Annotated in this window: 50 protein-coding genes, 1 pseudogene and 1 riboswitch (2 of these 52 only partly in view); of the genes and pseudogenes, 18 read left to right on the top strand and 33 right to left on the bottom strand. The window is 64.2% G+C overall.

The annotated features are described in order from the left end of the window. The 5 genes from AB2B41_RS05550 to AB2B41_RS05530 form a co-directional block, all read right to left on the bottom strand. Window positions 1–515 carry the beginning of a peptidoglycan D,D-transpeptidase FtsI family protein gene (locus AB2B41_RS05550; protein ID WP_367876756.1) on the bottom strand. The gene continues 1273 nt to the left of window position 1, outside the view, so only the first 515 of its 1788 coding nucleotides appear in the window; the start codon lies at window positions 513–515; its stop codon lies beyond the left edge, outside the window. Beyond that, window positions 512–865 (bottom strand): cell division protein FtsL, encoded by a 354-nt coding sequence (ftsL, locus tag AB2B41_RS05545; RefSeq protein WP_367876755.1) that lies wholly within the window; start codon window positions 863–865, stop codon window positions 512–514. Before ftsL ends, AB2B41_RS05550 begins: the two co-directional genes overlap by 4 nt. A 4-nt stretch (window positions 866–869) precedes the next feature. Beyond that, a complete protein-coding gene (gene rsmH / locus AB2B41_RS05540; protein ID WP_367876754.1) occupies window positions 870–1862 on the bottom strand; it encodes a 16S rRNA (cytosine(1402)-N(4))-methyltransferase RsmH in 993 nt (330 codons plus the stop codon). Between the two features lie 5 nt (window positions 1863–1867). Further along, window positions 1868–2371 (bottom strand): division/cell wall cluster transcriptional repressor MraZ, encoded by a 504-nt coding sequence (gene mraZ / locus AB2B41_RS05535; protein WP_367876753.1) that lies wholly within the window; start codon window positions 2369–2371, stop codon window positions 1868–1870. A gap of 746 nt (window positions 2372–3117) precedes the next feature. Next, complete coding sequence (locus AB2B41_RS05530) at window positions 3118–4191, bottom strand: Mrp/NBP35 family ATP-binding protein (protein WP_367876752.1); 1074 nt, start codon at window positions 4189–4191, stop codon at window positions 3118–3120. A gap of 490 nt (window positions 4192–4681) precedes the next feature. Here AB2B41_RS05530 and AB2B41_RS05525 point away from each other — a divergent pair, with 490 nt between their 5' ends. Then, window positions 4682–4903, top strand: coding sequence for a DUF1127 domain-containing protein (locus tag AB2B41_RS05525; protein ID WP_367876751.1), 222 nt, complete (start codon window positions 4682–4684; stop codon window positions 4901–4903). A 352-nt stretch (window positions 4904–5255) separates the two neighbouring features. Here the strand turns inward: AB2B41_RS05525 and AB2B41_RS05520 are convergent, their stop codons facing one another. Next, a complete protein-coding gene (locus AB2B41_RS05520) occupies window positions 5256–7709 on the bottom strand; it encodes an ATP-dependent helicase (protein WP_367876750.1) in 2454 nt (817 codons plus the stop codon). A 409-nt stretch (window positions 7710–8118) separates the two neighbouring features. On the opposite strand from AB2B41_RS05520, the gene AB2B41_RS05515 reads away from it, so the two are divergent. The 4 genes and pseudogenes from AB2B41_RS05515 to AB2B41_RS05500 all read left to right on the top strand — a co-directional run bounded on the left by AB2B41_RS05515 (window position 8119) and on the right by AB2B41_RS05500 (window position 13918). Then, on the top strand, window positions 8119–9267 hold the full coding sequence (locus AB2B41_RS05515; RefSeq protein ID WP_367876749.1) for an alpha-hydroxy acid oxidase: 1149 nt from the start codon (window positions 8119–8121) through the stop codon (window positions 9265–9267). A gap of 150 nt (window positions 9268–9417) precedes the next feature. Next, on the top strand, window positions 9418–12858 hold the full coding sequence (locus AB2B41_RS05510; RefSeq protein ID WP_367876748.1) for a pyruvate carboxylase: 3441 nt from the start codon (window positions 9418–9420) through the stop codon (window positions 12856–12858). Beyond that, a pseudogene (locus AB2B41_RS05505) lies at window positions 12859–13236 on the top strand (VOC family protein). It begins immediately after the preceding gene. A gap of 199 nt (window positions 13237–13435) precedes the next feature. Next, window positions 13436–13918, top strand: coding sequence for a DUF2244 domain-containing protein (locus AB2B41_RS05500; RefSeq protein ID WP_367876747.1), 483 nt, complete (start codon window positions 13436–13438; stop codon window positions 13916–13918). A 125-nt stretch (window positions 13919–14043) separates the two neighbouring features. Here the strand turns inward: AB2B41_RS05500 and AB2B41_RS05495 are convergent, their stop codons facing one another. Continuing rightward, window positions 14044–14511 (bottom strand): GatB/YqeY domain-containing protein, encoded by a 468-nt coding sequence (locus AB2B41_RS05495; RefSeq protein ID WP_367876746.1) that lies wholly within the window; start codon window positions 14509–14511, stop codon window positions 14044–14046. A gap of 196 nt (window positions 14512–14707) precedes the next feature. On the opposite strand from AB2B41_RS05495, the gene carA reads away from it, so the two are divergent. Both carA and AB2B41_RS05485 read left to right on the top strand, forming a co-directional pair. Next, window positions 14708–15883 carry a glutamine-hydrolyzing carbamoyl-phosphate synthase small subunit gene (gene carA, locus AB2B41_RS05490; RefSeq protein ID WP_367876745.1) on the top strand — a complete coding sequence of 392 codons (1176 nt, stop codon included), beginning with the start codon at window positions 14708–14710 and terminating at the stop codon, window positions 15881–15883. An 85-nt stretch (window positions 15884–15968) separates the two neighbouring features. Continuing rightward, a complete protein-coding gene (locus tag AB2B41_RS05485) occupies window positions 15969–17885 on the top strand; it encodes a glycosyltransferase family 2 protein (protein ID WP_367876744.1) in 1917 nt (638 codons plus the stop codon). Here AB2B41_RS05485 and AB2B41_RS05480 read toward each other — a convergent pair. Then, window positions 17848–18501: a GntR family transcriptional regulator gene (locus AB2B41_RS05480; RefSeq protein ID WP_367876743.1), complete on the bottom strand. Its 654-nt coding sequence runs from the start codon at window positions 18499–18501 to the stop codon at window positions 17848–17850. The two genes, AB2B41_RS05485 and AB2B41_RS05480, sit on opposite strands and share 38 nt — an antisense overlap. A 110-nt stretch (window positions 18502–18611) precedes the next feature. On the opposite strand from AB2B41_RS05480, the gene AB2B41_RS05475 reads away from it, so the two are divergent. Continuing rightward, entirely contained in the window at window positions 18612–19259 is a 648-nt protein-coding gene (locus AB2B41_RS05475; protein WP_367876742.1) for a pyrimidine 5'-nucleotidase, read from the top strand. A 9-nt stretch (window positions 19260–19268) separates the two neighbouring features. Continuing rightward, the gene (locus tag AB2B41_RS05470) at window positions 19269–20465 is read left to right on the top strand and encodes a UbiH/UbiF family hydroxylase (RefSeq protein ID WP_367876741.1); all 1197 of its coding nucleotides are present in this window, start codon (window positions 19269–19271) and stop codon (window positions 20463–20465) included. A 146-nt stretch (window positions 20466–20611) separates the two neighbouring features. Here AB2B41_RS05470 and AB2B41_RS05465 read toward each other — a convergent pair whose 3' ends face one another. After that, a complete protein-coding gene (locus tag AB2B41_RS05465) occupies window positions 20612–21736 on the bottom strand; it encodes an aminotransferase class V-fold PLP-dependent enzyme (protein WP_367876740.1) in 1125 nt (374 codons plus the stop codon). A 243-nt stretch (window positions 21737–21979) separates the two neighbouring features. Between AB2B41_RS05465 and AB2B41_RS05460 the strand changes: the two genes are divergently transcribed. Then, window positions 21980–23071 carry a Hint domain-containing protein gene (locus AB2B41_RS05460; RefSeq protein ID WP_367876739.1) on the top strand — a complete coding sequence of 364 codons (1092 nt, stop codon included), beginning with the start codon at window positions 21980–21982 and terminating at the stop codon, window positions 23069–23071. Between the two features lie 6 nt (window positions 23072–23077). Here the strand turns inward: AB2B41_RS05460 and AB2B41_RS05455 are convergent, their stop codons facing one another. Both AB2B41_RS05455 and AB2B41_RS05450 read right to left on the bottom strand, forming a co-directional pair. After that, window positions 23078–23533, bottom strand: coding sequence for an Lrp/AsnC family transcriptional regulator (locus AB2B41_RS05455; protein WP_367876738.1), 456 nt, complete (start codon window positions 23531–23533; stop codon window positions 23078–23080). Further along, window positions 23530–23985, bottom strand: coding sequence for an Lrp/AsnC family transcriptional regulator (locus AB2B41_RS05450; RefSeq protein ID WP_367876737.1), 456 nt, complete (start codon window positions 23983–23985; stop codon window positions 23530–23532). Before AB2B41_RS05450 ends, AB2B41_RS05455 begins: the two co-directional genes overlap by 4 nt. Before the next feature lie 135 nt (window positions 23986–24120). Between AB2B41_RS05450 and ilvC the strand changes: the two genes are divergently transcribed. Beyond that, window positions 24121–25143 (top strand): ketol-acid reductoisomerase, encoded by a 1023-nt coding sequence (gene ilvC / locus AB2B41_RS05445; protein ID WP_367876736.1) that lies wholly within the window; start codon window positions 24121–24123, stop codon window positions 25141–25143. Between the two features lie 38 nt (window positions 25144–25181). Here the strand turns inward: ilvC and AB2B41_RS05440 are convergent, their stop codons facing one another. Further along, a complete protein-coding gene (locus AB2B41_RS05440) occupies window positions 25182–25352 on the bottom strand; it encodes a hypothetical protein (RefSeq protein ID WP_367876735.1) in 171 nt (56 codons plus the stop codon). A gap of 164 nt (window positions 25353–25516) precedes the next feature. On the opposite strand from AB2B41_RS05440, the gene AB2B41_RS05435 reads away from it, so the two are divergent. Continuing rightward, a complete protein-coding gene (locus tag AB2B41_RS05435; protein ID WP_367876734.1) occupies window positions 25517–26446 on the top strand; it encodes a DMT family transporter in 930 nt (309 codons plus the stop codon). Here the strand turns inward: AB2B41_RS05435 and glmM are convergent. Genes glmM through AB2B41_RS05420 form a run of 3 tightly spaced genes read right to left on the bottom strand, consistent with a single transcriptional unit; the run spans window position 26443 to window position 29731 of the window. Further along, window positions 26443–27789 (bottom strand): phosphoglucosamine mutase, encoded by a 1347-nt coding sequence (gene glmM, locus AB2B41_RS05430; protein ID WP_367876733.1) that lies wholly within the window; start codon window positions 27787–27789, stop codon window positions 26443–26445. The two genes, AB2B41_RS05435 and glmM, sit on opposite strands and share 4 nt — an antisense overlap. Next, window positions 27786–28811, bottom strand: a complete 1026-nt coding sequence (gene folP / locus AB2B41_RS05425) for a dihydropteroate synthase (protein WP_367876732.1) — start codon at window positions 28809–28811, stop codon at window positions 27786–27788. The genes glmM and folP overlap by 4 nt, the downstream gene beginning before the upstream one ends. Further along, window positions 28808–29731, bottom strand: coding sequence for a dihydroneopterin aldolase (locus AB2B41_RS05420; RefSeq protein WP_367876731.1), 924 nt, complete (start codon window positions 29729–29731; stop codon window positions 28808–28810). Before AB2B41_RS05420 ends, folP begins: the two co-directional genes overlap by 4 nt. Here AB2B41_RS05420 and AB2B41_RS05415 point away from each other — a divergent pair. Beyond that, window positions 29730–29861 carry a hypothetical protein gene (locus tag AB2B41_RS05415; protein ID WP_367876730.1) on the top strand — a complete coding sequence of 44 codons (132 nt, stop codon included), beginning with the start codon at window positions 29730–29732 and terminating at the stop codon, window positions 29859–29861. The two genes, AB2B41_RS05420 and AB2B41_RS05415, sit on opposite strands and share 2 nt — an antisense overlap. Here AB2B41_RS05415 and AB2B41_RS05410 read toward each other — a convergent pair. The 5 genes from AB2B41_RS05410 to AB2B41_RS05390 all read right to left on the bottom strand — a co-directional run bounded on the left by AB2B41_RS05410 (window position 29834) and on the right by AB2B41_RS05390 (window position 37187). Next, complete coding sequence (locus tag AB2B41_RS05410) at window positions 29834–30475, bottom strand: cell wall hydrolase (protein ID WP_367876729.1); 642 nt, start codon at window positions 30473–30475, stop codon at window positions 29834–29836. The genes AB2B41_RS05415 and AB2B41_RS05410 overlap by 28 nt on opposite strands. 114 nt (window positions 30476–30589) lie before the next feature. Next, window positions 30590–33172: a putative PEP-binding protein gene (locus AB2B41_RS05405; RefSeq protein ID WP_367876728.1), complete on the bottom strand. Its 2583-nt coding sequence runs from the start codon at window positions 33170–33172 to the stop codon at window positions 30590–30592. A 77-nt stretch (window positions 33173–33249) separates the two neighbouring features. Then, window positions 33250–35478: a glycine--tRNA ligase subunit beta gene (glyS, locus tag AB2B41_RS05400; protein ID WP_367876727.1), complete on the bottom strand. Its 2229-nt coding sequence runs from the start codon at window positions 35476–35478 to the stop codon at window positions 33250–33252. Between the two features lie 64 nt (window positions 35479–35542). After that, window positions 35543–36058: a DUF6446 family protein gene (locus AB2B41_RS05395; RefSeq protein WP_367876726.1), complete on the bottom strand. Its 516-nt coding sequence runs from the start codon at window positions 36056–36058 to the stop codon at window positions 35543–35545. A gap of 190 nt (window positions 36059–36248) precedes the next feature. After that, on the bottom strand, window positions 36249–37187 hold the full coding sequence (locus AB2B41_RS05390; protein WP_367876725.1) for a glycine--tRNA ligase subunit alpha: 939 nt from the start codon (window positions 37185–37187) through the stop codon (window positions 36249–36251). A 156-nt stretch (window positions 37188–37343) separates the two neighbouring features. On the opposite strand from AB2B41_RS05390, the gene AB2B41_RS05385 reads away from it, so the two are divergent. After that, window positions 37344–39101 carry a serine protease gene (locus AB2B41_RS05385; protein ID WP_367876724.1) on the top strand — a complete coding sequence of 586 codons (1758 nt, stop codon included), beginning with the start codon at window positions 37344–37346 and terminating at the stop codon, window positions 39099–39101. 107 nt (window positions 39102–39208) lie between these two features. Here AB2B41_RS05385 and AB2B41_RS05380 read toward each other — a convergent pair whose 3' ends face one another. The 5 genes from AB2B41_RS05380 to metZ all read right to left on the bottom strand — a co-directional run bounded on the left by AB2B41_RS05380 (window position 39209) and on the right by metZ (window position 45223). Continuing rightward, a complete protein-coding gene (locus AB2B41_RS05380) occupies window positions 39209–40795 on the bottom strand; it encodes a thiamine pyrophosphate-binding protein (RefSeq protein ID WP_367876723.1) in 1587 nt (528 codons plus the stop codon). Next, the gene (locus AB2B41_RS05375; protein ID WP_367876722.1) at window positions 40795–42243 is read right to left on the bottom strand and encodes a TrkH family potassium uptake protein; all 1449 of its coding nucleotides are present in this window, start codon (window positions 42241–42243) and stop codon (window positions 40795–40797) included. Before AB2B41_RS05375 ends, AB2B41_RS05380 begins: the two co-directional genes overlap by 1 nt. 137 nt (window positions 42244–42380) lie before the next feature. Next, complete coding sequence (locus AB2B41_RS05370) at window positions 42381–42632, bottom strand: DUF1127 domain-containing protein (RefSeq protein WP_367876721.1); 252 nt, start codon at window positions 42630–42632, stop codon at window positions 42381–42383. Window positions 42633–42832: 200 nt separating this feature from the next. Continuing rightward, on the bottom strand, window positions 42833–43927 hold the full coding sequence (gene folE2, locus AB2B41_RS05365; protein WP_367876720.1) for a GTP cyclohydrolase FolE2: 1095 nt from the start codon (window positions 43925–43927) through the stop codon (window positions 42833–42835). Between the two features lie 117 nt (window positions 43928–44044). Beyond that, window positions 44045–45223 carry an O-succinylhomoserine sulfhydrylase gene (gene metZ / locus AB2B41_RS05360; RefSeq protein ID WP_367876719.1) on the bottom strand — a complete coding sequence of 393 codons (1179 nt, stop codon included), beginning with the start codon at window positions 45221–45223 and terminating at the stop codon, window positions 44045–44047. Window positions 45224–45291: 68 nt separating this feature from the next. Then, window positions 45292–45368, bottom strand: a riboswitch (SAM riboswitch). Window positions 45369–45454: 86 nt separating this feature from the next. Between metZ and AB2B41_RS05355 the strand changes: the two genes are divergently transcribed. Further along, window positions 45455–46144 (top strand): glutathione S-transferase N-terminal domain-containing protein, encoded by a 690-nt coding sequence (locus tag AB2B41_RS05355; RefSeq protein ID WP_367876718.1) that lies wholly within the window; start codon window positions 45455–45457, stop codon window positions 46142–46144. Between the two features lie 149 nt (window positions 46145–46293). Here AB2B41_RS05355 and AB2B41_RS05350 read toward each other — a convergent pair whose 3' ends face one another. From AB2B41_RS05350 to AB2B41_RS05330, 5 genes are all read right to left on the bottom strand, one after another. Further along, window positions 46294–46917, bottom strand: coding sequence for an inner membrane-spanning protein YciB (locus AB2B41_RS05350; protein ID WP_367876717.1), 624 nt, complete (start codon window positions 46915–46917; stop codon window positions 46294–46296). Window positions 46918–46928: 11 nt separating this feature from the next. Next, a complete protein-coding gene (locus AB2B41_RS05345) occupies window positions 46929–47831 on the bottom strand; it encodes an EamA family transporter (RefSeq protein WP_367876716.1) in 903 nt (300 codons plus the stop codon). Window positions 47832–47867: 36 nt separating this feature from the next. Then, window positions 47868–49010, bottom strand: coding sequence for a signal recognition particle-docking protein FtsY (gene ftsY, locus AB2B41_RS05340; RefSeq protein WP_367876884.1), 1143 nt, complete (start codon window positions 49008–49010; stop codon window positions 47868–47870). 557 nt (window positions 49011–49567) lie between these two features. Beyond that, window positions 49568–50197: a lysoplasmalogenase family protein gene (locus AB2B41_RS05335; protein ID WP_367876715.1), complete on the bottom strand. Its 630-nt coding sequence runs from the start codon at window positions 50195–50197 to the stop codon at window positions 49568–49570. Window positions 50198–50200: 3 nt separating this feature from the next. Beyond that, entirely contained in the window at window positions 50201–51913 is a 1713-nt protein-coding gene (locus AB2B41_RS05330) for an NAD(P)H-dependent oxidoreductase subunit E (RefSeq protein ID WP_367876714.1), read from the bottom strand. 222 nt (window positions 51914–52135) lie between these two features. On the opposite strand from AB2B41_RS05330, the gene AB2B41_RS05325 reads away from it, so the two are divergent. Beyond that, window positions 52136–52528, top strand: coding sequence for a hypothetical protein (locus AB2B41_RS05325; RefSeq protein WP_367876713.1), 393 nt, complete (start codon window positions 52136–52138; stop codon window positions 52526–52528). Window positions 52529–52549: 21 nt separating this feature from the next. Here AB2B41_RS05325 and xseA read toward each other — a convergent pair whose 3' ends face one another. After that, window positions 52550–54097, bottom strand: coding sequence for an exodeoxyribonuclease VII large subunit (xseA, locus tag AB2B41_RS05320; RefSeq protein WP_367876712.1), 1548 nt, complete (start codon window positions 54095–54097; stop codon window positions 52550–52552). A gap of 71 nt (window positions 54098–54168) precedes the next feature. Between xseA and purD the strand changes: the two genes are divergently transcribed. Beyond that, window positions 54169–55434, top strand: a complete 1266-nt coding sequence (gene purD / locus AB2B41_RS05315; RefSeq protein WP_367876711.1) for a phosphoribosylamine--glycine ligase — start codon at window positions 54169–54171, stop codon at window positions 55432–55434. A gap of 62 nt (window positions 55435–55496) precedes the next feature. On the opposite strand, the gene AB2B41_RS05310 is transcribed toward purD, so the two are convergent. Then, entirely contained in the window at window positions 55497–56192 is a 696-nt protein-coding gene (locus tag AB2B41_RS05310; RefSeq protein WP_367876710.1) for an FG-GAP repeat domain-containing protein, read from the bottom strand. Next, window positions 56192–56515: a 2Fe-2S iron-sulfur cluster-binding protein gene (locus AB2B41_RS05305; protein ID WP_367876709.1), complete on the bottom strand. Its 324-nt coding sequence runs from the start codon at window positions 56513–56515 to the stop codon at window positions 56192–56194. The genes AB2B41_RS05310 and AB2B41_RS05305 overlap by 1 nt, the downstream gene beginning before the upstream one ends. 181 nt (window positions 56516–56696) lie before the next feature. Here AB2B41_RS05305 and AB2B41_RS05300 point away from each other — a divergent pair, with 181 nt between their 5' ends. After that, window positions 56697–56774 carry the 5' portion of a peptidoglycan-binding domain-containing protein gene (locus AB2B41_RS05300; protein ID WP_367876708.1) on the top strand. Its footprint extends 480 nt past the window's final position, so only the first 78 of its 558 coding nucleotides appear in the window; its start codon is at window positions 56697–56699; the stop codon falls past the right edge of the window.

Genomic DNA, 56774 nt, shown 5'->3' with positions numbered 1-56774 from the left:
CCCGGATCGCCGATGTCATGCACCGCCTGCTTCTGCTCGGGCGAGATTTTCTTCTTGATCCACAGGAACTTGCGGTCGCCCGTGAAATCCTTGATCAACCGGTCCTTGTCGAGGTCGGGGAAGACCTTGGCCAAGCCTTCGGCGGCCGCGACCAGATCGACCATATGTCGCGGCTGAGCATAGAGCGCGTGGGTGTCGAAGTTGGTGGCGAGGATGTTGCCGTGCCGGTCCACGATATCCGCGCGGCTGGCCGATATGATCGCACCCGGCGCATGGGCACGCGGCTCCACCGGTTCTGTCGTAGCCAGAAGGCCCATCCGGGCCCCCACCACCGCAAAGGCGCAGAAGAAGAACGCGCCCAGCACCAGCAGGCGTCCCTCGGCCCGCTGTCGCGCGCGGTCGCGCATCTGTTCGTGGCGGATGCGCTTGTTTTCGCGTTCGATGGCGTCGGGGTTTTCGCCCTTCTGCCGTGCCTCAAGGATGCGCGCGAGGGGGCGCAGGGGGGTGCGGATCATAGCGGGTCCTCCTCGGCGGCGCTGCTCGAGACGTCGATGCCGTTCAGGATCGGGGGAAGCGGCTGGGGCGGATAGGCGATCTGGTCAACCTGGCCGAATTGGTCGGGGTGCAGCGGCAAAAGGCCCAGCCGCTCGAAGTTGATCTCAGCAAGGTCGCGCAGGCGTTCGGGGCGGTTCTGGTAGGCCCATTCGGCCTTGAGCACCGCAAGGCGCGCGTGGGCGGCGCGGATGTTCTCATGCAGCTTGTCCGCCTCGCTCAGCGCCTGCTGGGTCGCGTAGTTCTCGCGGTAGGCCCAGAAGGCGAGGCCAATGACCGCCAGCGATGTGAGGATATAGAGGAATGCCCGCATCTGATTATCGTCCCTTGACCATCGGCATCCCGATGGATTTCGCGTCAATTTCGCCCGAAGGCGCGTCTGTCCGGATCGCCACGCGCAGCTTGGCCGAACGGCTGCGCGGGTTTTCGGCCAGCTCCTGTGCGTCCGGGCCAATGGCCTTGCGCTGATCGACCCGGAATTGTGGTGCCGGCCGTTCGATCTCGGGCGCATAGCGGTTGGGGTTGCCGCCGCCGCCCGAACGCGCGGTGAGGAAGCGTTTGACCATCCGGTCCTCGACCGAGTGGAAGGTCACGACAGCCAGCTTGCCGCCGGGTTTCAGGGCGCGCTCGGCGGCCATAAGACCTTGGAAAAGCTCGCCATATTCGTCGTTCACCGCGATGCGCAGCGCCTGGAAGCTGCGGGTGGCGGGATGGGACTGACCCGGCTTGGCGCGCGGCAGGCAGCCTTCGACGATCTGAGTAAGTTGCAGGGTCGTCGTGACCGGTGCCTCGGCCCGAGCTTTGACAATGGCCTTGGCGATGCGGCGGCTGGCGCGTTCCTCGCCGTATTGGAAGAGGATATCGGCGATGAGGCTTTCCTCGGCCTCGTTGACGATGTCGGCGGCCGAGGGGCCCTCCTGGCTCATCCTCATATCGAGGGGGCCGTCCTTCATGAAGGAAAAGCCGCGTTCGGCCTGATCGAGCTGCATGGAGGAGACGCCAAGGTCAAGGACGACACCGTCCAGATCGGTCGTGTACTCGTCCATCCTGGAGAAGACGCCGCGCTGCATGACGAGCCGTTCGCCGTAGTCCCCTGCCCAGCTTGCCGCCATCTCGAAAGCCAGCGGATCACGGTCGACCGCGATCACCTTCTCCGCCCCTGCGTCCAGAAGCGCGCGGGTATAGCCGCCCGCGCCGAAGGTGCCGTCGAGCCAGATGCCCTGCACCGGCGCGATGGCCGCCAGCAGCGGGCGCAAGAGGACGGGGATATGGGGAGCAGCGGATGGGGCGGTCTGGGCAGCAGCAGCCATTTTCTTTATTCCCCCGGCGATCCGTCCAGGAAGGCCATCGGATCGAAGTCATCCGGCAGCTCGTCGAGCCATTCCTCTTCCTTGGCGCGCTCGACCGTGTCGTAGGTCTCGGGCTTCCAGATCTGGAAGGTGTCACCGGCGGCGATAAAGAAGGCCTCGTTCTCCAGCTCGATCTTCTGGCGCAGCTTGGCAGGAAGCACGAGGCGGCCGGTTTCATCGACGTTGGTCGGAAAGGACTGGCCGTGGAAAAGGCGCTGGAGCATCTTGCGCTCCATCGAGCCACGCGGCAGCGCATCGATCTTGCTGTCCACCTCGTCAATGGCTTCCATGGTGTAACATTCGAGGAATTGACGGCGCTTATCACCGTAAACGATCACCAGCTCGGGGTTTTCACCGGGTTTCCAGTTCGGGTCGCCCGCCTCAAGCACACGCCGAAAAGAGGCCGGTATGGAAACCCGCCCCTTTGCATCGACCTTGTGGTGGCTTTCACCTCTGAACCTGCGGCTCACTGTCCCGTCCCGTCTTGCGCCCTTTGCGCCCCGTTTCGCGCCTCCGCGAATTTCCAACCCCTTTAAAGCGAACGGCGGATTGAACTGCTGCCACTGTTCAATCCGCCGCCCTCATCCCGCTTCCGCGAGGAACTCCGACTGCGCGCGCCACCTGGGGGGATGTCTGCTCGCCCGCGCGCCGGATCTTTGGTCCGATGAAATCGAGAGCCTGTATGAAACCTGCTCAGGTTTTTATTTGGTTGGGGTCGTTTGGCGCCCCGTGTTCCCGTTCTCATCCGATGCATCAGGGATGCCATGGGAATTCATGGGCGTCTACAATTTTTTTCGCGATCACGCCCAAAATATTGTTCTGCACAACCAGTGAAAACAAGATTTGGTATGAGAAATGGGGAGGTTTATCCCACAAATTGAATTCTATATGTCATAAATCACTATATATAGTATTGGCACGTCGGAGCCCAATTTATCCCACGATTTCCCAATAAATTTCATCCCGAGATTTATCCACAGGATGTGTTCATTAAATGTTCTAAGTTAAAACGTCGAATAAGGGTCGAAATCCCCCGTGAACCGGCGCAAAGTGATTCGTTTTTCTGGATTCGGCCGTCGAAGCACAGAGCTGGAGAACAGGTTTCCCATTCATTCCCGTGGCGCATGGCGAGATTGAGGCTTCGTCCCATCATTTCCCGGAAACGAGCCGACGCAGCGGCGCAGACACGCCCGCCCACCGTACCCCGAGGGCTGGCTCAGGCCATGCCGCCCTCGATCAACCTCCTGGCGATCCGCGCGTAGGCTTCGGCCATCGGCCCCTCGCCCGCCGCTACCGGCGTTCCTCCGTCCCCGGCCAGACGGGTCTCCAGATCGATCGGCAACGCACCCAGCAGCGGCACGCCCATCTTCTCGGCCTCGGCCTTCACGCCGCCCTGCCCGAATATCTCGTGCTGCGCCCCGCAATCGGGACAGACGAACATCGACATGTTCTCGATCAGCCCCAGCACCGGCGTCTTGAGCGTCGCGAACATGTCGAGCGCCTTGCGCGCATCCAGAAGGGCCACATCCTGAGGTGTGCTGACGACGATGGCCCCGGTCAGCTCGGACTTGGTGCAGAGCGTGAGCTGCACATCGCCCGTGCCGGGCGGCAAATCGACGATCAGCACGTCAAGCTCCCCCCATTCCACCTGTCCCAGCATCTGCTGCAGCGCACCCATCAACATCGGACCGCGCCAGACCACTGCCTTGCCTTCCTCCAGCATGAACCCGATGGACATGAGCGTCACGCCATGGGCATGCAGGGGAATGATCGTCTTGCCATCCGGGCTCGCGGGCCGCTTGTTGACACCCATCATGCGCGGCTGGCTCGGCCCGTAGATATCCGCGTCGAGCAACCCGACCTTGCGGCCTTGCCGGGCGAGTGCCACGGCGAGGTTCGAGCTGACCGTCGACTTGCCGACGCCGCCCTTGCCCGAGCCGATGGCGAGGATGCGCTGAACGCCGCTGGGCTTCGTCGGGCCCTCCTGCGGCTTGGGGTGCCCGCCGATCTTGAGACTGGGCGGTGCTGCGGGCTTGGCTGCGGGACCGTGCGCCGTCAGCGCTACAACGGCCTGACGAACGCCGGGCAGTTCAGAGACGACCTTTTCCGCCGCGTCGCGCAGGGGGCCCATCTGCCGGGCCACATCGGCATTCGGCGCCTCGATCACGAAACGCACGACACCGTCCTCGATTGTCAGCGCGCGAACAAGGTCATGTGCCAGCAGGCTTTTGCCATCGGGCAAGCTTACCCGGTCCAGCGCCGCCTCGACCTCAGCTTTCGTCACAGTCATTCTCTGTCTCCTCCGCATCTGCGCCTCCACATGGCAGCTTCTCGCGCCGACACAAGGGGGACGCGGCCATTTGCCCAAGAATTGGGCAGGGCGCATAGAAATGGACCGTGTCCACCATGTCGTCGCTGCATGGCAGCATTGCAAAGGAATCTATTGTGCAGATGCAGCAAATCCATGAACATGAATTTATTGAGAGGCGTTGCTTCTCACTCTGAAAGACCAGACCGCTTCATCCTCCTCCCGAACCGGTCTGTTATTGGCGGCGGCATCCTCCTCCTCCCTGATGTCGCCGCCCTTTTTCTTCCGTCTTAACCCTCATTCCGGTCGACCAGGCAGCCGGCGTCCGTTTTCCCCATGAAAACAGTGTCTTGCCTTAGGGTCAGCTTTGCAAAAACCGCATAACGGGGTTGTGTCAACGCGTGTTGAACGCCGCGAAGGCGCACGTAGATATGCAGCACGAAACGACTGACGAAATGAAATCGAGGCCACCATGGCATATCTGACAACGACAACCGGCAACGGGAACGCCGCCTTCGCGGGCATCGCGGGGACTTTCGAGAAAATCGCCCTGCGCCTTCGCGAACGCCGTCTCTACCGTGAGACCTTCGACGGGCTGAGCGCGCTCACAAACCGCGAACTCGCCGACCTGGGGCTGACCCGTTCCGACCTGCGCGCCGTGGCGCGAAAGGCCGCGCGCAACGCAGCGCGCTGAGAGATCGGACGCATCGCTTCCTCCCTGCGATGTGTCTGAGGACGTGCGGCACCCGGCATCTTCCTCCTCCCCGAGGCCGGTGCGCATGATCCGAAAGACCCGAAGCTGACCTCCCTGCATGCTTCGGGCCGACAAGAGAACAGCCGCAGCTTCCTCCCAAGCTGCGGCTGTTTTTGTTGGGGCGATCTGCGTTTTCTACGGTTGACCGGGCTCCGCCGGCCGGTTTCCAAGTAGCCCGCTCGCTCTGAGGTGGTCGGCCCCGCAGCGCCTGCAACACGCGCCACAGGAACAGGCCCAAACCTTTCTTGGACCCTTGGCGAAGAGCCCCGCCACGGGCGCGATGAGCCCCGGATCAGAACGGCACGTCGTCACACCCTGTCAGGAAGCGCGACACCACCTTCTTCACGCCTGCCTTCTCGAAATCGACCTCAAGCTTGTCGCCCTCGATGCCGATCACGGCACCATAGCCGAATTTCTGGTGAAACACCCGCTCACCCATGGTGAAACTCGAAACGGCATTCATGTCGATGGTGACATTGCGCGCCTCGGACGGCTGGGAAATGCCCCTTTGGCCCGCCCGCGCCTGCAAACGCCGCCAGCCGGGAGAATTGTAGACATTGGCCTCTGCCGCCCGCTCGTGCAGGTCCGAGCCCATCATGTCCCGCATCGCAGGCGATGCCGAGGCTGCCATCCCCGCCGCGCCATAGCCCCCACCGTAAAGTCCCGGTGGAGTCAGCACCTCGACGTGTTCGGCGGGCAGTTCGTCGATGAACCGCGACGGCATAGAGGACTGCCACTGCCCGAACACCCGCCGGTTCGCGGCAAAGGAAATGGTGCAAAGCTCTTCCGCCCGCGTGATCCCCACGTAGGCGAGCCTGCGCTCCTCCTCGAGCCCCTTGATCCCGCTTTCGTCCATCGACCGTTGCGAGGGAAACAGCCCATCCTCCCACCCCGGCAGGAAGACCGCCGGAAACTCCAGCCCCTTGGCCGCGTGCAATGTCATGATCGACACTTTCGCCCCGCCGTCGTCGGCCTCGTTGTCCATGATGAGGCTCACGTGTTCCAAGAACCCCTGCAGGTTCTCGAACTGCTCGAGCGCCTTGATCAATTCCTTGAGGTTTTCCAGCCGCCCCGGCGCCTCGGGCGTCTTGTCGTTCTGCCACATGCCGGTATAGCCGCTTTCGTCGAGGATGATCTCGGCAAGCTCCATATGGCTGACCTCCGGCGGCCCGTATTCGACGCGCGCGGGCCCGGTCTCGTCGTCCAGCACCTCGTTGTCCACACTGACCGGCATCGCCGGGCCGCGCAGCATGCCGTTCCAGCGGTCGATCCCGTCGATCAGCATCCGAAGCTGGCCCGCCCCCTTGCCGCTGATCCCGCCCTCGGCCAAGAGGATGCGCGCGCCTTCCACAAGGTTCACGCCATGCTGGCGCGCGGTGACCTGTATTCTCTGCTGTGCGACGTCACCGAGACCCCGCTTGGGCGTGTTCACGATCCGCTCGAAGGCGAGGTCGTCGTCGGGCGAGGTGACAATGCGGAAATAGGCCATGGCGTCGCGGATCTCCATCCGCTCGTAAAAGCGCGGCCCGCCGATGACGCGGTACGGCAGACCGATGGTCAGGAACCGGTCCTCGAAGGCCCGCATCTGGTGGGAGGCGCGGACAAGGATCGCCATCCGGTCGAGGTCCATCGAATCCATGCCGCGCGTGCCGCGCTGCATCGCCTCGATCTCTTCCCCGATCCATCGCGCCTCCTCCTCGCCGTCCCAATGGCCGATGAGACGCAGCTTCTCGCCCTCGACCGCCTCGGTCCAAAGCGTCTTGCCCAAACGGCCCTGATTTCCGGCGATGACACCAGAGGCCGCCGCCAGGATATGCGGTGTCGAGCGATAATTCTGCTCCAGCCGGACCACATGCGCGCCGGGAAAATCCGTCTCAAAGCGCAGGATGTTGCCCACCTCGGCCCCACGCCAGCCATAGATCGACTGGTCGTCGTCTCCCACGCAGCAGATGTTCCTGTGCCCCTGGGCGAGCAGCCGAAGCCAGAGATACTGGGCGACGTTGGTGTCCTGATATTCATCGACAAGGATGTATTTGAACCAGCGCTGGTACTGCGCCAGCACGTCCTCGTGGGTCTGGAAGATCGTGACCATATGAAGCAGCAGATCACCGAAATCGACCGCGTTCAGTTCCTTCAGCCGCTGCTGGTAGGCGGCATAGATCTCCGTGCCGCGATGATTGTAGGCCCCCGCATCGGCGGCAGGGACCTTTTCGGGGGTGAGCGCCCGGTTCTTCCAGCCGTCGATGATCGAGGCGATCTGGCGCGCGGGCCAGCGCTTTTCGTCAATGTTCTCGGCAAGGATCAGCTGCTTGAGGAGCCGCAGCTGGTCGTCGGTATCCAAAATGGTGAAGTTCGACTTCAGCCCTACAAGTTCCGCGTGCCGCCGCAAAAGCTTGACACAGATGGCATGGAAGGTGCCCAGCCAGGGCATCCCCTCGACCTGCTGGCCCAGCATCTGGCCCACGCGCTGTTTCATCTCGCGCGCGGCCTTGTTGGTGAAGGTCACCGCCAGGATCTCGTTCGGCCGCGCCTTGCCCCGCGCCATCAGGTGCACGATCCGCGTGGTCAGCGCCTTGGTCTTGCCCGTCCCCGCGCCCGCGAGCATCAGCACCGGGCCGTCCATCTGCTCGACCGCCGCGCGCTGCGCGGGGTTCAGCCCGTCGAGGTAGGGTGCAGGCCGCGCCGCCATGGCGCGCGCCGACAACGACGCGCCTTCGAAGGCGTCCATTTCATCAAAACTGCTCATCGGTGTTAACCTAACCAGATTCCCCACTCAGGGAAAGCCCATGTTCGCGGGATGTTCCCTCGCGCTAGCGCGAAATCCCACCCCTCCCCGTCTCTGGTCCGGAGCCGCCTTCGCTTGAGCACGTCAGGGCGGAAGGACAGCCGATTGCCAAGGAAAATCGCCGAGGGGCCCCTTTGGGGAGACGGCTATTTTCCTTGGGAAGCGGATGGCCTTCTGCCATGAACGGGATCAATCGAAGGCGGCTCCGGACCCTCTGGGACGGTGAGCCTGAAGCAAGCACCGCCAGACGCTCCCCTGAGGGTCGTTGCAGGGAAAAACTCCTGGAACAGGTGCCAAATCAATAATGTCGTGCGGCGCAGCCGCTCAATCAGATCACACCCCATGGACAAATCCCGGGCCATCCGCACAAATGCGCCCCATGGACCTGCACACCAGATACCCCGGCCTCGAAGACCTGCGCGCCCGCGCCAAGCGGCGTATCCCGAAATTCGTCTGGGAATACCTTGACAGCGGCACGGGGTTCGAGGCCACCAAGGCGCGCAACCGCACGGCGCTTGACCGCATCGGCTTTGCCCCTTCGGTCCTCCATGGCGAGATCACGCCGGACCTTTCAACCACGTTTCTCGGAGAAAACTACCCCCTGCCCGTCGGCATTTCGCCCATCGGAATGTCAGGCCTCATATGGCCCGGGGCCGAGGCGATCCTAGCGCGCACGGGGGCCAAGCACGGCCTGCCCTATTGCATCTCGACCGTCGCGGCGCAAAGCCCCGAGGACGTCGCTCCGCACCTGGGCGACCACGCCTGGTTCCAGCTATATCCGCCGCGCGATCCGGAGATTCGCACCGACATGCTGAACCGCGCCCGCGACGCGGGCTTCAGCGCACTGGTGCTGACCGTGGATGTCCCCGCATCCTCGCGCCGGGAGCGGCAGGTGCGCTCGGGCCTCACCAACCCGCCCACCATCACGCCGCGCATCCTCGCCCAGATCATGACCTGCCCCACCTGGGCACTTGAGACGGCAAAGCGCGGCATGCCGCGCATGCGCGGCATCGACAAGTACACCGGTGCCGCCACCAAGGGCATGTCGCCCACCGCCCATATGGGCTACCTGCTGCGCACCGCGCCTGACTGGGATTACGTTAAATGGCTGCGTGACGCCTGGGACGGGCCGTTCTTCGTCAAGGGCGTGATGCGCCCCGAGGACGCCGAAAAGCTCGACCGCATGGGCACCGACGCGATCTGGGTGTCGAACCACGCGGGCCGTCAGTTCGACGGCGCGCAGGCCTCGATCGAGGTGCTCCCCGCCATCCGCGCCGCGACCGGGCGCCCGATCATCTTCGACAGCGGCGTCGAAACCGGCCTCGACATCCTGCGCGCCATCGCCCTGGGCGCGGACTTCGTTATGCTGGGCCGCGCCTGGCATTTCGCCCTTGGTGCCCTTGGCGCGAAGGGCGCCGATCATCTCGTTGATATCCTTGCCAAAGACCTTAGCGCTAACATGGGCCAGTTGGGGGCCGCGGACCTGAGATCCCTGCCCGAGCCCCTGGAATTGACCTAAAGTCAGACAAAGCAAAAACAATCGTCGTCCCGTACCCCACGGCACACCGAAAAACCTTACAGAAATGTTGCAAACTCCGTAGGTGTGGGTATTGCGCCGCCCCGCGCGCTGCCTATGGTGCGGCCAAATCCTGCTGCCCGGAGGCCTCCCATGCCCGACTTCAAGAAAATCCTCGTCGCCAACCGTGGCGAGATCGCCATCCGCATCATGCGGGCCTCCAACGAGATGGGCAAGAAGACGGTCGCGGTCTATGCCGAGGAGGACAAGCTGGGCCTGCACCGCTTCAAGGCGGATGAGGCCTACCGCATCGGCGAGGGTCTGGGGCCGGTCGCCGCTTATCTCTCCATCCCCGAGATGATCCGCGTGGCCAAGGCCAGCGGGGCGGACGCGATCCATCCCGGCTACGGGCTGCTGAGCGAGAACCCGGAGTTCGTCGATGCCTGCGAGAACAACGGCATCACCTTCATCGGCCCCCGCGCCGAGACCATGCGCGCCCTGGGCGACAAGGCCAGCGCGCGGCGGGTGGCGATGGAGGCAGGCGTGCCGGTCATCCCCGCCACCGAGGTGCTGGGTGACGACATGGCCGTGATCCGCAAGCAGGCCAAGGAGATCGGCTATCCCTTCATGCTCAAGGCGTCATGGGGCGGCGGCGGTCGCGGCATGCGCCCGATCTACGACGAGAGCGAGCTTGAGGAGAAGGTCCTCGAAGGTCGCCGCGAGGCCGAGGCTGCCTTCGGGAACGGCGAAGGTTACCTGGAGAAGATGATCCAGAAGGCGCGCCACGTCGAGGTGCAAATCCTCGGCGACAAGCACGGCGGGATGTATCACCTTTACGAGCGTGACTGCTCGGTCCAGCGCCGCAACCAGAAGGTCGTCGAACGCGCCCCTGCGCCCTATCTCACCGAAGAGCAACGTGCTGAAATCTGCGAGCTCGGCCGCAAGATCTGCACCCATGTGAACTACGAATGCGCGGGCACCGTCGAATTCCTGATGGATATGGCCGACGGCAAATTCTACTTCATCGAAGTGAACCCCCGCGTGCAGGTCGAACACACCGTGACCGAGGAAGTCACCGGGATCGACATCGTGCAGGCGCAAATCCTGATTGCCGAGGGCAAGACCATCGCCGAGGCCACGGGCAAAGCCTCCCAAGACGATGTGCGCCTCGACGGCCACGCGCTCCAGACCCGGATCACCACCGAGGACCCGCAGAACAACTTTATTCCCGACTACGGCCGCATCACCGCCTTTCGCGAGGCCACCGGCATGGGCATCCGCCTCGACGGCGGCACCGCTTATTCGGGCGGCGTGATCACCCGCTACTACGACTCGCTGCTGGTCAAGGTCACCGCGAAGGCACAGACCCCAGAGGCCGCCATCGCCCGCATGGACCGCGCCCTGCGCGAATTCCGCATCCGGGGCGTCAGCACCAACATCGCCTTTGTCGAGAACCTGCTGAAGCACCCGACGTTCCTCAACAACGATTACCACACCAAGTTCATCGACCAGACGCCGGAGCTGTTCCAGTTCTCCAAGCGCAAGGACCGGGGCACCAAGGTCCTCACCTACATCGCCGACATTACCGTGAACGGTCATCCGGAAACCAAAGGTCACCCGCGCCTCCCCGTCACCATCCGCCAGCCCAAACCGCCCGCCAACCGCGCGGAGCCGATGATGGGCACCCGCAACCTGCTGGAACAGAAAGGCCCGCAGGCCGTGGCCGACTGGATGCGCCAGCAAAGCCAGTTGCTGATCACCGACACCACCATGCGTGACGGCCACCAGTCCCTGCTGGCCACAAGGATGCGCTCCATCGACATGATCAAAGTGGCGCCCGCGTATGCCGCGAACCTGCCGCAGCTCTTCTCCGTTGAATGCTGGGGCGGCGCCACTTTCGACGTGGCCTACCGCTTCCTGCAGGAATGCCCCTGGCAGCGGCTGCGCGACCTGCGCGAACGCATGCCCAACATCATGACCCAGATGCTGCTGCGCGCCTCGAACGGCGTGGGCTATACCAACTATCCCGATAACGTGGTGCAGTTCTTCGTGGCACAGGCCGCGAAATCCGGTGTCGACGTCTTCCGCGTCTTCGACAGCCTCAACTGGGTCGAAAACATGCGCGTCGCCATGGACGCGGTGATCGAGGCCAACAAGGTCTGCGAAGGCACGATCTGTTACACCGGCGACATCTTTGACCCCGACCGCGCGAAGTACGATCTGAAATACTATGTCGCCATGGGCAAGGAGTTGCAGGCCGCAGGCGCGCATATTCTGGGTCTCAAGGACATGGCGGGCCTTCTGAAACCTGCGCAGGCCCGCGTCCTGATAAAGGCTTTGAAATCCGAGGTGGGCCTGCCCATCCACTTCCACACCCATGACACCGCCGGCATCGCCTGCGCCACCATCCTCGCGGCCTCAGACGCGGGCGTCGACGCGGTCGACTGCGCGATGGATGCTTTCTCCGGGAACACGAGCCAGGCCACCCTCGGCTCCGTCGTCTCGACACTCAAGCACACCGACCGCGACACCGGCCTGTCGATGGATGCCGTGCGCGAGATCTCGGACTACTGGGAAGAGGTCCGCCACCAGTACGGCGCCTTCGAGACCGGCATGCAGGCCCCCTCGTCCGAGGTCTACCTTCACGAAATGCCCGGCGGCCAGTTCACTAACCTCAAGGCGCAGGCGAAATCGCTGGGGCTTGAGGAACGCTGGCCCGAGGTCGCCCGCACCTATGCAGACGTCAATCAGATGTTCGGCGATATCGTCAAGGTTACGCCAAGCTCCAAGGTTGTGGGCGACATGGCGCTAATGATGGTCAGCCAGGGCCTGACCCGTGCCGAAGTGGAGAACCCCGAGACCGACGTCGCCTTTCCCGACAGCGTAATCGACATGATGCGCGGCAACCTCGGCCAGCCCCCCGGCGGCTTCCCCGAGAAGATCATCAGGAAGGTCCTCAAGGACGAGGAACCCAATACCGAACGCCCCGGCAAGCACCTCCCTTCCGTCGATCTGGAAGCCACCCGCAAGGACCTCTCCGAGCAGCTCGAAGGGATGAGCGTCGATGACGAGGATCTGGCCGGATACCTGATGTACCCCAAGGTTTTCCTTGATTACATGGGCCGCCACCGCATCTACGGACCGGTGCGCACGCTGCCGACGCAGACCTTCTTCTACGGGATGGAACCCTCTGAGGAGATCAGCGCCGAGATTGACCCCGGCAAGACGCTGGAGATTCGCCTGCAGGCGGTGGGCGAGACCAACGAGGACGGCGAGGTGAAGGTTTTCTTCGAACTCAACGGCCAGCCCCGGGTGATCCGCGTGCCGAACCGGCTGGTCAAGGCGACCACGGTTCAGCGTCCCAAGGCCGAGCCGGGCAACGAAAACCACATCGGTGCGCCGATGCCCGGTGTCGTGGCCTCGGTCGGTGCCGTCGTGGGCCAGAAGGTCAGCGCGGGCGATCTGCTGCTCACCATCGAGGCAATGAAGATGGAGACCGGCATCCACGCCGAACGCGATGCGACCGTCAAGGCCGTCCACGTTCAGGCGGGTGGCCAGATCGACGCCAAGGACCTGCTGGTGGAACTGGAGTGAATGCGACTCTCCGCCCTGACGCTGATAGTTCCTGATTACGACGCGGGCATCAGCTTCTTCTGCGGCACCCTCGGCTTCGAGCTGACCGAGGACATCGACTAGGGCCACAAACGCTGGGTGCGCGTGACCCCACCGGGCGGCGGCACGGGCCTGATCCTGGCCGAGCCGGGCAACGCGACCCAACGCGCGGCCATCGGCCGGCAGGGTGCAGGCCGCGTCTGGCTGTTCCTCGAAACCGACGATTTCGCCATTGAGCACGAGCGCCTCAAAAGCGCAGGCGTCACCTTCGAGGAAGACCCGCGCCACGAGGTCTACGGTACCGTCGCCGTCTTCCGCGATCCGTTCGGCAACCGCTGGGATTTGATCTCATACGCCTGACCTGCGGATATCCCCCATCCTCCCCGGTCTGGTGAGCCCGTGACCCGACCTCCACCACAAGAATCGCGAACAGTGACACCTGTCGCGCCCGGGCAAAGAGGCCCCAACCGATGAACCTACGGTGTGCGCAACAGATTGCCACATTGCCAAGCACAGCGGGACGGCTATCTTGGCGGCAACACGAAAGTGGATCTCTACCATGCCCTACAAATGGACATCGCCTCCCGAAGCGCCCGCGCAGGAAATGCGCCTCTGGCCGCACCAGTCGCTGCCCGCCAGGGGCTTTGCCGCCTTTATCCTGACGACCTTCACGCTGATCCTGATTCCCACGATGACGCTTCTGGGCACGGTGCTGCTCTGGGGCATGCTGCCCTTCGTGCTGCTGGCCGTGGGCGGGGTCTATTTCGCACTCCAGCAGAACCACAAATCCCGCCTCATCGAGGAGGTGCTGACGCTCGACAAAGATATGGCGCGGCTGACGCACACCACGCCAAAGGGCGAAGTCAAGGAATGGGCCTGCAACCGTTACTGGGCAACGGTGAACAAATACGAAAAGGACGGTCCCATGCCGCAATACGTCACCCTGAGGGGCGAGGGGCGCGAAGTGGAGATCGGCGCCTTCCTTAGCGAAGAGGAGCGTGTCGAGCTCTATGACGATCTGCAACGCTCGCTGAAGCGCTAGAGTGTGTAGACCTCTGCCCGAACCTTGCGAGAGAACCGGGCAATACGCCAAACCGGCAACGAATGCCGGACACAGACTTCATGTGTCACTTCAATTTGCTAACTTAAGAATCTGATGCTGGGAGATTATCCAGCCGAACTCAGCCGGTCCTTCACCTTCGGCCCGACCGCACCGAAATCCATCTGACCGGTGTACTTCGATTTCAGTGCGCCGATCACCTTGCCCATGTCGCGGATGCTCTCGGCCCCGATATCGGCGATGGCCGCCTCGATGGCGGCACTGGTCTCTTCCTCGCTCAACTGGCGGGGCAGGAATTCCTCGATGATCCCGATCTCGACCCTTTCCTGCTCGGCAAGGTCAAGCCGCCCCCCCTCCTCGTAGGCGCGCGCCGATTCCATCCGCTGCTTGGTCATCTTGCCGAGGATGGCGAGCACCTCGCTGTCCGGCACACCGTCATCGTTGCCGCCCGCGCGCGCGGCGATGTCCTTGTCCTTGATTGCGGCATTGATCAGCCGCAGGGTCGACAGCCGGTCGGCGTCCTTGTCTTTCATTGCCTTCTTCAGTGCATCCGAAATACGCGTGCGCAAAACCATGAGAAGCCATCCTCTGTGCGGAATGATTACAAGTTTCGCAACATAGCCAAAGCGCCCCGCGCAGGCAATGGGCATACCGTTAGGTTAACCCATTGGTTTTTAATGCAATCTCATTTCCGCTTCGCCCTTGACCCCGGCGAAGGCGACCAGTAGTTTCCGCACCGTTTACCCTCTTCCCGCTGCCGGAGGCTGCCCCATGACCGCGCCCGCCCAAGACCGCCCGACCGCCTGCCTTGCCCTTGCGGACGGATCGCTCTTCTACGGCATGGGGTTCGGGGCAACGGGGCAGACGGTGGCAGAGCTTTGCTTCAACACGGCGATGACCGGCTATCAGGAGATCATGACTGACCCGTCCTACGCCGGTCAGGTCATCACCTTCACGTTCCCCCATATCGGCAACGTTGGCACCAACCCCGAGGATGACGAAACCGGCGATCCGGTGGCGGCGGGCATGGTGGTCAAGTGGATGCCGACCGATCCGTCGAACTGGCGCAATGTGCAGCCCCTGTCGGACTGGCTGGCGGCGCGCGGGCGCATCGCCATCGGCGGCGTGGACACCCGCCGCCTGACCCGGGCAATCCGGCACCAGGGCGCCCCGCATGTGGCGCTGGCCCATGACCCGGAAGGTAATTTCGATATCGAGGCACTGGTCAATGCTGCCCGCGGTTTCGCAGGGCTGGAGGGCATGGATCTGGCCAAGGACGTCACCTGCGCCCAATCCTACCGCTGGGACGAGATGCGTTGGGCCTGGCCGGACGGCTTCCCCCGCCAGACCAACCCCAAGCACAAGGTCGTCGCGGTGGACTATGGTGCCAAGCGCAACATCCTGCGCTGCCTTGCCTCGGCGGGCTGCGACGTGACCGTGTTGCCGGCAACCGCAACTTATGAAGACGTGATGGCGCATAATCCCGACGGTGTCTTTCTGTCAAACGGTCCCGGCGATCCCGCGGCAACCGGGGAATACGCGGTTCCGATGATCCGCGACGTGCTGGAGAACACGGAACTACCGGTCTTCGGCATCTGCCTCGGCCACCAGATGCTGGCGCTGGCGCTCGGTGCCAAGACCATCAAGATGAGCCACGGCCACCACGGGGCGAACCACCCGGTCAAGGACAACGACACCGGCAAGGTCGAGATCACCTCGATGAACCACGGCTTCGCCGTCGATGCACAGACCCTGCCCAAGGGCGTGGTGGAAACCCATGTGTCGCTTTTTGACGGATCGAACTGCGGCATCCGCATGGCCGACCGTCCTGTCTGGTCGGTGCAGCATCATCCAGAGGCATCGCCCGGCCCGCAGGACAGCTATTACCTGTTCGAGCGCTTCGCGGCGGCCATGGACGATCGCAAGAAGGCAACCGCCAAGGCGTGATCCCTGATCTCGCCTCGTTCCTCTTAACCCCGCCTTAACCAAGAGCCGTCTAGTTAGCGTTACATTAACCTGTGAGGCCAACCTGATGAGCAACCTGCGGCTGCACCTTTCCGACCCGCGCGTCGCGCGGCGCGAGACACCCAAGCGTCCGCTGGGCCGCTATCTGGTCGAGGCGGGGATCATCGGCAGCAACGATCTTGTGCATGCCCTCGATCTGCAGCGGCGGATCGACGCGCCGCTGGGCGAAATCCTGATCGCGGAAGGGCTCGCGGACCGCGAGGACATCCTGATCGCGCTTTCCGAACAGCACAGTGCCCAGATTGCCGATCTGGACCGCGATCCGCCGCAGGATCACCTGGCTAAGCGCCTGCCGGTCACCCTCTGCCTGCAGTTCCGGGCCGTGCCCTGGCTAGAGGTCGGCGGTGCACTGCTGATCGCCACCAGCCGGCCTCATGAATTCGACGCGCTGCGGCTGGCCCTGGGGGACAGGGCGGCGCCCATCCTGCCGGTGATCGCAGAGGAACAGCAGGTCAAGCGTCAGATCTCGCGCCTTTACGGGCCGGAGCTTGCCTACAAGGCCGCCACCCGCGTGCCCGGTCACGTGAGTTGCCGAAGCTGGGACATCTCCGGCCATGGTCGGGTACTCTGGGCGCTCGCGATCCTCTCGGTGATCCTGACCGCGCTGATCCTCGCCCCGCTCTGGACGTTCACCATCGCCGTGCTCTGGGCCTTCGTCACGCTGGTGATGACCGCCGTGCTCAAGGCCGCAGCCCTCTACGCCCAGATCACCCAGAAAACGCCCGAGACCCCGCTCCCCTTCATTCCGCACCAGAGCCTGCCTTACCGCCTGCCGCGCGTCTCGATCATCGTGCCCCTGCTGCGCGAGAAGGAGATCGCGGGCGCGCTCATCTCCCGCCTCTCAAAGCTGACCTACCCCAAGTCGCAATTGGAAATCATGCTCGCGCTCGAAGAAGGCGATGCTGTCACCCGAGACACCCTTGCCCGGACCGATCTGCCCCCCTGGATCAGCGTGATCGAGGTGCCCGAGGCCAATCGCTTGACCACGAAGCCACGCGCGCTCAACTTCGCGCTCGACTTCTGTCAGGGCAGCATCATCGGCGTCTGGGATGCCGAGGACGCCCCCGAGCCCGACCAGATCGAACGCGTCGTCAGCCGGTTTCAACGCGCGCCCTCGAACGTGGTCTGCCTGCAGGGCATTCTCGACTACTACAATGCCCCCGCCAACTGGTTGTCGCGCTGCTTCACCATTGAATATGCCGCATGGTGGCGGGTCCTGCTGCCCGGTGTCGCGCGGCTTGGGCTGGTCATTCCGCTGGGCGGCACGACCTTGTTCTTCCGACGCGACATCCTTGAGAAACTCAGCGGCTGGGACGCTCACAACGTTACCGAGGACGCCGATCTGGGCGTGCGTTTGGCGCGGCGGGGCTATGTGACGGAACTGCTGCCAACCGTGACCTATGAAGAGGCCAATTGCCGTCTCTGGCCTTGGGTCCGGCAACGTTCACGCTGGCTCAAGGGCTTTCTCATCACCTGGTGTGTGCATATGCGCAACCCTGGTCAGCTGAAGGCCGAGCTGGGCTGGGTGCGGTTTCTGGGCTTGCAAACGATGCTGCTGGCCACCTTCAGCCAATTCACCTGCGCGCCGCTTTTGTGGTCCTTCTGGCTGGCGCTGGCGGGGGTGACGCATCCGGTGGCACTGACGCTGGGCAAGCCGGTGCTTTGGACCATGGTGGGAGTGTTCATCCTGGCAGAGACGCTGAACCTCGCTCTGTCACTGGTGGCGGTTTCGGGCAAGGAGCACCGTCATCTGATGAAATGGGTTTTCACCATGCCGTTCTACTTTGCCTTTGGCGCGCTTGCCGCGGCCAAGGCGCTTTACGAATTCGTCGTCAGCCCCTTCTTCTGGGACAAGACCCAGCATGGCGTCACACCGGCAAGCGATCTCAGCCCTCCGCCTCCAGACGCGCTGCCTCCTGCTTGAGGCGGGTCACGAAGGCCACCGAGATATGGGCGCGCAGCGCCGCGTCGGCCCCGTCCTCGTCCCGCGCCTCGATCATCGAGACGATCTTGTCATGCTCGGCCTGCGCAATCTCGCCCCGGCCTTCGGCCGCCAGCGAGGTTGTCGCCATCAGCGCCATGGAACGGTAGACAAGATCCAGCTGCTGGACAAGGTACCGGTTGTGCGAGGCCAGGTGGATCTGCTTGTGAAACCGCCGGTTGCTCCGCGACAGCGCGGTAGGGTCATTCACCAGCGCATTATCCGCCTCGACCATCTCGCGCAGTACACGGATCTCCTCTTCCGTTGCGTGGCGGGCGGCCAGCCGCGCGGCCAGCCCCTCCAGTTCGCCCCTCACCACGTAAAGTTCGGCCGTCTGGTTGTGATCAAGCGAGGCCACGATCAGGCTGCGCCCCTCCCGCGCTAGCAGAGATTGCGTCTCGAGCCGCTGCAACGCTTCGCGGATCGGCGTACGCGAGACTTTGAAGCGCTCCGCCAGTTCGCTTTCGACCAGCCTGTCGCCGGGGCGATAGATGCCGGTGTCGATCGCATCCAGGATCATCGAATAGGCGTCGGTCGAGCCGGGTTTGGGTGCAGCCATCTGAACTTCCTTTGCAATTCCGTCACTTTACCCCGGATGCGGCACGGCGCAAGCGCGGCCTCGCGTCGCGCACCTTGCAGCGGGCGGAGGGACGCTCTACTTGGGCTGTGATGCCACGCGATGCTTTCTCTCATGTCGAGACCTGGGTCTTCGACCTCGACAATACGCTCTACCCGCCCTCGGCGGCGCTTTTCGATCTGATCGAGGTGCGCATGACCGCCTGGGTGATGGAGGCCTTGGGCGTCGACCGCGCCCGCGCCGACGCGCTGCGGCTGCACTACTGGCGCACCCACGGCACGACGCTTGCGGGCCTCATGCGCGAACACGACGTCGACCCGCTGCCCTATCTGGAGGATGTCCACGACATCCCCATGGACCGCCTGTCGCCCGATCCGGAGCTGGCCGCCCGTATCCGCGACCTGCCGGGACGGCGGATCGTCTATACCAACGGCTGCGCACCCTATGCCGAACGGGTGCTGGAAGCACGGGGGCTCAATGGGCTGTTCGATGCGGTCTACGGCGTGGAACACGCGGATTTCCACCCTAAGCCCGACCGCGCGGCCTTTGACAAGGTCTTTGCCACCGACGGCGTGGTGCCCGATCGCGCCGCGATGTTCGAGGACGACGCGCGCAACCTCGCCGTGCCGCACGCGATGGGGATGCGCACGGTCCATGTGGCCCCTGCGCGGGAAGACGCGGCGCATGTTCACTACCACACGGACGATTTGTCCGATTTCCTTGGCCTCCTGAGGCAGTAAGCTTCTCCCATGACATACGACTGCGATATCCTGATCTCGGGCGGCGGCATCGCCGGGCTGACGGCGGCGGCGGCCTTTGGCACCGCTGGCTTCAACGTGATCTGCGTCGATCCCGCCCCGCCCATTACCGAGCGCGACGCCAAGGGGGCCGACATGCGCTCGACCGCGATGTTGCAGCCCGCGCGCAAGGTGCTCGAGGATGCAGGCGTCTGGGAAGCGCTGGCACCGCATGCAGCCGACCTGCAAATCATGCGGATCATCGACGCGGGCGGCGAGACCGCCGAGCCCCGTGTGAGCCGTGAATTCAATGCCGCCGATATCTCGGACATGCCCTTCGGCTGGAACTTTCCCAACTGGCTGCTCAGGCGCGAACTCGTGGACAGGCTCAAGGCCCTGCCCAACGTGGACTTTCGCCCCGGCAACGGCACCACATCGCTTTTCACCCGCATGTCCGAGGCCCGTGTCGGACTGACCGATGGCAGCCGCATCACGACCCGCCTCGTGATCGCCGCAGACGGGCGCGACAGCCCGATGCGCCAGGCCGCACGGATCGGCGTGAAAACCCGCCGCTACGGGCAAAAGGCGCTGGCCTTTGCCGTGACGCATCCCCTCCCCCACGAGAACGTCTCGACCGAAATCCACCGGACCGGCGGCCCCTTCACCCTCGTTCCCCTGCCAGACCGCGACGGCCAGCCCTGCTCTGCCATCGTCTGGATGGACGACGGGGCTGAAACCCTGCGCCGGTCCGAGATGCCCAAAGCCGCGTTCGAGGCCGAGATGACCGAACGGTCCTGCCACCTCTTCGGTCCGCTGACGCTGGTCAGCCCGCGCAACGTCTGGCCGATCATCAGTCAACACGCCGAGCGGCTGTCGGGCGAACGCATCGCGCTCATTGCCGAGGCCGCCCATGTGCTGCCGCCCATCGGCGCGCAGGGGCTCAACATGTCATTGCAGGACATGGCGACGCTGCTGAAACTGGCGATGGAATTCCCCGAAACGCTGGGCGATGCCCGGATGCTCGACACCTACCACAAGGCACGGTTTGCCGACATCCAGCTGCGGATCAACGGCATCGACCTGTTGAACCGGGTCAGCCAGGCGCGTCATCCGCTGGCCCGCGACGCCCGCGCCAAGGGACTGGATGCGCTCTATGCGCTGGCGCCGGTGCGCAAGATGCTCATGCAGATGGGTCTTGGCGTGCGCTGACGGCGAGGGTGGGCGATGCGCCCACCTTACAGGCTTCTGCAGAGCCTTAGTGCAATATTGCAAGATAAAAAGCACGAGACCGCTCGCGCCTTGCCACGTCGGGTCCCGAACGGGGCGGTAAGGTGCAGGCCCCCTGCACCCCTCGCTCAGAGAACTTCTTCGACAACCGGCTGCAGACGGCCAAGCGTACCTTCGACATCGTAAAGCTTGTCGAGACCGAAAAGCCCCAGCCGGAAGGTGCTGAACCCCTCGGGCTCACCCACCTGCAACGGCACGCCTGCGGCAATCTGCATGCCCCTGGCGGCGAATTTCTTGCCGTTCTGAACCTCCGGATCAGCCGTGAAGCTGACCACCACGCCCGGCGCGCCATAGCCCTCGGCCGCGACCGATTGCACGCCGCGCGCGCTCAGCATCTTGCGCACGCCGTCGCCCAGCTGCCACTGCGCCTCCTTCAGCCGGTCGAACCCGTAGTCCTTCGTCTCCAGCATCGTGTTGCGGAAGGCGCGCAGCGCATCGGTCGGCATCGTGGCGTGATAGGCGTGACCACCGTCCTCATACGCCTTCATGATCGCGCGCCACTTGGCCAGATCGATGGCGAAACTGTCCGACTGGGTCTCGGCCAGCCGCTTTTCCGCGCGTTCCGACATCATCACCAGACCCGCGGCTGGCGAAGCCGACCAACCCTTCTGCGGGGCCGAGATCAGCACATCGACACCCAGCGCCTTCATATCGACCCAGGCGCATCCCGACGCGATACAGTCGAGCACCATCAGCGCCCCCACGTCATGGGCGGCTTTCGCCATCTCCTTGATGTAATCGTCCGGCAGGATCACGCCCGCGCTCGTCTCCACGTGCGGTGCAAAGACCACCTGCGGCTTCTCCTCGTGGATCGCCGCCACGACGTCCTCGATCGCGGCGGGCACGAAGGGGGACGTGGGCGCATTGCCCTGCTGGCGCGCCTTCAGGACCGTCGTCTTGGCCGTCAGCCCCCCGGTTTCGATGATCTGCGACCAGCGGTATGAGAACCAGCCGTTCCGCACGACCAGCGCATCGACGCCGCGCGCGAACTGCCGCGCCACCGCTTCCATCGCAAAGGTCCCGCCCCCCGGCACAACCGCAACCGCGTCGGCGTTGTAGACCTCTTTCAGCAGGCCCGAGATATCCCGCATCACCTGCTGGAAGGTCGCGCTCATGTGGTTGAGCGAGCGGTCGGTGAAGACCACCGAGAATTCCTCAAGACCCGTGGGGTCAACCGTGTCGAGCAATGCCATGAAAGTTTTCCTCCATCTCTTTGCGCTCTGCATATGTGGCCGCTGGCTGAGTTGCAAAGTCTATCTTGGTATACAGTGTCTCCGTACCTGCGCCCCAGAGCCCGCCAACCGCAAGTTGTTGCCCAAAGGTCTCTGCCGCGCCCCTCCGCCGCGAAGTGGTTAACAAATCCTTGATTTGTCAGCTTTCCGCCGCAATCCTGCCACAAACACCGGCGCGCAGCCGGGACAGGCAGGCATGGGCAGATGGCAGACACGACGCTTTTGCTGAACGGATTCAGCATCATTGGCGACCCGCAATCGACGAACTCGAACGCCAGCGGTGGCGGCAACCTGATGATCCACAGCGGCCAAGCTGTGTTTGACGGGGACGATATCATCGTTTTTCAGGTCAGCGGTGCCACCGAGGACGGCGTGCTGACCGCGAATTCCTTCATTACCGGCGTCATCGTCTACGACAATGCGACCGACTATTACTACGACACACCCAAATACACCTATTCCGGAACGGCTGACATCGACACCGGACGTAACGATATGGGGGACCGCTACCTTCAACTGGATGGTAGCGGACTGACGTCTACGGACAGCGGTGCGCCGGTTCTCGGAGACCTTGCCGTGGTCGCCGGTGTCGATATCCTTGCGACAATCGAGGCGAACAATGGCCCGCTTGTCATCCCTACAAATGAAGCAATCGACCTCAACGGCGACGGGATCATCTCTCCCGACGAAGAAGCCGACGGCGCTTTTTCAAGCGATGTGTCCTTCGGCACCTTCGTCTGTTTCGCCAAGGGCACGCTGATCGAAACGCCCTCGGGTCCGGTCTTTATCGAAAGCCTGTCCGAAGGCGACCTCGTCAACACGCTCGACGACGGCCCGCAGGAGATCCGCTGGATCGGCAGCCGCAAGGTGCCCGGCACCGGCAAGGGCGCGCCTGTGCAGATTGCGGCAGGGGCGTTGGGAAATATCCGCCCGCTCACCGTGTCGCAGAACCACCGGATGCTGGTGACCGGCGCCATGGCCGAGCTGCTGTTCGGTCAGTCCGAGGTGCTGGTCGCCGCCAAGCATCTCGTCAACGACCGCACCATCCGGATCGTGCCCTGCGAAGAGGTGACCTATTACCATTTCCTGTGCGATGCCCACCAGATCATCTTTGCCGAGGGTTGCCCTGCCGAAAGCCTCTACCCCGGCACCCAGACACTCGAAGCCGTCGATCCGGATGCACGCGAAGAAATCGTGGCGCTCTTTCCCGAACTGCGCCTGGACAAGAGCACGGCTTCGCTTTCGCGCTACACGCTCTCGGGCCGCGAGGCGGCGGCGCTGACCGAGGTCGCCTGATCCACCTCAGAGCGGTCCCTTCAGCCGCTCCTCGCTCAACAGCACGTTGGCCTCCACCTCCCCGGCCCCCGGCAGCGTCATGATCCGCCGCCGCAAGACGCGCTCGAAATCCGGCAGATCGCGCGCCACAACGCGGAGACGGTAGTCGTAAAGTCCAAGCACATGCTCGACCGTTTGCACCTCAGGAATGGCCGAGACCGCGCGCTCGAAATCCTCCAGCGACACGCGCCCCTTGGTGGCCAGCTTGATGCCAAGAAACACCGTGACGCCAAACCCCAGCTTTTCGGCGTTCAGCCGCAATTGCCTGCGCGCGATGATGCCCGCCTCCTCCAGCCGTCTGATCCGCCGCCACGTCGCAGGCTGCGACAGGCCAAAGCGCTTGCCCAACGCGCTGGCAGATTGCCGCGCATCCCGCGCCAGCGCCCGGATCAGTTTGCGGTCGATATCATCAAGGGCGATCACAGCGGCAGCGTCTCTTCCGACTTGATCCGCGCCACATGCATCAGCGCCTCGATATCCGCGATATGCGGCAGCGTCAGGATGCGGCTACGGTAAATCTGCTGGTAGTGTCCCATGTCCCGCGCGATGATCGAGAGCCGCGCATCGACACGGCCCAGAAAGGTCTGCACTTCGATCACCTCCGGCACCTTGCGCACCTCGGCGAGAAACTCGTCAAAGGCATTTCCTTGCGTCTTGTCCAGCGTCACCCGCAGCGACACTTCCACCGCGTACCCAAGCGCCGCCCAGTTGATTACCGCACCGACGCCCTCGATCAGCCCCGCCTCCTCCATCCGCGCGATGCGCCGCGCGGCACGCCCCGAGGTCATGCCGCAGCGCTCGGCCAGCTCACCGGGGCTGAGGCTGGGGTCCGCCTGCCAGTAACGCAACAGACGCCGGTCCTGATCGTCGAGCATGATTTTTCCGTTTTCGGCCATTTCAGCGCATTATCATCTTCATCTTTCCAAAAAAACTCAAAATGCAACGCTGGCACCTCGCACGACGATGGCTATGGTGCGCTCCAGACGATCACCCAACCAAAGGACAAAGACATGCGCGTTTACTACGACCGCGATTGCGACGTGAACCTGATCAAGGACAAGAAGGTCGCGATCCTCGGCTATGGCTCCCAGGGCCACGCCCACGCCCTCAACCTGCGCGACAGCGGCGCCAAGAACCTCGTCGTGGCGCTCCGCGAAGGTTCGCCTTCCGCCGCCAAGGCCGAAGGCGAAGGCCTCAAGGTCATGGGCATCGCCGAGGCCGCTGCATGGGCGGATCTCATCATGTTCACCATGCCCGACGAGCTTCAGGCTGCGACCTACAAGCAATACGTTCACGACAACATCCGCGAAGGCGCCGCGATTGCCTTTGCCCACGGTCTGAACGTGCATTTCGGCCTGATCGAGCCCAAGGCGGGCGTTGACGTCATCATGATGGCCCCCAAGGGCCCCGGCCACACCGTACGCGGCGAATACACCAAGGGCGGCGGCGTGCCCTGTCTTGTGGCCGTGCACAACGACGCCTCCGGCAAGGCGCTGGAAATCGGCCTCTCCTACTGCTCCGCCATTGGCGGCGGCCGTTCGGGCATCATCGAGACCAACTTCCGCGAAGAATGTGAAACCGACCTCTTCGGCGAACAGGCGGTGCTCTGCGGTGGCTTGGTCGAACTGATCCGCATGGGCTTCGAGACGCTGGTCGAGGCGGGATATGCCCCCGAGATGGCCTATTTCGAGTGTCTGCACGAAGTGAAGCTGATCGTGGACCTGATCTACGAAGGCGGCATCGCCAACATGAACTACTCGATTTCCAACACGGCCGAGTACGGCGAATATGTCTCGGGCCCCCGTGTCCTGCCCTACGACGAGACGAAGGCGCGGATGAAGGCGATCCTGACCGACATCCAGACCGGCAAGTTCGTGCGTGACTTCATGCAGGAAAACGCCGTCGGCCAGCCTTTCTTCAAGGGCACGCGCCGCATCAACGACGAGCACCAGATCGAAAAAGTCGGCGAAAAGCTGCGCGAGATGATGCCGTGGATTTCTGCGGGCAAGATGGTCGACAAGGCCAAGAACTAAGCAAGAAGGCCCGGGATCACCTCCCGGGCCTTTACCTTTTACACGTCGGCAGGCTTGCCGTGGGCCGACTTGTCCGCCGCCAGTGTGGATTTCTCTGCATTCTGATCATGCAGGCGGTTTTCCGTCTTCCGCTTGATGACAAGGCCGAAGATCACCGCCAGCAAAAGCGTGACGAAGAACATCGCACCAACCAGTGAGGTCCAGTCCATTTCAGGTCTCCTTTCGTGTTCGTCTTGGGGAAACAACGCGAGGTGGTCCAACACGTTCCGCCCCAAATTGTCGCAGGGATTTGCATGGTTCGACGCAGGACGAAGTCTTGCCCGATTGACCTGACCCGGCCCTCGGCCTACCTCCTGCGGCAAACGGAGCGACGATGACCCAAGCCCCTCAGATCACGTACAAAAGCTGGCTGATGATTGCCACGCTGGCCTTCGTCTGGGGCGGGACATTCCTTGTCACCGAAATCGCGCTCACCGGTATCACCCCCTTCTGGCTGGCTGCCGCGCGGGTCGGTTTTGCAGCCATTGTCATGGTCGTGATCTGGGCGTTCCGGGGATTTTCCCTGTTCGAGACGCCCCCTTCCCCGGGCAAGATCGCGGCGCTGATCGCCATAGGCGGTCTCAGCGGGGCCATCCCCTTCACCTTCCTCGCCTGGGGTCAGCAATACGTGACATCCGGGTTCGCCGGTGTCTCCATGGCCTCGACCGCGCTGATCGTCCTGCCGCTTGCACACGTCTTCGTCCCCGGAGAGCGGATCACCCTGCGCAGGCTGTCCGGCTTTGCGATCGGCTTTGTCGGCGTTGCGGTCCTGATCGGCGGCCAGGCCTTCGACACGACGGGCCAGGCGCTGGAAACCGCAGGCCGGTTTGCCTGTATCGCCGCGGCGGGCTGCTACGCCACGTCGTCTGTACTGATGCGCCGCCTGCCCGCGATCGACCCCATCGGCCTTGCCACGGTGCTGCTGGTCATCGGCTCCTGCCTGATCATACCTACCGCCTGGGTGGTCGAGGGGCCACCCCCCATGCCCGCCCCGGATATCCTGATCATCCTGATCCTGCTGGGGCTCATCCCCACGGCAATGGCGAATTTCCTGCGCGTGCTCGTGGTCCGCAGCGCGGGGCCGGTCTTTATGTCGCTGGTCAACTACCAGGTACCCGTCTGGTCTGTCGTGCTCGGGGCGGTGATCCTGGGCGAGCCGTTGCCCCCCTCACTGCTCTACGCGATGGCGCTGATCCTTGCAGGTCTCGGGATCAGCCAGTACGCCGCCCTGCGGCGGCTTTTCCGCGCGGCGAAGGGCGGCTAGCCCCCGACCGCGTTCTCGACCGCCGCGACGACGGTATCCACCGCGCGCTGCATGAGAGCCGCGTCCTCGTGTTCGGCCATTACCCGCACCAGCGGCTCGGTCCCCGACTTGCGGATCAACAGCCGACCGCCGTCTGACAGCTCCGCCTCGGCCTGCGTGATCGCCTCTTTCACAACCGCCGCTTCCAGGGGCGTCTGGCCGGTTTCGAACCGCACGTTCTTCAGCAATTGCGGCACCGGGTCGAACTGGTGCAGCAGCTCGGAGGCGGGCTTGCCCGACCGCACCATTTCGGCGAGAAACTGCAGCCCCGCCATCAGGCCGTCGCCCGTGGTTGCGTAATCGGTCATCACGATATGGCCCGACTGCTCACCGCCGAGATTGAAATCCCCCTCGCGCATCCGCTCGACCACGTAGCGGTCGCCGACAGCCGTGCGTTCAAGCCGGACGCCGCGTGCCTTCAGGAAATGCTCAAGCCCGAGGTTGCTCATCACCGTGGTGACCAGCGCATTGCCCTTCAGCCGCCCTTCCTCTGCCCAGCGGGCGGCCATCATGGCCATGAACTGATCGCCGTCGCCGACCTTGCCCCGTTCGTCGATCAGGATCACCCGGTCCGCGTCACCATCGAGGCAGATACCGACATCCGCGCCATGGGCCACGACCATCTCCGCCGCCGCCTGCGGTTGGGTCGACCCGCAGCCATCGTTGATGTTGAGACCATTGGGCGACACGCCCAGCGGGATCACCGTCGCCCCCAGTTCCCACAGCGTTTCGGGGGCCACGCGATGCGCCGCACCATTGGCGCAGTCGATCACCACCTTCAGCCCATCAAGCCGCATCCGGCGCGGGAACGACGATTTCACCCGTTCGATATAACGATAGCGCCCGTCGTCGATCCGCTTGGCGCGGCCGATCTCGTTGGCCTCGGCAGGTTCCACCCCGCTTTCGATCAGCGCTTCGATCTCGGCCTCGACGCTGTCGGACAGCTTGAACCCGTCGGGCCCGAAGAACTTGATCCCGTTGTCCTGCGCAGGATTGTGGCTGGCCGAGATCATCACGCCCAGATCGGCGCGCATCGACCGCGTCAGCAGCCCCACCGCAGGCGTCGGCACCGGGCCCAGCAACAGCACGTTCATGCCCGTGCTGGTCAGCCCCGCCGTCAGCGCATTCTCGAACATGTAGCCCGACAGCCGCGTGTCCTTGCCGATCACCACCCGGTGCACCGAACTGTGATCGCGGCGGAACTGGCGGCCCACGGCGGCACCGATGCGCAGCGCCATTTCAGGTGTCATGGGGTGGACGTTGGCGGTGCCGCGGACACCGTCCGTGCCGAATAGTTTCTTCATACCTGTCTTCCCGTCATGGCCGCGCGCCACAGTGCGATGCCCTGGATTGTTTCCGGGACATCATGCACCCGTAAAATCTGAATACCATGGGAAAGAGCCGCCATCGCGACCCCTAAACTCCCCGGTGCGCGGGTTCTTGCCTCCGGCGCCTTGCCGATGGTGCCGATGAACCGCTTGCGCGATGCCCCCAGCAGGATCGGGACGCCGAGACTGTGAAAAAGGCTGAGGCGTGCGAGTAGCGTCAGGTTATGCTCCAGCGTCTTGCCAAAGCCGATGCCGGGGTCCGCGACAATGCGCGCGCGCGGGATGCCCGCCCGCTCCAGCGTGGCGATCTGTGCTTCGAGGAAATCGTAAACATCCAGCAGCACGTCATCGTAGCGCGGATCGTTCTGCATCGTCGCCGGATCGCCGAGCGCATGCATGACACAGACCGGCAGATCGGCACGCGCGGCCAGCGGCGCGAGCGCTGCATCGAAGGTGAAGCCCGACACATCGTTGATCAGCCCGGCGCCCGCGTCCACGGCAACTTCGGCCACGGCCGCCTTGCGCGTGTCGATGGAGATCGCTGTCGCCACCCCGGCCTCACGCAGGCCACGGATCACCGGTACGGTACGACGGCATTCTTCGTCGATGCTCACCTCTTCCGCGCCGGGCCGCGTGGATTCGCCCCCGATATCCAGCAGATCGGCCCCCGCCGTCTCCATCGCCTGCCCCGCCGCAATGGCGTCATCTGCGGCGGCATGCACGCCGCCGTCCGAGAAACTGTCGGGTGTCACGTTCAGAATGCCCATCACCCGTGGCAGGTCAAAGCTGAGCCCCGCGATATCCGCGCGCGGCTCTGCCAGCGCGTCGATCACCTGGCCCGGTGCGTCGGTCAGAGGGATGACGCGGGGCAGACGTCCCCGCGCCAGCACTTCAAGCTGTGTGAACCAGCCCCACCCGCCGGCAAGCTGCGCGGCACCGGCGGGCTTGCCCGGTCCCACCTGCACCACCGGACGGAAGTAGTCGCGCGTCGTGCTCACAGCACCGCCTGTTCTGCTGGCATGGCCCTGAGGGGCACCGATGCGCCCTGCGGCAGCGCCGCGCCGATGACCAGAAGCTCTTGGGCGTCGAAGGTCGCCGCGAACCACGCCGCCAGCGCCACGGCGTCGCGCGGCTGGGCCGAAGGGGTATCAACGCTGTCCAGAACGATCTTGGACGGGGCCCAGACGCAGGTCTGCCCGTTCTTCATCGCCCAGTCGAGTTCGGTGCGCGTCTCCACCACGACGCAGCGGTCATCCCGCGCGGCAAGCACCCAGGCGTTCTGCTCGATCGCCAGGAGGTCGATCCGCCGCTGCGCCATCCGGTGCGGCACCTGCGGGGCAGGCACATCCGCCGCGCCGACGCAAATGATCAAGGGCTGCCCGGTGGCCTCCAGCTGGTCCAGCCAGGACGTCAGATGGGGCGAGGCGATGGCGGCGTTGCTGAGAAAGACAAGCTGCGGATGTGGCGCATCCTTGCGCATCAGCTCAGGCGGGGGCGCGCCCTCGCGCGCCCGCACGATCTCGACACCCAACGCCCCCGGCCCCCGGTCCAGTTTCTCGATCCGGACAAAGGCGCGGACCGCCTGCGGTTCCAGCAGGATACGGTCGGCCACCCGCTCCGCCAGCGTCTCCAGCAGCGCCAGCCGCTCGACGCCAAGCTCGGTCGCGATGGCCTCTGTCACCTTGTCGTAGCTCAGGATGCGGTCCACGTCGTCGTCGATGGGGCCGCTCAACGGGCGCACCTCTACCACCACGTTGAAACAGACCCGCTGGGTCACGCCCCGCTCGGCCTGGAACGCGCCAATTTCCACCTCGACGATGTGATCGCGCAGGGAAATCCGGTCCAGCGGTTCACTGCTTGCCATCGCCTCGGCGCGCTCGGACGGGTGCGCAAAGGCAAGACGGACTTCGTTGGACATGAAACTGGCCTTCCGCTGGTCGTGTCACGGCGGTCTAACCCGCCGTACGGCACCCTATCAGCCCGGTTTCCGGCAGGCCAGCGCCCGAAACCGGCAGGCCCGTCAGTTCGACGCGGTGCGCCAGGTGTGACGGTAGAAAAGATGCACACCGATCTTGGCGGTGCGGGTGTAGACCTTGGACCATCGCGGACGCACGGCAGTGGTGTGGTAATGGGTGGCCCCGTCGGTGAGCGAGGGCACCTTGCCATCCAGCATGTAGCGCGCCACCTTGCCGACACGCGCAAAAGCCGCTGGTTCGGCGATCACCTCGGCATGGCCGTCACAGGTGTAGGTGAACTGGCACTGGTACTTCTTGCCCGTCCCCTGGTTGATCACGCCGCAGACGGAGCCCGGGAAACGCTGGCTCTTCACTCGGTTCAGGATCACCTCGGCCACGGCGAACTGGCCCTTCACTGTCTCGCCGCGCGCTTCAAAGTAGAGCGCTTCAGCGAGACAGCGCCACTGCTCGGAACCTGATGCCTTGGGCTGGGAATCGATCCAGGATCGCGAGAACTGCACATCGCCCCTGGGGCCGGCGGGCTGGGCCACCAGCTCTTTCAGGCGCTTGTTGCCGGCCGATTTCAGCCCCTGTGTCTCGATACGTGCGAGGTTTTCCGCCTTCTCGGAGGAGGCGGAAACGGCAAGCGGAACGGCGCTGAGCGCGCCCACAAGCAGGGCGATAATCGAACGGCGAAGGACGGACATTGGCAGACTCGTCGGTAATTTCAATTCGTCTGCGCCTAACCAAGATTGCCCACAGGGTAAACCCTTGGGAAAAGCGTTACGCAAAAACCCGCCAATCGCTACGAGTTGTAGCGCTTATTTGGGTTCCACGTACCCGATCTTGTGGCCTATTGCCAACTGCGCCGCGGCAAGCCTTGCTACCGGAACGCGAAACGGCGAACACGAGACATAGTCAAAACCCGCATCGCGGCAAAATGCAATCGATTCGGGATTGCCCCCGTGCTCGCCGCAGATCGACAGCGTGATGCCCGGCTGCGCCTTGCGCCCGCGCGCGGCACCGAGCTTGAGAAGCTCGCCCACACCGTCGGTATCGAGAACGTGAAACGGATCCTCGGCGAACACCCCCTGCTGCACGTAATCGGACATGAACCGCCCCGCGTCGTCGCGGGAAAGCCCATAGGTCATCTGCGTGAGGTCATTGGTGCCGAAGCTGAGAAAGGCGCAGTTCGGCGCAATCTCGGCCGCGCGCAGCGCCGCGCGCGGGGTCTCGACCATGACGCCAAGGCGGTAGGTAAAGATCGCGTCCTTCTCGTTACGCACCGCCGCTGCCACGGCGTCGATGGAGGTCTTGACCAGTTCCACCTCACGCTTGGCAGACACCAGCGGGATCATGATCTCGGGCACCACCGGATCGCCGTCGCGGCTGGCCTCGATGGTCGCCTCGAAGATCGCGCGGGCCTGCATCTCGTAGATCTCGGGCACCGTGACACCCAGACGCACGCCGCGCAGGCCCAGCATGGGGTTGTATTCGCTCATCGCCTCAATCCGGCGCGTCACTTGCGACAATGGCAGGTCAAGCGCATCGGCCAGCTCGCGCTGGCCCGCCTTGTCCATGGGCAGGAACTCATGCAGCGGCGGATCGAAGAGGCGAATGCAGACCGGCTGACCCTGCATGATGCGGAACAGCTGTATGAAATCCTCGCGCTGCATGGGCAACAACCGCTCCAGCACCGCGCGACGGTCCTCGCTGCTTTCGGCAAAGATCATCTCGCGCATCACTGTCAGGCGGCCCGGATCGAAAAACATGTGCTCGGTCCGGCAGAGGCCGATCCCGTGCGCGTCAAAATTGCGTGCGGTCTGCGCATCGGCGGGGGTGTCGGCGTTGGCGCGTATGCCGATGTCGGCGGCATCCTCGGCCCAGGCCATCAACCGCGTAAAGTTGTCATCGAGCGCCGCCTCGCGCATGGCGACCGACCCAGCGATGACCTCGCCGCTCGATCCGTCGACGGTGATCTCATCGCCCTCGTTCAGCACCCGCCCGTCGCGCGCCACAAGCTGCTTGCGCCGCAGGTTGAATTTCATGTTCGACGCGCCGACCACGCAGGGCAAGCCCATGCCGCGCCCGATCACGGCGGCATGGCTGGTGATCCCGCCCCGCTCGGTCAGGACGGCCACGGCGGCATGCATGCCCCGGATATCCTCCGGGCTGGTCTCGCGCCGGATCAGGATGCAGTTTTCGCCACGTGACGCGCTGGCCTGCGCGTCCGTCGCGGAAAAGACGATTCTGCCGGTCGCCGCACCGGGGCTGGCGGCAATGCCCTTCCCGATCACGTCCCGCTTGGCCTTTGGGTCCACCTGCCGGTGCAGAAGCTCCGTCAGCGTGCGCGGCTGGACGCGCATCAACGCTTCTTCGCGCGGGATGATCCCCTCGTCCGCCAGCGCCACGGCGATCCGCACCGCCGCGCGCGAGGATCGCGCCACGCGCACTCCGTCGAGGATGTGCAGCTTGCCGTCCTCGATGACGAATTCCACCTGCATCTCCGCGCGCAACTTGCGGCGCATCAGCTTGGCATGCTCCACCAATTCCGCAAAAGCCTCCGGCGCCAGTTCCTCGAGCGACGGGCCGCGCGGATCCTTGGTCAGGTACAAGGCCGCCGCATCACCTTCGAGCGCATCGCGTCCTTGGCTTTGGCTCAGGTAACGCCCGGTGATCTGCGGAAGCCCGGTTTCGCTGTCGACCAGCTGCAGCACGCCCGAACCGCACTGCCCCTTGCCAACCCCCAGCGCCATCTGCTGCACGACAAGGCCGAGGCCCGCATCCTTGGGCGCCCCCTTGGCCTGCCGCAAGAGCCGCGCCGAAGTACCGTCCCATGCCCGCGCCATGGACCGCAACACCGCGGTCAATTGAACGCCGGGGTCCTGCGGAAACTGCTCCTCCGTCTCGACCTCGTAGGCGTGGAGCGACTGGGCCAGTGCCGACCGCGCGTCGCCCGACACCTCGTCGAACATGTCGGGATCGAGCCGCGCGATATTGACCGCATAGGATTGCACGAACCGCATGTAGAGCGTCGCGGCGGCTTCCTCACCGATGGTGTCGCAGAATTTCTCGAACTTCTCGTTGTTGATGCCGATGTTCAGCACCGCCCCCGGCCCACCCCAATCGGGATCCTGGCTGGAGGGGCGCACGCACATCAGCGCATCCTGCGGTATCTCGGCAACCACCGCGGCGATATCGGGCATGTTCCCCTGCGCGATCCGCTTCACGGCGTCAAAGGAGATGGCCACGGTGCGCGGCACCGGCAGGTCCAGCCGCACGAGACGCTGCAGGCACTTGGCCCGCCCGCCGTGGGTTTCGTTCGCGATCGGCGCTGTGGGGGTCACCAGCGTCGTGTGGGGGTTATTCTGCACCGCAGCACCTTTGGGTTTCGGGTGCAGCATGGGGGTTAATCGGGGCCTGTCAAGGGGACAGTGTCAACCAGTTCGGACAGTCCCGGCGCCAAAGACCGGCACAGGGCCTATCCGTCGATCCGCGTCAGATCGGCGACCGAGGTACAGATCGCCCGGATCCGGCTCAGCAGGTTCAGCCGGTTGCGGCGCACCGTGCCGTTCTCTGCATTGACCTGCACCGCTTCAAAGAAGGCATCGATCGGCCCCCGCAGCGCCGCCATCGCGGACATCGCGGTGGTGAAATCCTGACGCTCCATGGCGGGGGAAATAACGGCCTCTGCCTCATCGAGCGCCTTGAACAAGGCCCTCTCTTCGTCGGTTTCGGCAAACTTCACATCCGCGCCAAAGGAATATTCGACCCCGTCCGCCTCTTCGGCCTGTGTCAGGATGTTGTTGGCCCGCTTGAACCCCTGGATGAGGTTCTCACCGTCGTCGGTGTTCAACGTCTCGGAGAGCGCCTTGGCGCGTTTCACCAGAAGCGTGAGGTCATCCTTGCCCGGCATCTCGATGCAGGCATCGATGACGTCGTGCCGCACGCCCTGGTCACGCAGATAGACCTTGAGACGGTCGTGCAGGAAAGAGAGCAGATCGCCGGACTTGTGCGGCACCTGTACTTCCAGCTTTTCCACTGTTTCGGCATGCAATACGTGATCCGCCCGCTCCTTGATCGCCCGCAAGGCCGCGCCAAAGACCCCGTGCCGCGCGATTTCGGACACCAGATCGGAGACGAGTTCATCGTGAATGTCATCGTGCGCCTGCCCCTTGTTGCGAACAAGTTGCGCGCCGTGGAACCGGTCAAGCGGAACGCTGAGATCGTTCTCGACCACGATCCGGATCACCCCCAGAGCCGCCCTTCTCAGCGCATATGGGTCCTTCGACCCCGTCGGCTTCTCGTCAATCGCCCAGAAGCCGGTCAGCTTGTCGATCTTCTCGGCCAGCGCCACCGACACCGACACCGGTGCTGTCGGCACATCGTCGGAAGGGCCCAGCGGCGCGTAATGCTCTTCGCAGGCCGCCGCGACTTCGGCAGGCAGCCCGGCCGCTTCGGCATAGTAGCGCCCCATCAGCCCCTGCAATTCCGGGAACTCATAAACCATCTCCGAGGACAGATCGGCCTTGGCCACCCGCGCCGCCTGCTCCGCGAGCTCAGGGTCGGCCCCCACCATCGGTGCCAGCTCCCGCGCAAGATGCGCCATGCGCTCGATCAGTTCGGCCTGCGTGCCCAGCTTGTTGTGGAAGGTCACGTTCTCCAGTGCCTTGACCCAGGCACGCATGCCCGCCGCAGAACGCGCGACGCGCAGGTCGTTTTCCCAGAAGAATTTCGCATCCGACAGCCGGGCCGAGAGCACCTTTTCGTTGCCCGCAAGGATCGTCGCCCCTTCGTCCGCCGTGGTACGGTTGGCCACGGTGATGAAGCGTTCGATCCGCCCCGTCTTGGGGTTTTTCACCGAAAAGAACTTCTGATGCTCTTTCATCGAGGTCTGCAGGACCTCGGGCGGAAGGCCCAGGAACTCCTCGCCAATCGGCCCCATCAGCGTCACCGGCCATTCCACCAGCCCCGCGACCTCGGCCAGCAACCCGTGGTCCTCGACCACCTCGAGCCCGCCCGCGAAGGCAAGGTTGGTGGCGTCGTGCCAGATCGTCTCGGCCCGCTCATCGGCGCGCAGCATCACATGCGCGCGCTTCAGCTTGGCCTCGTAGTCGTCGAAGCTGCTGACGGTAAAGGCACCGGGCGCAAGGAACCGGTGGCCGCGCGTCACATCGCCCGCCTCGATCCCGTCGATCTCCAGCGGCACCACCTCGGCACCATCCTCCCGCACGATCAGGCAGATGATCGAATGCAGCGGCCGCACCCATTTCAGGCTGCCCGTCCCCCAGCGCATCGACTTGGGCCAGGGGAAATTCCGCACGGTCTGTTCCAGCACTTCGGCCACGATCTCGGCCGCCGGACGCCCGGGCTTGCGGATCGTCGCAAACAGCACCTTGCCCTTGGGCGTATCGCGTTCTTCTAACTGATCGCGGCTTACGCCTGCCCCGCGCAAGAAACCTTCGATGGCCTTCTCCGGGGCATCCGCGCGCGGGCCCTTGCGCTCTTCCACCAGCGCCGGGCTTTCCGCCAGCATCCCCTCCACCGTCAGCGCCAGCCGCCTCGGCGTGGAAAAGGCTGCTGCCGAGGCATAGGTCAGCCCCGCCTCGACCAGACCATTGGTCACCATCTTCTGCAGGTCTTCTGCCGCCCGCATTTGCATGCGCGCGGGAATTTCCTCGGAAAAGAGTTCGATCAGCAGGTCAGGCACGGGATGTCCTCGGGTGGGATGGGGTTTTCAGGGGGGATAGCGGCAAGCTCTGAAAGGGTCCAGATCAATCGGTGGGCAGCGGCGGGCATTCCTCGCCCACGACCGTGCCGTCATAGGCTTTCTCGCCGCAATCGTTCAACTCGTGCCAGGCATAGCCACGACCGTCTTCGGTGATCGCGACGATCCGGTCGACCCCGTAGGCCACGTTCTTCCCGCCAAGGAAGGTCAGTGCAGTGCCTGCCTCAAGCTCAGCCGCGATGGCGGCAGCGTCGAAACAGCCGAACCAGCCCGGAGCGTTGCGTGGGGTCATATCCTCGACCATCACGTAGGTCTCGGTAAAGAACGCAAGGCTCTGCGGCGTGGTGAAACAGGCGCGGTAGCGGATGGGGGAGCTTTCGGCGTCAATCGCTTCGAAATTATCAAAGACGATGGTCTCCGGCTCCTCCGTGGCGAGGGACACAAGCTGCACATCTTCTTCGTGAACGGCCTCGTAAAAGCCGTAGATCTGCAGGTAATAAAGCGCCCCGCCCGCGATGGCTGCCGACAACAAGATCACTATCCCTATGATTTTCCCACTCACCTCGACACCTCCGCGCACCCCGGCACGTCTGCACCGGAGAAAGGGCCTCTCCAATCGGGTCTTTCCAAAAACCCAGCAAGTTCAGCGCCAATCGGGCGAGCCGAACCACGCCGTCCAGGCTTCATCTTTCCCATACAACTCCGGCACAACCTACGCTCCTGGCACATCTTCCAATCAGGAGCCTCGACGCTCACGCAGCATCCTCCCGCCAGCCGCCCGCGCGGGTCTGAACGAAGGCATCGGCGCACATCTTGGCCAGCGTGCGCACGCGCCCGATGTAGGCCTGCCGCTCGGTCACCGAGATCACGCCCCGCGCGTCCAGCAGGTTGAACATGTGGCTGGCCTTGATGCACTGGTCATAGGCGGGATGCGCCATGACGATCCGCTTGCCGGTCTTCGGGTCCGTCGCGGGCTGGTCGAGGATCGCCTTGCAATGCGCCTCCGCCTCCTCGAATTGCCGCAAGAGCACCTCGGTGTCCGCCATATCGAAGTTCCAGCGCGCGTATTCCTCTTCGGTCTGCTTGAAGACGTCGCCGTAGGTCAGCTCGATGGGACTACCCGGATCATTGAAAGGCATGTCCATCACGTGATCGACGCCGAGAACATACATCGCCAGACGTTCAAGCCCGTAGGTCAGCTCACCTGACACGGGATGGCAATCATGCCCGCCCACCTGCTGGAAATAGGTGAACTGGCTCACCTCCATACCGTCGCACCAGACCTCCCAGCCAAGGCCCCAGGCACCCAGCGTCGGGCTTTCCCAATCGTCCTCGACAAAACGAATGTCGTGCAAGTCCATGTCGATACCGATGGCGGCAAGCGAGCCAAGATAAAGCTCCTGCAGATCGGGCGGGCTTGGTTTGATCAGCACCTGGTACTGGTAATAATGCTGCAGGCGGTTCGGGTTCTCGCCATAGCGCCCGTCCGTGGGGCGGCGCGAGGGCTGCACATAGGCCGCCGCCCAGGGCTGCGTGCCGAGCGACCGCAGTGTCGTGGCGGGGTGGAATGTGCCTGCGCCCACCTCCATGTCATAGGGCTGCAGCACCGCGCAGCCCTGCGCCGCCCAGTAGTTCTGCAGCGCAAGGATGATCGACTGGAAAGACCGGGGTTTTGCAAGGGTCTCGGACATGGGCAAAGCCTCTTTGTGATGCGGCCTCTACCTACGGTCCACACCCGGCAGCGTCAATTGCGACACAGGGACAAAATCAGCCGTGATCCCATGGCCTTTGCGGTGAATTCCTGCTTATCTTCGCGCACCATTGAATCACGCGAGATTTTTTCTACCATGACGCGAGCCGCATCGTTCCTCCTGGCCTTTTTCCTGGCCGTCTCGAGTTCTGCCGGCATGGCGCGGGCGCAGTCTTCCGACGACGTGGTCTGGGTCCAGATCGAGGCGCAGCCGAGCCTGTCACAGGCGCTCGACCGGGCACGGGTCTACGCGGCGCGTCTGGAGGACGTGAACGGATTTGCCCTTGGCGGCGGCTGGTACGGGATCGCGGTGGGCCCCTACCGGCGCGGCGATGCCGAACAGGTGCTGCGCAGCTACGTCGGCGACAGGATCGTTCCGGGAGACAGTTTCATCCAGCTCTCGCAGGCCTTCGGACAGCAGTTCTGGCCGGTCGGTGCCAACGTGCTGAACCGAGGCGTGCTGGAAGCGCCGGGCAGCGTCGATACCGCTGCCGCCCCTGCCGAACCCGTCGAAGAGCCGGTGATCACACCGAGCGATGAGACCGTGACGGAGGCGCGGCGCAGCGAAAGCGCGCTCAACGCGGACGAACGCAAGGCGCTTCAGGTCGCGCTGCAATGGGCAGGCTTTTACAACGCCGCCATCGACGGAGCCTTCGGGCGCGGCACCCGCACCTCCATGGCCGCCTGGCAGGAGGCCAACAATTATGAACCGACCGGTGTTCTCACGACCCTCCAGCGCGCGGCGCTGATCGGGCAATACAACGCCGTGCTTGACGGTCTCGGCCTGCGGATGGTGCGGGATGACAAGGCAGGTATCGAGATGATGATGCCCACCGCCGAGGTGGGCTTTGCCCGCTACGAGGCCCCCTTTGCCCATTACGAGAGCACCGGGGACATCGGCGCGCGGGTGATCCTGATCTCGCAAGAGGGCACGCAGGATACGCTATTCGGCCTTTACGAAATCATGCAGACGCTGGAAATCGTCCCTCTCGACGGTCCGCGCCAGCGCAACAGCACTTCCTTCGAACTGGTGGGCCAGAACGCCCGCATCGTGAGCGAGACACAGGTGTCCCTGCAGGAAGGCGCGATCAAGGGCTTCACCCTTGTCTGGCCCGCCGGTGACGAAGAACGCCGCCGCCGCGTGGTGGACGAGATGACCAAGAGCTTTGCCCGCCTGCCCGGCACCCTTGACCCCGGGGCGGGCAGTGATGGCGAACAGGCCGTCGACCTCGTCTCGGGCCTGCAGGTGCGCCAGCCCAAGCTGTCGCGCTCGGGCTTCTACATCGACGGAACCGGCGCGGTCGCCACCACCGCAGAGGCGGTCGCCGCCTGCGGCCGGCTGACCCTGGACGGGGATACAGAGGCCGATGTGCTGGCCAATGATCCGGCGAACGGCGTTGCCATTCTCAAGCCCCGCGCGCCGCTGGCACCACTGGCCGTGGCGGCCTTCGATCTCGACCCGCCGCGCCTGCAATCGGAGGTCTCCGTTGCGGGGTATTCCTACGAAGGCGTGCTGAGTGCAGCGACCCTCACTTTCGGCAAGCTGGCCGATCTGCGCGGCCTGCAGGGCGAGGAAAACCTCAACCGCCTTGAACTCAAGGCGCAGCCCGGCGATGCGGGCGGCCCGGTCTTCGACGTCAGCGGCAACGTCGTCGGCATGTTGCTGCCCCGGTCCGAAGGGGACCGTTCGCTGCCGGAAAACGTGGCCTTTGCGTTGGACGGAGCCTCCATCGCCGAGGTGGCGAGCCGCGCGGGCGTGGCACTCGCCGCCTCTGATCGCACAGGGACTGCCGCTCCGCGTGACTTGCGGATTGCCGCGCAGGACATGACCGTTCTGGTCAGCTGCTGGGAGTAACCTGAGGGATCGGAACCTTTGAAAGTTTCCGTCCTTTTTCTTTCAAAGAAAACGCGGCCCGGCCCGCCGAATGCGCACCACCGCACAACCTCTCACGGAATGCGCCCTCACCCCAGGACGTCAGGCGTCACATGAACGAGCGTTGGCCCAAACGCCGAGAAAGCCTGCTGCACTGCCGCCTGCATCTCTTCCAGTGTCCCCGGCTTCACCGAAGCCGCGCCAAAGGCCTCGGCCAGTTTCACGAAATCCGGGTTCCGCGCCACGACCGCATTGGGCGCAATCTGTGCCCCAACCATGCTCGCCTCGATGGCCCCCAGCTTGCCGTTGTCCCACAGGATGATTGGTATCGGCAGTTTCAACTCCACGGCCACGCCAAGCTCGGCCATGGTGTAGTGAAAGCCGTAATCGCCAATGATCGCCATCGTTGGGAAACTGAACTTACGTGGCACCGCGACCGTCCCGCCAATGGCTGCAGGCAGCGCATAACCCAGCGTGCCGAAACCGTAAGGATGGTGCCATGAGCCTGAATGGGTCATTGGCCAGACTTCCTTGGCCGCATAGGCGAACTGGGTCATGTCGGAATAGACCGTGGTCCCATTCGGCACGCATTTGCGCAGCGCATCGACGACCCGCAGAACACCGGGATAGTCCGCATCCACCTCGGTACGCCACCTTTTCCTCGTCGCGCGGACCTCTGCAGGGTCCCAGACGGAATCCGACCTATGTCCCTCAAGCGCCTCACTCAGCGCGTCGAGAAACACCTCCGCACGGCAGATCAGATGTACATCCGCCTCGGCACTCCGGCTTGCGGGGTCGAGGTCCACCTGCACGCAGTAGCCGCTCACGCCAAGCCGGTTGCGCCAGATGTCAGTTTCCGCGACTTCTGTCCCGATCAGAACGATACAATCCGCCGCGCCGATCACCTCAGCTGAACCGGGCCGCGCGAGGTAGGAGCCAAAGTTCAGTGCCCCCGGCCCCGCAACCCCGCGCCCCGCATATGTCTCGAAGCTGGCGGCACCCAGAAGCTTCAGCACATCCCTCACCTGATAGCCGCAGCCCACTGCGCCGCCGCCGAGCACAAAAAGCGGGCGCTTGGCCTGCGCAATCTGCTCGATCACACCCGGTGGCACCCGAAACGCTTGATCCTGCCAGACCGCCACGCGCGGTGGCGGCGACGGCGCATCGGCCTCAAGGACCGAAATCGGCACCTGGATATGTTTGGGCCGGGGCCGGTTCATCTTGAACTCCGCCAACGCCCGGTCGATCAGCGCATAGGCCGCCTCCGGCGTCTGCGCCTCCTCGGACCAGTCACAAACAGTCTCGGCCGCCGCCCGCTGGTCCTTCATCTGGTGCAACTGCCCCCGCCGCGCTGCCGTCTCATCGAGGCATGAGGAGAACACCAACATCGGCACGCTGTCCGAATAGGCCTGCCCCATCGGCGTCATGATATTCGTCAGCCCCGGCCCGGTGATCACATAGGCCACCCCCGGCTTGCCCGTCGCCCGGGCATAGCCGTCGGCCATGAAGCCCGCGCCCTGTTCGTGCCGGGCGAGAATGTGCCTGATCCCCGCCTCCTCGATCCCCCGATACAGTTCCTGATTATGCACGCCGGGAATGCCAAAGATCACATCGACCCCGCGGTCCTTCAGCATATGCGATATCTGCACCCCGAGCGGGCGGGTTGTGTCAGCCATCAGGCCCTCCAGAATGTCACGGTAAGAATGACGTAGACCGCCAGCAGTTCCAGCCGCCCCAGCAGCATGGCAAAGCTGAGGATCCACTTGGCCGTATCGTTGAGCGAGCTGAAATTGCCCGCAGGCCCAATGGTTTCGCCCAGCCCCGGGCCGATATTGGCCAGCGCCGCAGCAGCGCCCGAGACGGAGGTCACGAAATCAAGCCCTGTCAGGCTCAGCGCGACCGCCACCAGACCCAGTGTCACAATGAAGAACATGAAGAACGACATCACCGAGGACAGCACATCCTGCCCGATGGGCCGCCCATCGTAGCGCGGCGTGAAAATGCCGTGGGGCGAGCGGATGCGCCGCAGTTGCGAGCGGATCGAGGCAAAGAGAAGCTGGTAGCGGAAAATCTTGATCGAACAGGCGGTCGACCCGGCGCACCCGCCGATCAGACCGATGAAAAAGAAGAGTGCCACCGCAAACGAGCCCCATTGCATGTAATCGACCGAGGCATAGCCGGTGCCGGTCACGATGGAGACGATGTTGAAAAGCGCCTCGCGGAAATCCTGTTCCCACGGGCGCGAATAGCTTGAAGACAGCAACAGATAGGCGATCCCCACGATCACCAGCACCGTCACGAGAAACCCGCGCACCTGCGGGTCGCGGTGGAGCGCCGTGGCGTTGCCGTTCAGAAGCTGAACGTAGCGGACGAAGGGCAGCGCGGCGAGGATCATGAACAAGGCCGCCACGTATTCCGCCGGTCCCGTGAAGGCCCCGAAAGACGCGTCGTAATTGGCGAACCCGCCCGTCGCGATGGTGGTAAAGGCATGCACCGTGGCGTCGAAGACATCCATGCCGACAGCGAGATAGCTCAGCGCGCAGGCCACGGTGAGCCACAGGTAGATCACCGAGATCTGCGTGGCGATCTGACCGGCGCGGGGGAGGATTTTGCCAAAGGTATCAAAGCCCTCGGATTTGAAGATCTGCATGCCGCCGACCTTCAGCTCGGGCAGGAACACCATGGCCACGACGATGATACCGACACCGCCGAGCCATTGCAGGATGCCCCGCCACAGCAACAGGCCCTTGGGCATCGTGTCGAGGCCCGAAAGGACGGTGGAGCCCGTCGTGGTCAGCCCCGACATGGCCTCGAAAAAGGCATCGGTGAAATCCGAACTTGTCTCGCCCAGCATGAAGGGGATCGCCCCGAAGACCGGCAAAAGCAGCCACACACCTGAGGTCACAAGGAAGGTCTGCTGGATCGTCAGTCCCTCGCGCACGCCGTTCGCGCAGGCCAAGGCGATCATGCCGCCGGAAAGTGTCGTGATCAGGCTGGCCTCGGCAAAGACCATCCAGTGGCCGCGCCCCTCGGCCACGTCGACCAGCATCGGCAGGATCATGGCGACCCCAAGTACGGCCACCAGCAAGCCGCTCACATATCCGACAGGGCGCAGGTCCAACATGCCAGAAGCGTTGGCGCGGCCCCCGCGCGGTGTCAAGCGATCACGCATGGCCAAGTGACCTCCGGACATGGAAACGGCCCGACCGGGGTGCAGCGCACCGCCGGAAAGCCGGGCCGTTGTTCAGCGATTGACGCGGGTCAGAGGTAGTAGATGTCCGCAAAAACGTGAAAGACGATGTCCTCGCGCTTGATCTTGATCTTTGCCAGCTCCGCGTCCGACAGGGCTTGCAACTGATGCACTTTCCTGACGCGCGCGTTCATGCTGGCGTTTTCCGCCATCCGGGCCATGATGCCCGAAAATGCGCCGCCGATGGCGGCAAGGACGTTGCGGGTCGCGGTGATCTCGCGGCTCAGAACGCCGGCGGGACTGGTGGTGTCGAAATAGGCCATGACTGGCTCCTTTGGGTACTTCGGTTCCCCTCCCCGCTGCATGAAGTAGGCCCGCCAACCCGCGATGAGTACAGCCAAATATGCATAGCCGCCCCGTCCCTGTTGCAGGGCTCCAAAGACCGTCGATCAGGATGAGCACAGGAAAAAGGGCGTTCCGAAGTGGAACGCCCCTCTCTGGCAGTTCAGTCTTCTCCCGGGTCTCAGCCCACGTGGAATAGCGTGTTGAACAGTTTCGGATCGATGCTGTTCATCTCGAAGGTCGGCCCCTCGGTCAGGATCGAAATCGCATCGTGGCTGTGCAGGCTTTCCTGGTGGCTCGCGATGACGCGGAAATCACCCACGCGCGGCTCCTTCTGAAGTTGCTCGCAGAAGAGACGCGCCGCGTCCTCGACAAAGATCGGATTGGCCGCGTTCAGCTCCGCAAAGGCCTGTTCGTCCTCACGCTTGACCATCACCTGCGTTTCCGTCGGAACGGCGCGGCGGCAGACGTCGATCAGGTCCTCGAACCACAGGCACTTGCTGTCGGGGTCGATCACCGCCGAGATCCGCGCAACCGAACGCTGCGAATGCGGCGTCGCCAGCTGACCGCGTGTGGCGCGGGCGTGCTCGGACAATTCCAGCGAACATGGGCAGGTGCTGGAATAGACATAGTCGAGGTGAATGATCTTCTGACGCACGCCATCCTTCTCGATCAGTTCGAGGGCGACGTCGTAATACTGATACCCCGACAGGCCCGACCGCAGGCTCTCGATCTTCATCGGGAAAGAAAAACGCATCTGGATGCGCGCATCCATGCTTTCGAGGTCCGCCTTGTAGTCATCCAGCGCGGATTCGATCACATCGAAGCTGAAGGTCCGCTCCGCGTGCTTGTAAAAGCTGCGCATGATGCGGGACATGTTGATGCCCTTCTTGTCCGCTTCAAGGCTGACGGAGCCGGTGATCGACGTCTCGAGCGTCAGATCGCCGTTGTCGCGGGTGTGAAAGCGGATCGGGAGGCGGAAGTTGGAAATGCCCACATGCTGAATCTGCTTCTTAGCACCCCGGATCAGGCTTGATGGTCCGTTCTGCAGGTCGGGCAGCGTGCGCTTGTAGCTGTCGCCCACCGCGAAATCCGCAGGATAGGTGCGGTTGAATTCCGGGTAGGCTTCGCTGGTCGACAGCAGGCGCGCGACCGCCGGGTCCAGCGCGTCCATCTCTTCCTCGGTCGCCCCTGCGGCCCAGGCCTTGAGTGTTTCAAGGGCGTCTCGGGCCTCGGAACGCTCCGGTGCTTTCTTGACGGAAGTGATCGCATTCATGGGTAAGGCTCCCCTTATCGGTGTGCGACACTTAGTTAGGGTGCCATTTCAGGATTCCCAATTAAGATATCATATAGCCCCATTTTGTCGCAGCAAGCGCCTGCAAAACCGACATTTTCAGTGGGAAAGCGCCTGCATGAAGTCGCTCAAAAGATCGTGAGCGTCCTCCAACCCCACGGAAATACGCACCAATCCCGGCGTGATGCCCAGTGCATCCTTCTGGTCGTGCGGCAGCCGCTGGTGGGTCGTGAAGGCAGGAGGCGTCAGGATCGTCTTGGCGTCCCCGAGGTTGTTGGAGATGATCCCCACCTCACAGGCATTCAGAAACTTATACGCCGCCTCCTTGCCGCCTTTCACCTCGATGGCCAGCATGGTACCGCCTGCCCCCATCTGCCGCTGCGCCAGATCGTGCTGCGGATGGCTCTCCAGCCCGGGATAGATGACGCGGCTCAGCTTCTCATGTCCCTGCAGCGCCTCGGCCAGTTTCGCCGCCGTCTCGGTCTGGGCGCGTACCCGCAGGTTCATCGTCTCAAGCCCCTTGAGCATGATCCAGGCGTTGAAGGGGCTCATGGAGCCGCCGGTGTGTTTCATGTAAGGCTCGATCGTCTTGCGGATCATCTCACGCGAGCCGAGGATCACGCCGCCCAGCGCCCTGCCCTGCCCGTCGATGTGCTTGGTAGTGGAATAGATCACAAGGTCCACGCCCTGCTCTGCCGCCTTGGAATAGACCGGCGTGGCAAAGACGTTGTCGCAGATGACCAGCGCGCCCTGCGCATGGGCCAGTTGCGCCACCCCTTCCACGTCCACCAGTTCCAGTGTCGGGTTCGAGAGCGACTCAAAGAACACCGCCTTGGTATTAGGCCGGATCGCGGCCTCCCACTGGTTCAGATCACTGCCATCGACGAAGGTCACCTCGACGCCGAAGCGGGGCAGGATTTCCTCGGCGATATAGAGACAGGAGCCAAACAGCGCGCGGGACGAGACAAGGTGATCGCCCGCCTTCAGGACCGACATCAGCGCCCCGTTGACCGCCGCCATGCCCGACGCCGTGGCAAAGGCGTCCTCGGTGCCTTCCAGCGCGGCGATGCGCTCCTCGAACATCGCGACCGTGGGGTTGCCGTAGCGGGCATAGATGAACTCGTCCGGACCCGCTTTTTCGAACCGGGCCTCGGCCTGTTCGGCGGTCTCATAGACAAAGCCCTGCGTCATGAAGATCGCCTCGGAAACCTCGCCATACTGGCTGCGGCGAATGCCTGCGTGCACCGCCTTGGTGGCCTTGTTCCAGTCCTTGCTCATGTCGTTCATCCTTTTCCCCCGGCGCGCAGGCCGGGCAACAAAAAACCCCAGACGCGGTCAAGCGAAAGGGGTCTTTCATCCTGACCTTTTAGCAGATTGTTTAACGTGGCCCGCAATCCGGTAACAAATCACCACGCCCGATGGATTACGCCTGTCCTGCGCTTTCGTCAATCCGGCACCTTGGCATCGCGTCCATTTGCGCCATCATGGGTCAACTGAAAGGAACCGCCCATGAATGCTCCCATTGATCTATTTTATTGGCCCACGCCCAACGGCTGGAAAATCTCCGTCGCGCTGGAGGAAATGGGCCTGCCCTACACCACGCATGCGGTCAACATCGGCAAGGGCGACCAGTTCGACCCCGACTTCCTCAAGATCGCGCCCAACAACCGCATGCCCGCCATCGTGGACCCCGAAGGCCCGGACGGCGCCCCGATCTCGATCTTCGAGAGCGGGGCGATCCTGCAGTACCTCGCCCGCAAGACCGGTCAGTTCTGCGGCCGGACCGAGCGCGAGCGTGTCGCTGTGGATCAATGGCTGATGTGGCAGATGGGCGGCCTCGGCCCCATGGCCGGTCAGGCGCATCATTTCCTGAAGTTCGCCAAAGAGGACATCCCCTACGCCAAGGACCGCTACCGGAACGAGACCGCACGGCTTTACGGCGTGCTCGACCGGCAATTAGCGCAGAACGAATACGTGGCGGGGGATTTCGTCTCGATCGCGGATTTCGCGATCTGGGGCTGGGCGTCATTGTGGGAAGGGCAGCAGCAGACGCTGGAGGACAAGCCAAATATGGCGCGCTGGCTGGAGGCAATGTGGGCGCGGGACGGGGTTCTGCGCGGTCGCGCCCTGATGGCTGAGAAGCGGCCAGGGTTTGCGGAGGATCCGGAATTGCAGCAGCGCCTTGCGCGGCTCGGCTAAGGGTTCGTCCCCGCGGGGACAATGAACGCTTTTCTTTTGATGTCAGTGCTTTGTGCTGAATTAACGCTTAAGTAGGAAATTTCAGGCCCTACATCTCCGTTGCGCCGATTTCTTCAAAGAAATCGGTCCGGACTTTTCAAAAAATCCGTTCAGCTCTCCCCGTCTTCCGTTTCGGTATACTTCTCCAGCGCCACGATCTGCGTCCAGAGGAACAGGAACATCAGGATCGGGAAACCAAAGGTCTCGATCTTGACCCAGGCATCGGTGGACATGGTGCGCCAGACCACCTCGTTCGCCACCGCAAGTGCGAGGAAGAACAGGGTCAGCCGCCGGGTCAGCAGCATCCAGCCTTCGTGTCTCATCGGGATCATCTCGCCCATGACGTAAGCCAGGTAGCTTTGGCGGCGCAGCAGACCGATGCCAAGGATCACCGCAAAGAAGGCGTAGACGATGGTGGTCTTCATCTTGAAGAACCGCTCGTCGTTGAACCACGCGGTCAGCCCACCGAAGAAGATCACCATGAAGGCGGTAAATATCTGCATCCGGCTCAGCTTGCCCGTCTGCCACCACAGCATGCCCATCGCCACCAGAAGGATCGGCACGAAGATCAGCGTCGCCACGATAAAGCCGCTGTATTCGGTCCCGCCAAAGGTAAAGACATCATCGCGGATGCGCAGGTAGATCAGGAAGAACACGATGGGCGGGCCCAGTTCCAGAACCTGCTTTAGGATCGGGTTGATCTCTTTGCCGCTGTCGCTGTCAGGCTTGTCCATCGTGCGCTCCTTCATCCGCCCACCTCAACTATCACAGCGCCCGCCGCGATCAATGCCATGAGCGCCAAGCGGCGGGGACCCACGGTTTCTTTCAAGAATAGCCAGCCGATGGCAGCGGCAAAGACCGTCGAGGTCTCGCGCAGCACCGCCGCCTCGCCCACCTTGTCGAGGCGCGTGGCCATCATGATGGAGCCGAAGCTCATAAATGCGATCAGCCCGCCGATCACCCCGCGCGTCATCAAAGGGCCAAAGGCGGGCGGGTCGATCATCCCGCGCCAGCGGTGCAGCGCGACAAGCGGCATGACGATGCCGTCGATCATGAAGAACCATGCAAGGAAGGTGAAAGGGTCCGCCGTGGCGCGGATGCCGTAGGCGTCGTAGGTGGTGTAGAGCGCCACGAAAAGCCCGGTCAGCACCGCCAGGGCGAGGGCAAGATTCAGCGTGTCGCGCTCCGAGACGAGGAAGATCATGTTGTAGACCGCAAGGCCGAAAATACCCGAAAGCAGGACGGCAACGCCCAGCCATTGGGTGCCCGTGAAGGTCTCGTTGAAGATCAGGTAGGCCCCGATCACCGCGAATAGCGGACCGGTGCCGCGCACCACCGGGTAGACGACCGTATAGGCGCCCTTGGTATAGGCCCAGGCCTGCAGGACCTTGTAGACCGTGTGAATGACGAAAGCGCCTGCGAAGATCAGCCACATATGTGGCTCGGGCCAGGGCACCACGAAGAAGGCAAAGGGCGCGGCCATGACGCCGTATGAGATGTCAATGGCCCCGCGCGTGAGCCAGGGGTCGTGCCGCCCCTTCTGCATGGCGCCAAAGACCGCGTGCAGAAAGGCCGCAAGGAGCGCCAGCACGAGGGCGAGCCGGTGCCCCGCTTCGGTCCCTTCGATGGAGAGAAGCCAGTCGGTCACCGGCGCGACGCCAGCAGGATTCGGAAAGCAGTCACCTCAGCGTTCGTATCCCACCAGCGCATCCGCGAATTCCTGCGGATCGAAGGGCTGCAGATCGTCGATCTGCTCCCCCACGCCGATGGCGTGGATGGGCAGGCCGAACTTGTCGGCCAACGCCACCAGCACACCGCCCTTGGCGGTGCCGTCAAGCTTGGTCATGACAAGGCCGGAGACATCCGAGATCTCCTGAAATACCTTGACCTGATTGAGCGCGTTCTGACCTGTCGTGGCGTCGAGCACCAGAAGCGTATTGTGCGGCGCACTTTCGTCCTTCTTGCGGATCACGCGCACGATCTTGGCCAGTTCCTCCATCAGGTCCGAGCGGTTCTGCAGCCGCCCCGCCGTGTCGATCAGCAACAGGTCCGCCCCGTCGGCCTGCGCCTTGCCCATCGCGTCGAAGGCAAGGCTGGCCGGGTCGCTCCCCTGTGGCGCTGTCAGCACCGGCACGCCCGCGCGGTCGCCCCAGACCTGCAGTTGCTCCACCGCCGCCGCGCGGAAGGTGTCACCGGCGGCGATCACCACCTTCTTGCCCGCCGCGCGGAACTGGCTCGCGAGCTTGCCGATGGTCGTGGTCTTGCCCGAGCCGTTCACGCCCACCACCAGCACCACCTGCGGCTTTTTCGGGTAGAGCGGCAAGGGGCGGGCGACCGGGTCCATGATCCGGGTGATCTCGTCGGCCATCAATTCCTTGATCTCGGCCACCGACAGCTTCTTGCCGAAGCGGCCCTCGGCCATGTTGGCCGTCACCCGCAGAGCAGTATCGACGCCCATGTCGGCAGTGATCAGCAGCTCTTCGAGCTGTTCCAGCATGTCGTCGTCAAGCGTGCGGCGCACGACGGTCTTGGGCGCGGCGCGGCCCATGAGGCGGCCGAGAAGGCCGCGTTTTTCCTGCGGCGCCGGTTGTTCTTCCTCGGTCAAATCCGGGGCGACCGGGGTCATGCTTTCGCGCAGCGTCGGGGTTTGCGCCGCGCGGGCCTCCGCGTCGCGGGTGGCCTTGGCGGCGGCGTCGCGCTTGGCCTGTTCGGCGGCGGTGCGTTCTTCCTCGGCCTGACGTTCGGCGGCGGCGCGGCGGGCGGATTCGGCCTCGGCGCGTTCTTCTTCAAGGCGGGCCTCCTCGGCGGCGCGGGCCTCTTCGGCCAGTCGCCGTTCCTCCGCCTGACGCTCCTCCTCGGCGAGCCGTGCGGCCTCCGCCTCGCGCGCGGCGGCCTCGGCGGCCTTGCGCGCGGCCTCGTCGGCGGCCTCCTGTATCGCGCGTTCCTCGGCGGCGCGGGCAGCTGCGGCTTCCTGTCGCCGCGCGGCTTCCGCTGCTTCGCGCTCTCTTTTCTCGCGCGCCTCCCGCTCTGCCTTTTCGCGTGCGGCGCGTTCTTCGGCGGCGGCGCGTTCCGCCGCTTCGGCAGCCTCGCGTTCGCGCCGCGCAGCCTCTTCGCGCGCCGCCTCTTCCTCGGCCTGCCGTGCCAGCGCCTCGGCGGCCCTGTGGTCCTCGGTCGCTGCTGCCGGAGCTTCCTCCATCACCTCGTCGAGGGTAACGGTCTCTTCCTCGCCGCCCTCGCTGACGATGGCTTCCAGCCCCTCGTCGATCTTGGACGAGGATTTGAACAACCGTTCCTTAAGCTTCTTGAAAAACGCCAAAAGGGGGGCCTCCGCAGTCTTTTCCCTGATCTAGCCTCTTGGCCCGGCAGAGAAAAGGGCCAGCGGGATCAGGCGGCGAGCGCGCCCAGGGTCAACAGCGCGATGGCGGACCAGTAGAGTGGCCAGATCAGGGCGTTTGCCAGCCTTTCCGGGCGCGTTCCGGCGATCAGGACGAAGGTTTGCAGGCCCAGAAGCGCGTCGGAGAAGGCAAAGAGCACGGCACCGGCCATCACGCGGGCCTCTCCGGTGGCGAAGGCGGTGACAGACATGGCGGCGATCACGGCGGTGTAGACGGCGACCGGCAGCCGCAGCGCGCCCGCACGGGGCAGGATCAGCCGGGACATGGCGGCGATGAGCAGCGCCAGACCGGTCAGCAAGAGGGCGGCAACAGGAGTTGCCAGATCGCCTGTGGAGAGGCCAAGCCGGAAGGCGAAGACCGCGATCCACCCCAGATGCCCAAGGGCAAAGGCGACAAGGCCGCCAAGGAACGCCGCCTGCCCCGGGCGCGACAAGGTCACGTCGCCGAGGGAACAGAGGGCAAGCGCCAGCGCCACAAGCGGCGCGTCCTGCCCCAGCGCAAGGGCGACCAGCGGCAGCAACGCCAGCCCCTTGACCGCGCTGCGTCCCCAGGAGTGCCCTTCGCGCAGCGACAGCCCCCAGTAGATCAGCGCGGCAACGCCGCTGGCCGCCCAGAGCATGGGTCAGATTTCGTCAGAGAAATGCTTCATCACCAGCCGGATCGGGTTGGGTGCTGCTTGCCCCAGACCGCAGATCGAGGCGTCGACCATGGCCTGAGACAGCTCTTCCAGAAGCCCGGTGTCCCAGCGGTCGGCCTGCATCAGCTTGACCGCCTTTTCACAGCCGACCCGGCAGGGCGTGCATTGGCCGCAGCTTTCATCCTCGAAGAAACGCAGCATGTTGAGCGCGGCCCCGCGTGCCGAGTCCTGATCCGACAGGACGACGACCGCCGCCGAGCCGATGAAGGAGCCATGCGGTTGCAGCGTGTCGAAATCGAGCGGGATGTCGTTCATCGACGCGGGCAGCAGGCCCGAGGACGGACCGCCCGGTTGGTAGGCCTTGAAGGCGTGGCCATCGGCCATGCCACCCGCGGCCTCGATGATGTCCATGATCGTGGAGCCAGCGGGCAGCAGGTACACGCCCGGCTGCGCCACGCGGCCCGAGACGGAATAGGAGCGCAGCCCCTTGCGCCCGTTCTTCTCGGTCCCCGAGAGCACCTTCGGCCCCTCGCGGCAGACGCGGGCGACCCAGTAAAGCGTTTCGACGTTATGCACCAGCGTGGGGCGGTCGAAGACGCCGACCTGCGCCACGAAGGGCGGGCGGTGGCGGGGGATGCCGCGCTTGCCTTCGATGCTTTCGATCATCGCGCTTTCTTCGCCGCAGATATAGGCGCCCGCGCCCCGGCGCAGGTCGATGTAGCCGGGGTCGACGATCCCCGCCTCTTCCAGTGCGACGATCTCGTGGCGGAGGATTTCCAGCACCGCCGGGTATTCGTCGCGCATGTAGATGAAGGCGGTCTCGGCCTCGACCGCCCAGGCGGCGATCAGCATGCCTTCGAGGAAGAGATGCGGGGTGCGTTCAAGATAATAGCGGTCCTTGAAGGTGCCGGGCTCGCCCTCGTCACCGTTCACGGCGAGGTAGCGCGGGCCGTCGCCCGCGCGCACGAAGCCCCATTTCTTGCCCGAGGGGAACCCTGCGCCCCCAAGGCCGCGCAGGCCGGAGGACAGGACCTTCTCCTGCACCGCTTCCCAGTGGCCACTGTCGCGCAGCGTCTTCAACGTCTCGTATCCGCCCGTGGCGGCATAGGCGTCAAAGGTCTCGTAATCCGGCAGATGCGCGTGGGTGTCCCTCGCCGCAATGGCAGCCTGCACCTTCTCGGGCGTGGCGTGGTCGATGTGGTTGTGGCCCAGTTCCAGCACGGGCGCGGTATCGCAGCGGCCCATGCAGGGGGCGCGGAGCACGCGGACCTCTGCGGGATCAAGCCCGTCTTCCAAGGCCGCCTTCAACTGCTGCGCCCCGGCCAGTTCGCAGGAAAGCGAATCGCAGACGCGGATGGTCAGCGCGGGCGGCGGGGTCTCACCCTCTTTGACCACGTCGAAATGCGCGTAGAAGGTCGCAACCTCGTAGACCTCGGCCATGGAGAGACGCATCTCTTCGGCTAGTGCGCGCAGATGGGCCGCAGACAGGTGCCCGTATTCATCCTGAATGAGATGCAGATGCTCGATCAGCAGGTCACGGCGGCGCGGGCAGACGCCCAAGAGCGCGCGGACCTCTTCCCAGGCGGTATCGTCAAGCTGACGGCCCTTGGTGTGCCGCCGTCCCTTGCCCTTGCCGGACTTCCAGACCCCCTTTTCGGGGCCCTTGCCAGCTGTCTTGCCCTGTTCGTCGAGCGCCATGTCGCGTCCCCTTTGCCGGTCTCGGGCCGCTTTTACCAAGAAGCCCCGCGGCCCCACGATCAAAAAACGACGAATCCCGCGCGCTTTGCGCGTGTCGGTCGCGGCTGGCCGATGCAGTCTGTTCCGATTAAGGCCGGATGTTGCCGATAGTGGTCACATGCGAGCGGCAAAAGTACACCGGCCCCACTGGCCGCCTCCCGGCTTTCATGCGAGATTGCAGCCATGAGAAAAATTGCCCTCGCCCTGATCCTGTTTGCCGCGCCGCTGGCCGCCGAAGACCTGATGACAGCGGAAGAATTCGACGCCTACACGCGCGGCAAGACCCTGTTCTACGGCCAGAACGGTCAGTCTTACGGGGCGGAGATCTACCACGACAACCGCCGCGTGGAGTGGTCGTTTCTCGATGGGGAGTGCAAGGAAGGGCTCTGGTACGAGGAGAACGGGCTGATCTGTTTTGTCTACGAGAACAACGACGTGCCCCAGTGCTGGAGTTTCATCGAAACGCCACGCGGGCTGATCGCGCGGTTCGAGAACGATCCCGGCACGACGGAACTCTACGAGGCGCAGGATATTGGCGAAGAGATGCTGTGCCTCGGGCCGAAGGTCGGGGCCTGAAACGCCGGGATTTGACCCTCTCTAAAGCAGGCTGCCTTGCTCCGGCGGAACATCCGGCCCCTTCTTGCGCGCGGGCCGTGCAGCACCGCCCACCGTCATTCGACCGTCCGCAAATTCGATCTCCAGCGTCGCGGCCTTCTTGGCGTCCTTGGTGTTCGTCACAACCGCCCCGTCGCCGCGCACCACGGCGTAGCCGCGCGCGAGGGTGGATTTGTAGCTGAGGGTGTCGAGGAGACGGTCGAGAGCCTCCAGCCGGTCGCGCAGGCGGCGGGTCTGGCGCTGGCCTGCCTCGGAGAGGCGCGCGGTGAGCTTGTTGAAGGCCTCTGCCTTCGCCGCGCGGTCGCGTTGCAGGGTGGCGGGGCGGAATCGCTGTGCGCGGGTCTCGTACCGCTGGCGCTTGTCCGAGACGGCACGGAGCAAGGCGGGCTCAAGCCGTCCGCTGAGCGTGTCGAGCCTGCGCCGGTCAGAGGCGATCCGCTGGCGCAGCGTCGCAGGGCGCAGGGCACCCGAGGCATCGGCAAGGCGCACGCGTCGCCGCTGCACGCCCGCGATCAGCGCCGGTTCCAGCTTCTCTCCCGCCCGGTCGAGCCGCTGGCGCGGCGCGTCGAGCAGGCTGTCGGGTCGCGGCAGGGCGCGGGCGATGTCGCGCAGGCGCTGGCCGCGCGCCGTCAGGCCGTTGCTGAGAAGCTGCTGCATGCGCGCGCCCTGCCCTTCGAGCCAGGCGGCAAGCTCGTGGCGCACCGGAACGGCAAGCTCCGCCGCCGCCGTGGGGGTGGGCGCGCGTTTATCGGCGACGTAGTCGATGAGGGTCGTATCGGTCTCGTGCCCCACGGCCGAGATCAGGGGGATGTCCGAGGCCGCCGCCGCGCGGGCGACGATTTCCTCGTTGAAGCCCCAGAGGTCTTCGACCGAGCCACCACCCCGCGCCACGATGAGAAGGTCAGGCCGGGGCAAGGCGCCGCCGGGCGTAAGCGCGTTGCACCCTTCGATCGCGCGGGCAACTTCGGGGGCGCATTTGGCGCCCTGAACGGCCACGGGCCAGATCAGCACCTTGCGCGGAAAGCGGTCGCGCAGGCGGTGCAGGATGTCGCGGATCACCGCCCCCGAGGGCGAGGTGACGACACCGATAATCTCGGGCAGGTAGGGAATGGGCTTTTTGCGCGCGGGGTCAAAGAGGCCTTCAGCGGCAAGCTGTTTCTTGCGTTTTTCCAGAAGCGCCATCAGTGCGCCCATTCCCGCCGGTTTGATGTCCTCGATCACGATCTGGTATTTCGACTGGCCGGGGAAGGTGGTCACGCGGCCCGTGGCGACCACTTCCATCCCCTCCTCGGGCTGGGTGTCGAGACGGGCGGCGACACCCTTCCAGATCACCCCGGAGATGACCGACCGGTCGTCCTTGAGGTCGAGATACACATGGCCCGAGCGCGGTCGGCTCACCCGCCCCACCTCGCCCCGGATGCGGACGTGGCCGAATTCCCCCTCGATCACCCGTTTGATCGCGCCGGAGATTTCCGTGACGGTGAACTCGGGGCTGTTCAACCCCTCTATCGGTTCGTCGATCAGGTCCATGCGTGCGTCCTTGCCCCTGTGGAATGCACAGCTTAGAACGCCACCCAACAAAGGCCAAGGGAGCGGTGCCCATGAATATCCTGATCCTCGGCAGCGGCGGGCGTGAACATGCGCTGGCCTGGGCCACGCTGCAGAACCCCAAGTGCGACAAGCTGATCGTGGCACCCGGCAACGCCGGTATCGCCCAGATCGCCGATTGCGCATCCCTCGACATCATGGAGGGCGCGGCGGTGGTGAATTTCTGCGAGGAAAACAGCATCGACTTCGTGATCGTGGGGCCCGAGGCACCGCTGGCGGCCGGGGTGGCGGACGATTTGCGCAATGCGGGGTTTCGCGTGTTCGGACCTTCGGCCGCTGCCGCAAAGCTTGAGGCGTCGAAGGCCTTTACCAAGGAGATCTGCGACGCGGCGGGTGCCCCCACGGCGGGCTACGGCCATTTCACCGAAGCCGAGGCCGCGCGGGCCTATGTGAAGGCGCAAGGCGCGCCCATTGTGATCAAGGCCGATGGTCTTGCGGCGGGCAAGGGCGTGATCATCGCCATGACGGAAGCCGAGGCGCTGGCCGCCGTGGACGAGATGTTCGACGGGGCCTTCGGCGACGCCGGTGCGGAAGTCGTGATCGAGGAATTCATGGAGGGCGAGGAAGCCTCGTTCTTCGTGCTTTGCGACGGTGAGAACGTGCTGCCCATCGGCACCGCTCAGGACCACAAGCGCGTGGGCGATGGTGACACCGGGCCGAACACCGGCGGGATGGGGGCCTATTCGCCCGCGCCGGTACTGACCGACGCCATTGCGGAAAAAGCACTGACCGAGATCATCCGCCCGACAATGGCCGAGATGGCACGGCGCGGGATGCCCTATCAGGGCGTGCTCTACGCCGGTCTGATGATCAAGGACGGCCAGCCGCGGCTGGTGGAATACAACGTCCGTTTCGGTGATCCGGAGTGCCAGGTGCTGATGATGCGGCTGGGGGCGCAGGCCTTTGACCTGATGCATGCAGCCGCCGACGGACGGTTGGCGGGGATGCGGGTGAACTGGGGTGCCGATCACGCGATCACGGTGGTCATGGCGGCGCAGGGCTATCCGGGGTCCTACAAGAAAGGCTCGGAGATCAAGGGGCTGGAGGCGCTCCCGGAGGACAGCCGGAACATGGTGTTCCACGCCGGGACCACGTTGAAAGACGGCGTGATGACGGCGACGGGGGGTCGCGTGCTGAACGTCACCGCGCGGGGGGACACGCTGGCGGAGGCGCAGGCGCGGGCCTATGCGATGGTCGACCAGATCGACTGGCCCGAGGGGTTCTGTCGGCGGGATATCGGGTGGCGGGCGCTGGGGTGATCGCTGGGTGACGTCGCGGGCCTGACGCGGGGCGCGCGCGGTACTTTGGCGGCTTTGACGCTTCAGTTACACCCCAAAGCCGCAGCAAAGCTTTCCCGCCCACGGTGCGGCCCGAGCTTGCGTATCACGAACCGCGTGCCATCGAACCTTAGGCCGACCACATCTGCCCAATCCGCCGTGGCGACCACCATCTCGGGCTCCGCACCGCAATCGCGCAGACCGCCCGCGATGTCCCGTTCTCCGATGCGGTGATTGGTGAAACCGGGCGCATCCGCCACATGTTCCAGCGCACCATCCTTGAAGCGCCAGACGCGCAGCACCTTGGCGAGATGCGGACGGTCAATGTAGGCCACTTCGATCGCGCCATCGCCGTCCAGGTCGGCAGCGCCAATGGGTGCAAGCCAGCGGTTGGTACGTCCGATATGTGGCGTCTCGGCAATCTTGCCCTCGGCCCCGTAGACCGCGAGGGACCCGCCCAGCGCCATGTCCGTCTCGATCACCACGACCTCGGGCATACCATCGCCGGTCACGTCCCAAAGCCGGGGGGCCACGTCCTCGAACACATGATCGGCGGGCAGCCGGACGGTCACGGTTTCCTGCCCCGCAACGTCGATCTCGAGCGCGCCAAATTCGATGGCATCGCCAAGGATGCCGTGACCGTAGCGTTCCGTGGGTTCGGTGAAACGCGCCGCCGTGATCTCTTGTGCCGCAACGGGGCCCGCCAGGGCGAGCGCCAGCAGGACGGCACGCAGGATCATCAGATCTGCTTTTCCGGCATCTGGACGCGCAGACCGTCCAGCGCGTCGGTAACCTTGAGCTGGCAGGTCAGGCGGGAACGCTCGGGATCAGGCTCATAGGCGAAGTCGAGCATGTCCTCTTCCATGTCGTCCTTGGCGGGCAGTTTGTCGACCCAGGCGGGGTCCACGTAGACATGGCAGGTCGAACAGGCGCAGGCGCCGCCGCAATCGGCCTCGATGCCGGGGATATTGTTGTCGCGTGCGCCCTCCATGACCGTCAGGCCATTGGCCACCTCGACGGTATGCTCCTTGCCGCCGTGTTCGACATACGTGATCTTCGCCATTCTCTCGCGCCCCTTGATGCACTGGTTTCCCGTTATCTAGCGAGGCTGCCCGGCGGCTTCCACCCCCTTTTGGGACCAGAAACATCACGGAAAGGCGATTGGGCACCGCGCGGGGCGGCAACGCTAGGCAGCGCCGCGCAAAAACGCTAGGGTGCCGCAAAACAGACCCTGAGGCCGGGCCATGATATTCGAAAGGCAACATCTGGCAGGACGCCTGCTGCCCGCGCTCTGCGCGCTGGGGCTTCTCGCAGGCTGCGAG

The organism is Sulfitobacter sediminis (assembly GCF_040811725.1).
In the GTDB taxonomy this organism is placed as follows: Bacteria; Pseudomonadota; Alphaproteobacteria; order Rhodobacterales; family Rhodobacteraceae; genus Sulfitobacter; species Sulfitobacter sediminis.
Note: the sequence above shows the minus strand (reverse complement) of the source record. Positions and strands in the feature narration are given on the sequence as shown.

Bases quoted from the DNA above. Each gene is read 5' to 3' on its own strand.
- AB2B41_RS05370 (WP_367876721.1), bottom strand. From the start codon at position 42,632: ATGGCCTATTTCGACACCACCAGTCCCGCCGGCGTTCTGAGCCGCGAG.
- AB2B41_RS05350 (WP_367876717.1), bottom strand. From the start codon at position 46,917: ATGGACAAGCCTGACAGCGACAGCGGCAAAGAGATCAACCCGATCCTA.
- AB2B41_RS05495 (WP_367876746.1), bottom strand. From the start codon at position 14,511: ATGGTTTTGCGCACGCGTATTTCGGATGCACTGAAGAAGGCAATGAAA.
- AB2B41_RS05385 (WP_367876724.1), top strand. From the start codon at position 37,344: ATGACGCGAGCCGCATCGTTCCTCCTGGCCTTTTTCCTGGCCGTCTCG.
- AB2B41_RS05405 (WP_367876728.1), bottom strand. From the start codon at position 33,172: ATGCTGCACCCGAAACCCAAAGGTGCTGCGGTGCAGAATAACCCCCAC.
- rsmH (WP_367876754.1), bottom strand. From the start codon at position 1,862: ATGGCTGCTGCTGCCCAGACCGCCCCATCCGCTGCTCCCCATATCCCC.
- AB2B41_RS05380 (WP_367876723.1), bottom strand. From the start codon at position 40,795: ATGGCTGACACAACCCGCCCGCTCGGGGTGCAGATATCGCATATGCTG.
- AB2B41_RS05415 (WP_367876730.1), top strand. From the start codon at position 29,730: ATGAAACTGGCCTTCCGCTGGTCGTGTCACGGCGGTCTAACCCGCCGT.
- xseA (WP_367876712.1), bottom strand. From the start codon at position 54,097: ATGGACCTGATCGACGAACCGATAGAGGGGTTGAACAGCCCCGAGTTC.
- purD (WP_367876711.1), top strand. From the start codon at position 54,169: ATGAATATCCTGATCCTCGGCAGCGGCGGGCGTGAACATGCGCTGGCC.
- AB2B41_RS05375 (WP_367876722.1), bottom strand. From the start codon at position 42,243: ATGTTGGACCTGCGCCCTGTCGGATATGTGAGCGGCTTGCTGGTGGCC.
- AB2B41_RS05525 (WP_367876751.1), top strand. From the start codon at position 4,682: ATGGCATATCTGACAACGACAACCGGCAACGGGAACGCCGCCTTCGCG.
- ftsL (WP_367876755.1), bottom strand. From the start codon at position 865: ATGCGGGCATTCCTCTATATCCTCACATCGCTGGCGGTCATTGGCCTC.
- AB2B41_RS05435 (WP_367876734.1), top strand. From the start codon at position 25,517: ATGACCCAAGCCCCTCAGATCACGTACAAAAGCTGGCTGATGATTGCC.
- AB2B41_RS05325 (WP_367876713.1), top strand. From the start codon at position 52,136: ATGAGAAAAATTGCCCTCGCCCTGATCCTGTTTGCCGCGCCGCTGGCC.
- AB2B41_RS05470 (WP_367876741.1), top strand. From the start codon at position 19,269: ATGACATACGACTGCGATATCCTGATCTCGGGCGGCGGCATCGCCGGG.
- AB2B41_RS05410 (WP_367876729.1), bottom strand. From the start codon at position 30,475: ATGTCCGTCCTTCGCCGTTCGATTATCGCCCTGCTTGTGGGCGCGCTC.
- AB2B41_RS05520 (WP_367876750.1), bottom strand. From the start codon at position 7,709: ATGAGCAGTTTTGATGAAATGGACGCCTTCGAAGGCGCGTCGTTGTCG.
- AB2B41_RS05420 (WP_367876731.1), bottom strand. From the start codon at position 29,731: ATGTCCAACGAAGTCCGTCTTGCCTTTGCGCACCCGTCCGAGCGCGCC.
- carA (WP_367876745.1), top strand. From the start codon at position 14,708: ATGACCGCGCCCGCCCAAGACCGCCCGACCGCCTGCCTTGCCCTTGCG.
- AB2B41_RS05515 (WP_367876749.1), top strand. From the start codon at position 8,119: ATGCGCCCCATGGACCTGCACACCAGATACCCCGGCCTCGAAGACCTG.
- AB2B41_RS05310 (WP_367876710.1), bottom strand. From the start codon at position 56,192: ATGATCCTGCGTGCCGTCCTGCTGGCGCTCGCCCTGGCGGGCCCCGTT.
- AB2B41_RS05450 (WP_367876737.1), bottom strand. From the start codon at position 23,985: ATGCTCGACGATCAGGACCGGCGTCTGTTGCGTTACTGGCAGGCGGAC.
- folE2 (WP_367876720.1), bottom strand. From the start codon at position 43,927: ATGAATGCGATCACTTCCGTCAAGAAAGCACCGGAGCGTTCCGAGGCC.
- ilvC (WP_367876736.1), top strand. From the start codon at position 24,121: ATGCGCGTTTACTACGACCGCGATTGCGACGTGAACCTGATCAAGGAC.
- AB2B41_RS05460 (WP_367876739.1), top strand. From the start codon at position 21,980: ATGGCAGACACGACGCTTTTGCTGAACGGATTCAGCATCATTGGCGAC.
- AB2B41_RS05465 (WP_367876740.1), bottom strand. From the start codon at position 21,736: ATGGCATTGCTCGACACGGTTGACCCCACGGGTCTTGAGGAATTCTCG.
- AB2B41_RS05390 (WP_367876725.1), bottom strand. From the start codon at position 37,187: ATGTCCGAGACCCTTGCAAAACCCCGGTCTTTCCAGTCGATCATCCTT.
- AB2B41_RS05355 (WP_367876718.1), top strand. From the start codon at position 45,455: ATGAATGCTCCCATTGATCTATTTTATTGGCCCACGCCCAACGGCTGG.
- AB2B41_RS05305 (WP_367876709.1), bottom strand. From the start codon at position 56,515: ATGGCGAAGATCACGTATGTCGAACACGGCGGCAAGGAGCATACCGTC.
- AB2B41_RS05510 (WP_367876748.1), top strand. From the start codon at position 9,418: ATGCCCGACTTCAAGAAAATCCTCGTCGCCAACCGTGGCGAGATCGCC.
- AB2B41_RS05330 (WP_367876714.1), bottom strand. From the start codon at position 51,913: ATGGCGCTCGACGAACAGGGCAAGACAGCTGGCAAGGGCCCCGAAAAG.
- AB2B41_RS05335 (WP_367876715.1), bottom strand. From the start codon at position 50,197: ATGCTCTGGGCGGCCAGCGGCGTTGCCGCGCTGATCTACTGGGGGCTG.
- AB2B41_RS05440 (WP_367876735.1), bottom strand. From the start codon at position 25,352: ATGGACTGGACCTCACTGGTTGGTGCGATGTTCTTCGTCACGCTTTTG.
- AB2B41_RS05480 (WP_367876743.1), bottom strand. From the start codon at position 18,501: ATGGCTGCACCCAAACCCGGCTCGACCGACGCCTATTCGATGATCCTG.
- AB2B41_RS05530 (WP_367876752.1), bottom strand. From the start codon at position 4,191: ATGACTGTGACGAAAGCTGAGGTCGAGGCGGCGCTGGACCGGGTAAGC.
- AB2B41_RS05500 (WP_367876747.1), top strand. From the start codon at position 13,436: ATGCCCTACAAATGGACATCGCCTCCCGAAGCGCCCGCGCAGGAAATG.
- AB2B41_RS05475 (WP_367876742.1), top strand. From the start codon at position 18,612: ATGCCACGCGATGCTTTCTCTCATGTCGAGACCTGGGTCTTCGACCTC.
- metZ (WP_367876719.1), bottom strand. From the start codon at position 45,223: ATGAGCAAGGACTGGAACAAGGCCACCAAGGCGGTGCACGCAGGCATT.
- glmM (WP_367876733.1), bottom strand. From the start codon at position 27,789: ATGAAGAAACTATTCGGCACGGACGGTGTCCGCGGCACCGCCAACGTC.
- AB2B41_RS05485 (WP_367876744.1), top strand. From the start codon at position 15,969: ATGAGCAACCTGCGGCTGCACCTTTCCGACCCGCGCGTCGCGCGGCGC.